The organism is Duganella sp. 3397 (assembly GCF_031456625.1).
Classification (GTDB): domain Bacteria; phylum Pseudomonadota; class Gammaproteobacteria; order Burkholderiales; family Burkholderiaceae_D; genus Rugamonas; species Rugamonas phyllosphaerae.
Genome location: NZ_JAVDVB010000006.1, coordinates 227,991 through 278,651, shown reverse-complemented (window position 1 = coordinate 278,651; position 50,661 = coordinate 227,991). Strand labels below are relative to the sequence as shown.

General features: G+C 62.3%; 40 protein-coding genes, 1 other RNA gene and 1 pseudogene (1 of these 42 cut by a window edge). 26 read left to right on the top strand and 16 right to left on the bottom strand.

The features are described 5' to 3' along the window. Positions 1-259: 259 nt before the first annotated feature. Positions 260-454 (top strand): annotated as a pseudogene (locus tag J2X54_RS21080) (transposase domain-containing protein); the annotation flags it as partial. A 371-nt stretch (positions 455-825) separates the two neighbouring features. Here J2X54_RS21080 and J2X54_RS21070 read toward each other — a convergent pair. Next, complete coding sequence (locus J2X54_RS21070) at positions 826-1,779, bottom strand: glycosyltransferase (RefSeq protein ID WP_310183328.1); 954 nt, start codon at positions 1,777-1,779, stop codon at positions 826-828. Next, positions 1,772-3,037 carry an O-antigen translocase gene (locus J2X54_RS21065; RefSeq protein WP_310183309.1) on the bottom strand — a complete coding sequence of 422 codons (1,266 nt, stop codon included), beginning with the start codon at positions 3,035-3,037 and terminating at the stop codon, positions 1,772-1,774. The genes J2X54_RS21070 and J2X54_RS21065 overlap by 8 nt, the downstream gene beginning before the upstream one ends. A gap of 994 nt (positions 3,038-4,031) precedes the next feature. On the opposite strand from J2X54_RS21065, the gene J2X54_RS21060 reads away from it, so the two are divergent. After that, complete coding sequence (locus tag J2X54_RS21060) at positions 4,032-5,450, top strand: mannose-1-phosphate guanylyltransferase/mannose-6-phosphate isomerase (RefSeq protein WP_310183306.1); 1,419 nt, start codon at positions 4,032-4,034, stop codon at positions 5,448-5,450. Positions 5,451-5,542: 92 nt separating this feature from the next. On the opposite strand, the gene J2X54_RS21055 is transcribed toward J2X54_RS21060, so the two are convergent. Further along, positions 5,543-7,999, bottom strand: a complete 2,457-nt coding sequence (locus J2X54_RS21055; RefSeq protein ID WP_310183303.1) for a TIM-barrel domain-containing protein — start codon at positions 7,997-7,999, stop codon at positions 5,543-5,545. A gap of 162 nt (positions 8,000-8,161) precedes the next feature. Here J2X54_RS21055 and J2X54_RS21050 point away from each other — a divergent pair, with 162 nt between their 5' ends. The 3 genes from J2X54_RS21050 (at position 8,162) to J2X54_RS21040 (ending at position 12,939) form a co-directional block, all read left to right on the top strand. After that, the gene (locus tag J2X54_RS21050) at positions 8,162-9,487 is read left to right on the top strand and encodes an MFS transporter (protein WP_310183301.1); all 1,326 of its coding nucleotides are present in this window, start codon (positions 8,162-8,164) and stop codon (positions 9,485-9,487) included. 78 nt (positions 9,488-9,565) lie between these two features. Beyond that, complete coding sequence (locus J2X54_RS21045) at positions 9,566-11,197, top strand: alpha-D-glucose phosphate-specific phosphoglucomutase (RefSeq protein ID WP_310183299.1); 1,632 nt, start codon at positions 9,566-9,568, stop codon at positions 11,195-11,197. A 17-nt stretch (positions 11,198-11,214) separates the two neighbouring features. After that, positions 11,215-12,939: an alpha-amylase family glycosyl hydrolase gene (locus J2X54_RS21040; protein ID WP_310183295.1), complete on the top strand. Its 1,725-nt coding sequence runs from the start codon at positions 11,215-11,217 to the stop codon at positions 12,937-12,939. 36 nt (positions 12,940-12,975) lie between these two features. Here J2X54_RS21040 and J2X54_RS21035 read toward each other — a convergent pair whose 3' ends face one another. The 3 genes from J2X54_RS21035 to J2X54_RS21025 all read right to left on the bottom strand — a co-directional run bounded on the left by J2X54_RS21035 (position 12,976) and on the right by J2X54_RS21025 (position 19,558). Continuing rightward, positions 12,976-14,883, bottom strand: coding sequence for a sensor domain-containing phosphodiesterase (locus J2X54_RS21035; protein ID WP_310183292.1), 1,908 nt, complete (start codon positions 14,881-14,883; stop codon positions 12,976-12,978). A 204-nt stretch (positions 14,884-15,087) separates the two neighbouring features. After that, a complete protein-coding gene (pulA, locus tag J2X54_RS21030; RefSeq protein WP_310183289.1) occupies positions 15,088-17,847 on the bottom strand; it encodes a pullulanase-type alpha-1,6-glucosidase in 2,760 nt (919 codons plus the stop codon). Positions 17,848-17,965: 118 nt separating this feature from the next. Next, a complete protein-coding gene (locus J2X54_RS21025; protein WP_310183286.1) occupies positions 17,966-19,558 on the bottom strand; it encodes an oligopeptide:H+ symporter in 1,593 nt (530 codons plus the stop codon). A 195-nt stretch (positions 19,559-19,753) separates the two neighbouring features. Here J2X54_RS21025 and J2X54_RS21020 point away from each other — a divergent pair, with 195 nt between their 5' ends. From J2X54_RS21020 to J2X54_RS21005, 4 genes are all read left to right on the top strand, one after another. Further along, positions 19,754-21,391: an alpha glucosidase gene (locus tag J2X54_RS21020; RefSeq protein ID WP_310183284.1), complete on the top strand. Its 1,638-nt coding sequence runs from the start codon at positions 19,754-19,756 to the stop codon at positions 21,389-21,391. Positions 21,392-21,497: 106 nt separating this feature from the next. Beyond that, entirely contained in the window at positions 21,498-23,369 is a 1,872-nt protein-coding gene (locus tag J2X54_RS21015; protein WP_070249540.1) for a glucokinase, read from the top strand. A 218-nt stretch (positions 23,370-23,587) separates the two neighbouring features. Next, the gene (locus J2X54_RS21010; RefSeq protein ID WP_070249539.1) at positions 23,588-24,112 is read left to right on the top strand and encodes a PadR family transcriptional regulator; all 525 of its coding nucleotides are present in this window, start codon (positions 23,588-23,590) and stop codon (positions 24,110-24,112) included. Beyond that, positions 24,109-25,365, top strand: coding sequence for an MFS transporter (locus J2X54_RS21005; protein WP_310183280.1), 1,257 nt, complete (start codon positions 24,109-24,111; stop codon positions 25,363-25,365). The genes J2X54_RS21010 and J2X54_RS21005 overlap by 4 nt, the downstream gene beginning before the upstream one ends. Before the next feature lie 80 nt (positions 25,366-25,445). On the opposite strand, the gene J2X54_RS21000 is transcribed toward J2X54_RS21005, so the two are convergent. Continuing rightward, complete coding sequence (locus J2X54_RS21000; protein WP_229255401.1) at positions 25,446-26,012, bottom strand: hypothetical protein; 567 nt, start codon at positions 26,010-26,012, stop codon at positions 25,446-25,448. A 194-nt stretch (positions 26,013-26,206) separates the two neighbouring features. Between J2X54_RS21000 and J2X54_RS20995 the strand changes: the two genes are divergently transcribed. The 5 genes from J2X54_RS20995 (at position 26,207) to J2X54_RS20975 (ending at position 30,202) form a co-directional block, all read left to right on the top strand. Next, positions 26,207-27,103 (top strand): 2-dehydro-3-deoxygalactonokinase, encoded by an 897-nt coding sequence (locus J2X54_RS20995; protein WP_310183276.1) that lies wholly within the window; start codon positions 26,207-26,209, stop codon positions 27,101-27,103. Positions 27,104-27,105: 2 nt separating this feature from the next. Further along, the gene (locus tag J2X54_RS20990; RefSeq protein ID WP_056141042.1) at positions 27,106-27,726 is read left to right on the top strand and encodes a 2-dehydro-3-deoxy-6-phosphogalactonate aldolase; all 621 of its coding nucleotides are present in this window, start codon (positions 27,106-27,108) and stop codon (positions 27,724-27,726) included. Between the two features lie 30 nt (positions 27,727-27,756). Then, positions 27,757-28,638: an SMP-30/gluconolactonase/LRE family protein gene (locus J2X54_RS20985; RefSeq protein ID WP_310183272.1), complete on the top strand. Its 882-nt coding sequence runs from the start codon at positions 27,757-27,759 to the stop codon at positions 28,636-28,638. 91 nt (positions 28,639-28,729) lie between these two features. Then, complete coding sequence (locus J2X54_RS20980; RefSeq protein WP_310183270.1) at positions 28,730-29,713, top strand: glycosyl hydrolase 53 family protein; 984 nt, start codon at positions 28,730-28,732, stop codon at positions 29,711-29,713. A gap of 63 nt (positions 29,714-29,776) precedes the next feature. Continuing rightward, positions 29,777-30,202, top strand: a complete 426-nt coding sequence (locus tag J2X54_RS20975; protein ID WP_310183268.1) for a hypothetical protein — start codon at positions 29,777-29,779, stop codon at positions 30,200-30,202. A 100-nt stretch (positions 30,203-30,302) separates the two neighbouring features. On the opposite strand, the gene groL is transcribed toward J2X54_RS20975, so the two are convergent. The 4 genes from groL to dgoD form a co-directional block, all read right to left on the bottom strand. Beyond that, complete coding sequence (gene groL, locus J2X54_RS20970; RefSeq protein ID WP_070249532.1) at positions 30,303-31,952, bottom strand: chaperonin GroEL; 1,650 nt, start codon at positions 31,950-31,952, stop codon at positions 30,303-30,305. A 62-nt stretch (positions 31,953-32,014) separates the two neighbouring features. Next, complete coding sequence (gene groES / locus J2X54_RS20965) at positions 32,015-32,305, bottom strand: co-chaperone GroES (protein ID WP_026637491.1); 291 nt, start codon at positions 32,303-32,305, stop codon at positions 32,015-32,017. A 219-nt stretch (positions 32,306-32,524) separates the two neighbouring features. Beyond that, a complete protein-coding gene (locus tag J2X54_RS20960; RefSeq protein WP_310183255.1) occupies positions 32,525-32,854 on the bottom strand; it encodes a YnfA family protein in 330 nt (109 codons plus the stop codon). 78 nt (positions 32,855-32,932) lie between these two features. Further along, a complete protein-coding gene (gene dgoD / locus J2X54_RS20955; RefSeq protein ID WP_070249530.1) occupies positions 32,933-34,081 on the bottom strand; it encodes a galactonate dehydratase in 1,149 nt (382 codons plus the stop codon). Between the two features lie 198 nt (positions 34,082-34,279). On the opposite strand from dgoD, the gene J2X54_RS20950 reads away from it, so the two are divergent. From J2X54_RS20950 to J2X54_RS20915, 8 genes are all read left to right on the top strand, one after another. Next, positions 34,280-35,194 carry an SMP-30/gluconolactonase/LRE family protein gene (locus J2X54_RS20950; protein ID WP_310183253.1) on the top strand — a complete coding sequence of 305 codons (915 nt, stop codon included), beginning with the start codon at positions 34,280-34,282 and terminating at the stop codon, positions 35,192-35,194. 106 nt (positions 35,195-35,300) lie between these two features. Beyond that, positions 35,301-36,260, top strand: coding sequence for a LysR substrate-binding domain-containing protein (locus J2X54_RS20945; RefSeq protein WP_310183252.1), 960 nt, complete (start codon positions 35,301-35,303; stop codon positions 36,258-36,260). 259 nt (positions 36,261-36,519) lie between these two features. After that, positions 36,520-39,162, top strand: a complete 2,643-nt coding sequence (locus J2X54_RS20940; protein WP_070249527.1) for a TonB-dependent receptor — start codon at positions 36,520-36,522, stop codon at positions 39,160-39,162. A 208-nt stretch (positions 39,163-39,370) separates the two neighbouring features. Continuing rightward, positions 39,371-42,268: a beta-galactosidase GalA gene (galA, locus tag J2X54_RS20935; RefSeq protein WP_310183326.1), complete on the top strand. Its 2,898-nt coding sequence runs from the start codon at positions 39,371-39,373 to the stop codon at positions 42,266-42,268. Positions 42,269-42,406: 138 nt separating this feature from the next. After that, complete coding sequence (locus J2X54_RS20930) at positions 42,407-42,697, top strand: hypothetical protein (RefSeq protein WP_070249525.1); 291 nt, start codon at positions 42,407-42,409, stop codon at positions 42,695-42,697. After that, a complete protein-coding gene (locus J2X54_RS20925) occupies positions 42,694-43,005 on the top strand; it encodes a cell division protein ZapA (RefSeq protein WP_070249524.1) in 312 nt (103 codons plus the stop codon). Before J2X54_RS20930 ends, J2X54_RS20925 begins: the two co-directional genes overlap by 4 nt. Before the next feature lie 55 nt (positions 43,006-43,060). Further along, positions 43,061-43,239, top strand: a non-coding RNA gene (ssrS, locus tag J2X54_RS20920) — 6S RNA. A 74-nt stretch (positions 43,240-43,313) separates the two neighbouring features. Then, entirely contained in the window at positions 43,314-43,772 is a 459-nt protein-coding gene (locus J2X54_RS20915) for an EVE domain-containing protein (protein WP_070249523.1), read from the top strand. A gap of 19 nt (positions 43,773-43,791) precedes the next feature. Here the strand turns inward: J2X54_RS20915 and lgt are convergent, their stop codons facing one another. Both lgt and J2X54_RS20905 read right to left on the bottom strand, forming a co-directional pair. After that, positions 43,792-44,688, bottom strand: coding sequence for a prolipoprotein diacylglyceryl transferase (gene lgt / locus J2X54_RS20910; protein WP_070249522.1), 897 nt, complete (start codon positions 44,686-44,688; stop codon positions 43,792-43,794). Beyond that, positions 44,682-45,596: a LysR family transcriptional regulator gene (locus J2X54_RS20905; RefSeq protein WP_310183247.1), complete on the bottom strand. Its 915-nt coding sequence runs from the start codon at positions 45,594-45,596 to the stop codon at positions 44,682-44,684. The genes lgt and J2X54_RS20905 overlap by 7 nt, the downstream gene beginning before the upstream one ends. A 133-nt stretch (positions 45,597-45,729) precedes the next feature. Here J2X54_RS20905 and ilvD point away from each other — a divergent pair, with 133 nt between their 5' ends. The 4 genes from ilvD to J2X54_RS20885 all read left to right on the top strand — a co-directional run bounded on the left by ilvD (position 45,730) and on the right by J2X54_RS20885 (position 48,836). Beyond that, positions 45,730-47,592 (top strand): dihydroxy-acid dehydratase, encoded by a 1,863-nt coding sequence (gene ilvD / locus J2X54_RS20900; RefSeq protein WP_310183245.1) that lies wholly within the window; start codon positions 45,730-45,732, stop codon positions 47,590-47,592. Between the two features lie 130 nt (positions 47,593-47,722). Then, positions 47,723-47,935: a FitA-like ribbon-helix-helix domain-containing protein gene (locus J2X54_RS20895; protein WP_310183244.1), complete on the top strand. Its 213-nt coding sequence runs from the start codon at positions 47,723-47,725 to the stop codon at positions 47,933-47,935. 8 nt (positions 47,936-47,943) lie between these two features. Further along, positions 47,944-48,354, top strand: a complete 411-nt coding sequence (locus J2X54_RS20890) for a type II toxin-antitoxin system VapC family toxin (RefSeq protein ID WP_310183243.1) — start codon at positions 47,944-47,946, stop codon at positions 48,352-48,354. A gap of 161 nt (positions 48,355-48,515) precedes the next feature. Continuing rightward, positions 48,516-48,836, top strand: a complete 321-nt coding sequence (locus tag J2X54_RS20885) for a c-type cytochrome (protein WP_070249517.1) — start codon at positions 48,516-48,518, stop codon at positions 48,834-48,836. Between the two features lie 63 nt (positions 48,837-48,899). On the opposite strand, the gene J2X54_RS20880 is transcribed toward J2X54_RS20885, so the two are convergent. The 3 genes in view from J2X54_RS20880 to J2X54_RS20870 are tightly spaced (at most 15 nt apart) and all read right to left on the bottom strand, a layout consistent with a single transcriptional unit that may run on beyond the window. Further along, positions 48,900-50,048: a branched-chain amino acid ABC transporter substrate-binding protein gene (locus J2X54_RS20880; protein ID WP_070249516.1), complete on the bottom strand. Its 1,149-nt coding sequence runs from the start codon at positions 50,046-50,048 to the stop codon at positions 48,900-48,902. Positions 50,049-50,063: 15 nt separating this feature from the next. Continuing rightward, on the bottom strand, positions 50,064-50,447 hold the full coding sequence (locus tag J2X54_RS20875; protein WP_310183242.1) for a hypothetical protein: 384 nt from the start codon (positions 50,445-50,447) through the stop codon (positions 50,064-50,066). Continuing rightward, a protein-coding gene (locus tag J2X54_RS20870; protein ID WP_310183240.1) for a DNA polymerase III subunit chi crosses the window boundary here: on the bottom strand, positions 50,444-50,661 show its 3' portion. It continues 208 nt past the right edge of the window; 218 of the gene's 426 nt are visible here — the last part of the coding sequence; its start codon lies off the right edge, out of view; it ends in the stop codon at positions 50,444-50,446. Before J2X54_RS20870 ends, J2X54_RS20875 begins: the two co-directional genes overlap by 4 nt.

The following is a 50,661-nucleotide window of genomic DNA, read 5'->3' as shown; positions in this document are numbered from 1 at the left end:
GGGAAAATGTACGTCTTTGCTTGCTCATCAAACACCTCTCCATGGCGAGCATTCTCGCCTAAATTGGTGTCCGGGTACATTAAACCACTACAATCCTCGGACATGGTGATCTCCTCAAGCGTGTTTGGCTCTATAGGAAACCACCGTTTATTATGTCGTGCTCATAAATCCAAAAGCGCCGCAACTACGGTCTGTTCGCGACAAGCCTTGCATAATCGCGAACCGAGCATAATTCTTGTTATGCGGAGCTCCGCATAACAAGAAAAACTGGCTCTTTACCGGCTCGGAGCGGGCCGGCCGTCGTGCCGCCGCTATCCAGAGCCTGTTCGCTACCGCCAAGCTCAACGGACTAGATCCGGCGCGCTGGCTCGCCGATATATTGGAACGTCTCCCGACGTGCCCCAACAGCCAGATCGACTCGCTGTTGCCATTCCCGGACTTTATCCAAACCTAAATACGCTGTACAGGTGGGGCGACTGGCCGCTTACGATTCTGGCCGCCAAGCTGTGTTTGAAAGGCTAAAACGCATTGCACTGCGCTATATCATTTTTTGGAACTTCCTATTCGATATACCACGGCAATCGTCGGAAGCGCCGCTTTTAAGCCTCGCAAATGGATAAAAGCCTCGATGGCCTTCATCATATCCGCAATACCTAGGATAGCGAGCAGTCGCTTGAGGTATAAGCGAGGACATGAAGGCTCATCTCGGTCCTCACGCGCTCCAAACCCTTGCTCAGGAATTGCGTTGCCTCCATCTAGGCTTTGATGGTGCCGTACTGATGATCAACCGTGCAACGTCGAATACGCATGGCACCCGGCGTTTGCTCAGATTTCGCGCGGCTGCCCCAGCATCTTGGTCCGATAAAAGTCGTAGGCAAATCGCGATGTCAGCAGGCCCGCATACGCGACTGCCACGACAGGCAACAGCAAGCGGGAGCGCAAGCTGGTATTCCAGCGGTGGTAAGTTATGGCTTGCATGCCTACGACGGCGCGTCGCCATATCGGCATAGCGGGCATGGCGTGTTTGCGGGAACAATATATATTGGTTCGCAATATTGCCAAGTTGCTAGGAGAGTGAGAAGCACTACCCGTGTGCACGCGGTATTTAGCCACTGGCTCGTTGATGTAGCGTAAGCCACCCTTTGAAGCAAAGAGGTAGTACAGTTGCATATCTTCGCTGTAGAGGTCCAGGTTTAGCACTGAGTTGCCATCGGGTTTGATCATGGCTTCGCGCCGGCAAAGCAGGACCGAACCATAAATGTTCCAGCGGTAGATGATTTCCCAAGGCAGTGTACGTGCATCCGCGAGCGCTGCACGTGAGCATGGTCTACCCAGCTCTGCTACGGCGCTGGTGCCAGTGACGTTGCCTTCCTCGTCAATTGGAATGGCGTCGCCAAATACAGCCAGCACCCCCGGTTGAAGCAGTAATTCCTTGCGCTTCGCGATTGATCCCGGCAACAACATGTCGTCACTGGCAACAATCATGAGGGCGCTTCCAGTGCTCTTTTTTAGCAGGCGATCGAAAGTTTTCGTAATGCCTGCATTGGTCTGACGCTGGAAATCAATGCGGGCAAAACGGCTGCCATGCTCTTCCTTCCAGCGCTGGGCTGCCAAGAAGCCGTCGTCGGAAGATCCATCGTCTATTAGGATCAGTTCGATGGTAGCTGGGTCTTGCGCCAATACGCTATTGAGGCATTCCACGACGTAGTGGGCATGGTTATATAGGGGTATCAAAACTGACGTCAGTTGACAGCTGCTGTTCGTCCTTAAGCTAGACATTTGTGGCATCCATTTTCTCCATTTCATTTTTAACCAGGACCGCCATGCTAATCCAGTACAGCAGATAGTTGCAGGCGTAAGCTATCGCGACGCCTTGCAAGCCGTAAATGGATACGAATACGACGGTAAGTGCATAGAATGACAAGGAAAAGATGATCTCGGTCACGATGAAGGTGCGGACCATGGCTCGTCCCTGCATGACATAGGCCAGGATCCAGGAGCCTATCTTCATTACGTCGCCTGTCAATTGCCACAGGAACAGATCACGCATCGGTTCGAAGTCTCGCGAAAACAGTTTTTCTGTAATAAAGTCGCGCAGTATGTACATGATGACGGCACCGATAATCACCATCGGCAGTATTACGCTATATACCTTGATCACCTCTTTGCGCAACTCGATCCGAGCCTTGATTTCCGCCAAACGTGGCAGGTAGTACATCGACAACGTCAAGGTCACCATCATCAGGTAAATCTCGCTGATCTTCCACGAAGCTTGCCAGTAGCCGGCAGCATTTAAGCCAAGCGTTTCGGACAAATAATTGCGAATGAACATGTAAGTCAGCGGCGCCATCAGTGCCGAGGTCAGTCCCATCAAGCCGAAACCCGACAACTCACGTGCCGCCGGACGGTCGACCTTACCGCGTAAAAATCTTACTTTGAACCAGTCCCGTCGCGATACAAGTGCGCAGGTTGCGAGAAGGGATGCCGCGGGACTAATCGCAATCGCCAGCAGCGCACCATACAAACCCCATGTGTAAGTGAGCGTTCCCACGACCACCAGACTGCAGATGCTTCCAATAACGTTCGCGCTGACGTAGGTGACTACATCCTTTTTACCGTTGATAATCGCCAAAATCAGGTTATTAATGGCGATTGCCGGCATCGCGAGACCGAGTCCGATGAACACTGTACCCATGTCGGCCCGCTCTAGCAATTTGCCGGAGAGCCATTGATGCGCGATGATGAACATGATGCTTGCCACCAATGTGGCAGACATGGTCAGTTTGAATGCAGTCCGCCAGATGGCGTGCTGTTGTGCCCGGTTATCAAAATGCTGAGCAGTTCCCCTGGTTATACCCGGGCCCATCACCCCGCCGCCCAGGCTGAGTGCCACCGCAAGCGCATTCTGGAATTGGCCGATCACTGCATAGCCGGACGGCCCCACGTAGACCGCCAGAACCTTATTGAGGATCATGGCAGCACCGACTTTTACTGCAACGGCAATACCGTTCAGCAGAGTTGACTTAATTAAGCTCATTGTTGCACCGCGCGCGATAGCGCGTGCGAAGTGCAAGAGACATTCGAACAGTCGAAGGAGTTAGTGATATTCATACAATTACTTGGCGATCCATGGGACGTATTCAGCAGGATAGGGGGCGAGAATCGGTGCGGCGAGATTTTACCATCGATTGATGTGTTTCCTCACTACCTTCCAAGCCATCTCATCGTCGTACTAAAGCTTAATGGGGCTAATTCGCCACGAATGTCGCGTTGACTGCTAAACAAGAGTTTCAGTGGCGCGAACTGCTGGATTAGTGCGACGACGCAAAATTCGGAAGTTTACAAAGCCTCGCCGCTTCTCGATGAACGTGTCTGATTCGCTGCGCTCGCTGCAGCAATCAATCATGCAGAAATCCAGCCAAGCTGGGATCGCGGTGGCCGCCCGCCGTCTCGTCGACGTAATGTTGCGCATGCTGTTAGCGCAGCCATGAAGTCAACTGTGGCATGTGCAGCCAGAGGAAGGGTAGCAAAACGGAAAACACTGTTGAGATGCGGGAACGACGGAAACGCCGCATCGCTTCCCTGTGAGCACGCGACGAACATGTCTTCTGGGACTGGGCGCAGTCAGGCGACAGGACCGTTCCGATTCCCATACGACGGTATGTCAGCCTTGGGAGGCGACGATGTACCATTTTGCTACTTCAGCCAAGAACATTGATGATCCAAGGTTTCGGAATGTATGCGCCGGAAGCATTATACTGTTGTTTGCCTCATTGTTTTCGCTGACAAGGAGGGGCAATTTCGTTGCTGCTGATGCCGCTGCGTTCGCATTCAACCGCAGTCAGCGGCTGCTGGTGGCTCATTGCAATGTATGCCACCAGCGCATTATAATTGCGCGCTCTTGCGGCCTCGGCGTCGTGTCATTGTTTGGTGTAGAGATCGTACGCTGTGCATTATTGAAGGCTTAATTTTCGGGCTCCGTTGCAACTTTTTGCCGGAGCTAATGCCGCAACAAAGAAAGAGAATCTCACTTGAAAATTTATCCAGTCATTTTGTCCGGCGGCGCCGGTACCCGTCTATGGCCGCTGTCGCGCGCGATGATGCCCAAGCAATTGCTGCCGCTGGTATCAGATCGTTCGATGTTGCAGGAGACAGTATTGCGCCTGCCCGAGGGCGCCACGGTGGCCGCGCCGCTGATCGTTTGCGGTAATGAACACCGCTTCATGGTCGCCGAGCAAATGCGCGAAATCGGTGTGACGCCGCTGGGCATCATGCTCGAGTGCGTCGGCCGCAACACAGCGCCGGCGGTGGCCGCCGCCGCCCATTTCCTGCTGAGCCAGGATCCCGACGCAGTCATGCTGGTCCTGCCGGCCGACCACGTCATCAATGACCGCGCCGGTTTCCATGCCGCCATCGCCCACGCGGCCGAACTGGTCAACGATGGTGCGCTGGCCACCTTCGGCATCGTGCCGACCGGCCCCGAGACCGGCTATGGCTATATCCGCCGCGGCGATGCTGTGGTGGCCGATTCTGGCAGCTATAAGGTCGAACGCTTCGTCGAAAAGCCGGACCTCGCCACCGCGCAGGGCTTCCTGGCCGATGGCGCGTATTACTGGAACAGCGGCATGTTCCTGTTCCAGGCCCAGACGTACCTGAACGAACTGCGTGCCTTGCAGCCGGCCATGGAAGCGTCGGCCGCAGAGGCGGTGCGCCTGGCCTACCGCGACCTCGACTTCTGCCGCCTGGACGAAGCGTCGTTTGCCGCCTCGCCGTCCGAATCGATCGACTACGCTGTGATGGAACACACCCGCCGCGCGGTGGTGGTGGCTGCCGACATCGGCTGGAACGATGTCGGCTCGTGGTCTGCGCTGTGGGACGTGGAAAAACACGACGCCGAGGGCAACGCCAGCCGTGGCGACGTGTACCTGGACGGCGTGAGCAACAGCCTGGTGCGTGCGGAAAGCCGCATCGTGGCCGTGATCGGCGTGCAGGACCTGGTGGTGGTGGAAACCGCCGACGCGGTACTGGTCACGCACCGCGATCACGTACAGCGCGTCAAGAAAGTGGTCGAACACCTCAACGCCGATGACCGCACCGAGCACCTGCACCACACCAAGGTGTACCGCCCGTGGGGCTCGTACGAAGGCATCGACATTGGTGAACGTTTCCAGGTCAAGCGCATCACGGTCAATCCAGGTGGCAAGCTGTCGTTGCAAATGCACCATCACCGCGCCGAGCACTGGATCGTGGTCAGCGGCACCGCGCGCGTGACGTGCGGCGAAAATGTCACGCTGTTGTCGGAAAACCAGTCGACCTATATTCCTATCGGCATGAATCACCGCCTGGAAAATCCAGGGAAATTGCCGCTGCACCTGATCGAAGTGCAGTCCGGCAGCTACCTCGGTGAAGACGACATCGTGCGTTTCGAAGACGTCTACCAGCGCGCCTGATCGCGGATTGCTGACAGTTGTAGAGCTGTAGTTCGGCAGCATCGAGCGCTTCACACTTCTTTGGGTGTGAAGCGCTCGATGCGTTTACAACGTCACAAGGTCACCACCACGCTGCGTGCCGCTGCCGCATTGGCGGGCAAGGTCACCGTCAGCAGCCTGGCCTGGGCATCCCAGCCAAAGGCGGCGGCCTTGCCGTCGACCTTCACGGCGGCAGGCCTGTTTGCCACGTTATGCACGCTGACGTCGAAGGCGCGCGGCTGGCGGGCCTGCTGCTTGCCCAGTTCCGACGCCACGCTCAAGCTCAAGGTGCGGCCTTTGAACACGCTGGCGAAACGCAGCAGCTCGTACTTGCCATGCTCGTAGGCCTGCGCGGTGGCGCCGTCGTCGTCGTACAGCTGGCCGCTGCCGGCGGTTACCGCCGCATCGTGATAGTAGTGGAGGGCGATACGGCGGGTGTTGTAGTCGCGCGTGGTCTGCACCACGGCCGTCATCGGGATGAAGGCGCCGGCACGCACGTACACCGGAATGTGGTCGGCCTTTAAGGCCACGGTTTTACTGGCGCCGCCGGCATGGCGTTCGCCGGTATAAAAATCGAACCAGGCGCTGGTGGCCGGGAAGTACACGTCGGCCGCCTGCGCCCCCTTGGTCATCACCGGCGTGACCAGGAAGTCCTTGCCCCACAGGTAAGTCGATGACATCGACTGCGCTTTCGGGTTGCCCGGTTCTTCGTACACCATCGGCCGCATCAGCGGCAGGCCGCGCTGGTTGTTTTCAAAACCGAGCGTGTAGTTATACGGCAGCAGCGCGTAGCGCAGGCGGATCGCCTGGCGCGCCAGCGCTTTCGTCGCCGCATTGCGGTACACCGGTTCCGATGGCACTTCCTCCTGCGCGTGCGGGCGGAACACCGGCTGGAATACGCCGTACTGCAGCCAGCGCGCATACAGTTCGTCGTCCTCGACCGGGTTGGCAAAGCCGCCCAGGTCCGAGTGCATATAGCCGGCGCCCTGCATGCCCATCTGCAGCGCGATCTCGGGCTGCGACTGCAAACCGCCCCAGCTGCGATCGACATCGCCCGACCACGGGATGATGCCGTAGCGCTGCGTGCCCGAGTAGCCGGCGCGCATCAGGATGAATGGCCGCTCCGTTGGGAAGTCCTTCTGATAGCCCTCGGCCACCAGGCGCGCCCACTGGTGGCCGTAGATGTTGTGGACTTCGTCGGCGCTGCCGGTGGCGTGGCGCATGGCGGTGGGGTGCAGTTCGGGCTCGCCCAGATCGCCCCATACGCCCTTGATGCCTTGCTGGCGCAGGCCCTTGTAGATATCCCACAGCCAGTCGCGCCCCGGGGCGCCGAAGATGTCGATCAGGCCGGTGTGGCCGAAGAAGAAATCGTACGACAGCGGCTTGCCGTCCGGCCCGGTACCGAGGATTTTTTTATCGACGGCCTCCTGCCAGCGGCTCGACGTATTGACGATGAACGGTTCCGAGATCACCACCGTCTGCACGCCTTGTTTTTGAAAATCGGCAATCATGCCGGTAGGGTTGGGGAAGTTGTCCTTGTCCCAGGCCAGGTTGCCCATGGTGCCTTTGACGTCCTTGCCGAACCAGTACAAGTCCATCACGATGGCGTCGAGCGGGATGTCGTCGAGCGCAAACTGGTGCACTGTTTTGCGCGCCTCCGCCTCGGTGTGATAACCGAAGCGCATGGCGAAGTTGCCGAAAGCCCAGCGCGGCGGCAACGGCTGCTTGCCGGTCAGGCTGGTGTAGTTGCCCACCACGTCCTGCCAGGTGTCGCCGGCGATCACCTGGTAGGTCTTGCGGCCGCCGATGGTTTCCCAGGTCAGGGTGTTGTCCTTCTTGCTGTCGAAATCGAGGTAGCCGGTTTGGGCGTTGTCGAAGTGGAGCGCGTACAGTTTCGACGACATGGCGATCGGCATGCCGTAGTTGAGCTGCTTCGACGTGGCGCCGTAGCCATAGTCGGCCTTGTTGTACAGGGTAAAGCGGTTGCCGCGCCGGTTCATGCCCACGGCGCGCGCACCGGCGCCATATAACGCCTCGTTGGCGTCGAGTGCGAATTCGATAGCGTCGAGCTCGCGCGCTTCGCCCTTGTTGATATCCTTGCTGCCGGTGGCGACGTCGTCGCGCACCTTCAGAAATCCGCGCTTTTCCGCCACCAGCGGCTTGCCCTTGTAGGTGTAGCTGATGCGGAACGGCGACTTGGTGATGGTGGCAGCGATGCCGGCCGTGGCGTACTCGATGCGATCCCCCTTGTCCTGTGCGGTGGCCATGACTGCCGCAGGTGCTAGCACCACCGCGTGCGAGGCGGGATCGTAGCCTTCGCCGGCAGGAATGAAGGTGGTTTCCAGGATGGCGGCGGAGTAGGGCTTGATCACGTAGCGGCCGTCGCTGGTGCGGATGTCGAGCTGGCCGCTGGCGGCGACCATCGACTCGAAGGTGCGCTCGGCAGTAGCAGCGGTCACGCTGGCCGGGGCCAGCGCCAGCACCATCAGGGGCAGGCCGGCGGAGAGTTGAACGAAGGAATTGCGTATCATGTCAGTGTGGAGTCTCGTCGTTGTGTTGTTTGGCTACATTTGGCGTCAAAAATAGGTGGTCAACCCGCTGTTTTTCGTTATTTTACTAGGGAAAAGTTCATTTGACACACCCGTGTCTGCATGTTATTTTGCTACAAATTCAAAATACTCGGGACGCGCAGCATGCACTCACACCTCAGGAAGCCCATACTGTCGTTCTGGCAGCTGTGGAATATGAGCTTCGGCTTCTTCGGCATTCAATTCGGCTTCGCGCTGCAAAACGCCAACACCAGCCGGATTTTCTCCACTCTGGGCGCCGATCCCGACAACCTGTCGCTGTACTGGCTCGCCGCCCCGGTCACGGGCCTGCTGGTGCAGCCCATCATCGGCTACCTGAGCGACAACACCTGGCACCCGACCTGGGGCCGCCGTCGGCCGTTCTTCTTCCTGGGCGCGCTGTTCGCCTCGATCGCGCTGTTCCTGATGCCGCACTCGTCGGCGCTGTGGATGGCCGTGGCGGTGCTGTGGATGCTCGATGGCGCCATCAACGTCTCGATGGAACCGTTCCGCGCCTTCGTCGGCGACAAGCTGGGACCATCGCAGCAGACCGCCGGCTTTGCCATGCAGACCTTCTTCATCGGCTGGGGCGCGGTGATCGCTTCGCTGCTGCCCACCATCTTTGCCGACTACATGGGCGTCTCCAACGAATCGGTGGCCGGCGCCATTCCCGACACCGTGCGCTACTCGTTCTACGCCGGCGGCGCCATCTACATGAGCGCCGTATTGTGGACCGTGCTGACCGCCCAGGAACTGCCGCCCGAGGACATGGAAGCGTTCCGTGCCGAGCAGCGCCGCAACCAGGGCCTGCTGCACGCAATCAAGGAAATCCTGGCCGGTTTTGCCGGCATGCCCAAGACCATGGTGCAGCTGGCAGCGGTGCAGTTCTTCACCTGGATCGGCCTTTTTGCGATGTGGATCTACACCAACGTCGCCATCGGCAAAAACGTGTTCGGCACCACCGACGCGCAGTCGGCCGCGTTCCAGGCCGCCGGCAGCCACGTGGGCGTGATGTTTGCGGTGTATAGCGGCGTGGCCGCGCTGGCGGCGTTCGTGCTGCCGGTGCTGGCGCGCCATACGAGCCGCAAGTTCACCCATACGCTGTGCCTGGCCATCGGCGGCGTCAGCCTGATCAGCCTGTTCGCCGTGCACGATGTGCGCATGTCGTACCTGCCGATGGTGGGTGTGGGCATTGCCTGGGCCAGCATTCTGACCATGCCGTACGCGATCCTGGCCGGCGCCCTGCCGCCCAAGCGCATGGGTTACTACATGGGCGTGTTCAATTTTTTCATCGTGATTCCGCAAATTATGAGCAGCCTGCTGCTCGGCTTCGTGACCAAGTACGTGTTCATGGGCGAGGCGGTCAAGACCTTGATGCTCGGCGGCGTGTGCATGCTGGTGGCGGCCATCCTCACGCTGGCCGTTCAAGATAACGCAGCCCCTGAACGTTAATAATGTAATATTGCCCGTGAGATAATGGCAATTACGGCGGCGCATCAGTGCGCTGCCTTTCATTCACGCGGAGCGACTATGAGCATTCAAACCATCACCACCCAACCGATTTCCGGCCAGCGTCCCGGCACGTCCGGCCTGCGCAAGAAGGTCACCGTCTTCCAGCAGGCGCACTACCTGGAAAATTTCGTGCAAAGCGTGTTCGACACGCTCGGCGACGTCGCCGGCAAAACCCTGGTGGTCGGCGGCGATGGCCGCTACCACAACCGCGAGGCGATCCAGGTCATCCTGCGCATGGCAGCAGCCCACGGCTACGCCAGAGTGCTGGTCGGCCAGGGTGGCGTGCTGTCCACGCCGGCGGTGAGCTGCGTGATCCGCAAGCATGGCGCGGCCGGCGGCATCGTGCTTTCGGCCAGCCACAATCCGGGCGGCCCGGACGGCGACTTCGGCATCAAGTACAACATCGCCAACGGCGGCCCGGCCCCGGAGTCGATCACCGAGGCGATCTACGCCCGCACCGAAGCGCTTACCGAATACCGCATCAGCGATGCCCCAGCCGTGGACCTGAACCTGCTCGGCACGTCGACCATCGAGCAGACCGAAATCGTCGTGATCGACTCGGTGGCCGACTACGCGGAACTGATGCAGAAACTGTTCGACTTCGACGCCATCCGCAAGCTGTTCGGCGGTGGCTTCCGCATGTGCTTTGACGGCATGTCCGCCGTCTCCGGCCCGTACGCTAAGGCCATCATCGAAGGCATGCTCGGCGCACCAAGCGGCACCGTCATCAACGGCGAACCACTGGAAGATTTTGGCGGCCTGCATCCCGATCCTAATCCCGTCAATGCCGCCCAGCTGATCGAGATCATGGCGGCCGACGATGCGCCCGACTTCGGCGCCGCCTCCGATGGTGACGGCGACCGAAACATGATCGTCGGCCGCAAGTTCGACGTCACCCCATCGGACAGCCTGGCCGTGCTGGCCGCCAACGCCACCGTGGCGCCAGGCTACCGCGCCGGCCTGAAAGGCATCGCCCGTTCCATGCCCACCTCGCAGGCGTCGGACCGCGTGGCAGCAGCGCTGGGCATCCCGAGCTTCGAGACGCCAACCGGCTGGAAATTCTTCGGCAACCTGCTCGACGCCGGCCAGGCCACCCTGTGCGGCGAAGAGAGCTACGGCACCGGCTCCGACCATATCCGCGAAAAGGACGGCCTGTGGGCCGTGCTGTTCTGGCTCAACCTGCTGGCCGCCACCGGCAAGTCGGTGCAGGAACTGGTGGGCGAACACTGGGCGCGCTTCGGCCGCAACTACTACTCGCGCCATGACTACGAGGCAGTGGAAACCAAGGGCGCCAACGAACTGATGGACTCTCTGCGCATCAAGCTGGCGACCCTGCAGGGCGCCGACCTGGGCGCGTACGTGGTCGATTTCGCCGACGACTTCGAATACACCGATCCGATCGACGGCTCGGTATCGAAAAAGCAGGGCATTCGCATTGTGATGACCAATGGCTCGCGCATCGTGTTCCGCCTGTCGGGCACCGGCACCGAAGGCGCCACCCTGCGCGTGTACCTGGAGCGCTACGAGGCCGATCCCGAGCTGCACCATTTACCAACCCAGCAGGCCCTCTCGGCCCTGATCCTGATCGCCGAACAGGTGGCCGGCATCGAGGGCTGGACCGGACGCGCGCGTCCGACCGTCACCACGTAAACTATAAGGAAAACAGCATGAGATTGACACGGTGGAGCACGATTTCCCTGGCAGTGATGACATTGGCTTTGGCCGCAACCGGCGGCAACGCCGCAGCCCAGGCCACTGGCGTCAAGAAGAAGGGCCCGCCGCCGATCGAGGCGCCCAGGGCGGCCCAGCCCTTCCTGTGGGAAAACGCCACCGTGTATTTCGTGCTGACCGATCGTTTCAATAACGCCTTTACCGGCAACGACCTGGCGTACGGCCGCCAGAAGGATGCGGCACCGCTGCGCGGCTACATGGGCGGCGACCTCGCTGGCCTGATCAACAAGATCAACGACGGCTACTTCGATGCGCTGGGCGTGAACGCCATCTGGCTCACGCCGCCGGTTGAACAGATCCACGCCGGCACCGACGAAGGCACCGGCAAGTCGTACGGCTTCCACGGCTACTGGGCCAAGGATTTTACGGCGGTGGACGCCAACCTGGGCACCGAGAACGATTTCCGTAATTTCGTCGACGCGGCGCACGCGCGCGGCATCCGCGTGATCCTCGACGTGGTGATGAACCACACCGGTCCGGTCACGCCGATCGATCCGGCATGGCCGCAGGACTGGGTGCGTACCGATCCTACCTGCACCTACAAGGACGCGAAAACCACCATCTCCTGCACCCTGGTCAACAACCTGCCGGACATCCGCACCGACAGCGACGCCGAGGTGGAGCTGCCGCCGCAACTGGTGGAAAAATGGCGCCGCGAAGGGCGCTACACCCAGCAGGTCAAAGAGCTCGACGAGTTTTTTGCCAGGACCGGTTATCCGCGCGCGCCGCGCTACTACCTGATGAAGTGGCACGCCGACTGGATCCGCAAATTTGGCGTCGACGGCTTCCGCGCCGACACCGTCAAGCACGTGGAACCGCAGGTGTGGAAAGAGCTGCGCACGGTGGCCGATGCGGCGTACGAAGACTGGAAAAAAGCCAACCCGGACAAGAAGCTCGGCGACAAGTTCTACATGACCGCCGAAGTCTATAACTACGATATCGCCCACGGCCAGACCCACGACCTGGGCGGCGGCACCGTTGCCAACTACTACCAGCAGGGCTTCGACAGCCTGATCAACTTCGGCCTGGTGCGCGACGCCAACAAGGATTACGAAGCGCTGTTTTCGAGCTACTCGAACATGCTGCACGGCGGCGCGCTGCAAGGCTACTCGGTCTTGAACTACATCGATTCGCACGACTACGAGCCGCCGTTCGACGCCGCGCGCAAGCGCCCGTTCGAGAGCGCGACCAAGCTGCTGCTGGCGCCCGGCGCCGCGCAGATCTACTACGGCGACGAAACCGCGCGCAAGCTCGATATTGCCGACGCCACCGGTGACGCCAAATTACGGTCCTTCATGAATTGGGATGAGCTGGCGCAAAATACGCAGCGCGACGGCTACAAGGTCGGCGACGTGTACGCGCACTGGAGCCGCCTGGGCCAGTTCCGCCGCGCCCACGTGGCGGTGGGGGCGGGCGTGCACCAGCAGCTGCAAGCGAAGCCGTATATCTTCAAGCGCACGTACGACCAGGGCGGCCTGCGCGACCGGGTGGTGGTGGCGCTCGACCTGCCGACCGACAAGGCCAGCACCATCAAGCTGCACGGCGTGTTTGCCAACGGCCAGAAGGTGCGCGACTACTACTCGGGCAAGACTGCCGTGGTGCGCGGCGGCAGTGTCAATTTCGGTACCCGCAATCCGATCGTGCTGATCGGCCAGGACTAGCCTTTAACCAGCCTTTAAGCAGCCTTTACCCAGCCTTTAGCGCACCAGTGGCCGGCGGCGCGTAGCGGCCAGCAGCGTGCGCGGGGAAGGTACCGTGCACGGTACGCGCGGCACGCGCATGGCAAATGCGCGTTCCACCGCTTCCAGTGCGGTGTCCACATCGAGCACCGGCGCCGCATCCTGCATGGCCTGGCGCTGGTGCCAGCGGCCGAAATCGGCCACTTCCAGCGGCCGCGCGAACAGGTAGCCTTGCGCCTCGTCGCAGCCGGCCGAGCGCAGGAAGGCCAGCGCCGCGCCGTTCTCCACGCCTTCGGCCACCACCCGGTGGCCCAGTTCCTGCGACAGCGAAATCATGGCGCGCACCAGCCCTTGCTGGCGCTGGTCGTGTTCGATGTCGCGCACGAACGACTGGTCGATCTTGACCACGTCGGCCGGCATCCGCTGCAGGTAGGCCAGGCTGCTGTAGCCGGTGCCGAAATCGTCGATTGCCAGGTGGATGCCGGCCTGCGCCAGCGCATCAAGCGTGGCGTGCGCCTTGGCCGGGTGCTCCATGATGGCGCTCTCGGTAATCTCCAGTTCCAGGCAGTGGTGCGGCAGGCCGCGCCGCATCAGGCCCGCCACCACGCGGTCGGCAAAGTCGGCTTCCAGCAGGTTGAGCGCCGAAACGTTGATCGACAGTTGCAGCACCAGGCCGGCATGGCGCCAGGCCAGTTGCTGATCGAGTGCGGTGTTCAGCACCCAGGCGGTGGCTGCCTGCGCCAGGCGCGAGCGCTCGACGATGGGCATGAACTCGCCGGGGCCAATGGCGCCGAGTGTCGGATGGTTCCAGCGCAGCAGCGCTTCCGCGCCCACGCAGTCGCCGCTGGCAATGTCGATCCGTGGCTGGAACACCAGGCGCAACTGGTTGCGGCTCTCGAGCGCCTCGCCGAAGTCGTTGAGCAGGCTGAAGCGGCGGCGATAGACCTGGTCTTCGCCGGCCGAGTACATGGCCACGCTGCGGCCCGATTCGATGGCGTCCTGCACCGCGCTCTGGCCGCGCCGCAGCACGCTCAGGGCGTCGGTATTGCTGATATCAAAAGGCACCACGCCAATGGTGGGCGTGGCGACAAAACGCGTCTTGACGGTGGCGATAGCGTGTTCGAGCTTGGCTTCGAGCAGCGGCGGATACCGATCGATGCTCATGCCGGGCGTGGTCAGGATCGCGAACTGGGTGGTGGCCACGTGGTACACCTTGCGGCCGGCGCCCAGTTCGGCGCGGATCCAGGCGGCGGCATCGGCCACCAGTTCGTCCAGGTAGCGCGGATTCATGGCGCGCACGGCGTGTGCCAGTTGCGCTGGCGTGGCCAGGTTGATCAGCACCGCCACGCGCTGGGCGCCCTCGGCACTGTCGCGCTGCAAGTCGTGGAAGTCTTCGATGAACTGGTTACGGTTGGGCAGGCCGCTGATCGCATCGACGCGCCCCAGCGCATGCATGATCTCGATCTGCGACATCACCATCGCGGCCAGGTCGCAAAGGATGGTCAGCTCTTCGGGCGTGGTATCACGCGGTTCGGTGCCCAGCACGCACATGGCGCCCAGGCAGTGACCGTCGGCAGTGACCAGCGGCGCGCCAGCGTAGTAGCGGATGCCGCCGGCGGCCAGCGGGCTGTCGCGGAAATACGCGTCGTCCTGCAGGTCGGGGATGATCAGCAGGTCGCTATTGTCGGCGACATTGCCGCACGGGGCCTTCACGCGCGGGATTGACCAGTGGTCGACACCCACGCGCGACTTGAACCACTGGCGGTCGGTGTCGGTCAGCGAGACGGCGGCAATCGGCAGGTTGAACAGCCGCGCGGCCATGCGCGTGATGCGGTCGAACGCTTCGCTCGGCGGCGTGTCGAGGATATTGAGCTTGTGGAGCGCGTCGAGGCGCTGTGCTTCCGTGGTGTTGCAAGAAATAGTCATGGTCGTTTTCGTTTGGTGGTGCCAGCGGGCGATGTCCTGCCCACTGTGGGACGTGCTTGACAACGAGCTACTCAATGCGGGACAGCGAAAATACAATCGATTGCATCAATAGAAATATTATTGCGCTCGTGAAATTAATAGTACCATGATTTAAGTTTCTGCCGTTGCGTACGTCTCCAATCGTGCGCAACGGCAACACCGATTTTACTCTTCCACGAACACCACGGCGCTACGTGCCGGCACCGAAAAAGCACCGGTGGTGGTGTCGTATTTTGCGCCGGCGGCAATGCGCCGGTCGGCGGCGCCAGCGCGCAGGTGTACCGGGTGCAGCCGGTAACGGCGCCCCTGTTCTTCCTTGATGGCCACTTGCTGCGCCACCTTGTCGGCATTGATCACGTAGGTGATGGCCTTGAAGCGCGCGCCCGCATAGCCGGCGCCGTCGAGGCGGCCCACGATCACGGTCGGTACCTGCTGCGCGCCGGTGTTGTAAAAGCGCAGGCGCTGTTCGACATCGTGCGCGGTGCGCAGGCGGAACAGGGTGCTGCTGGCGCGGATCGCCAGCAGGTCGCGGAAGGCGTCGCGCGACCAGGCGATATCCTGCGGCGTGGGCCTGATCTCGGCCGCGCGCGCCAGCAGGGGACGCATCAGCGCGTGGTCCTTGCCGTTGTCTTCTTCACGCGGCAGGCCGGTGCCGAAGTAATTGTCGCGGTAGGTCCAGTCGAGGCGGTTGAACCAGTCGCCGGACTCGAAGCTGTTGCGGTCGAGCGACTTGGAGCGCAGGATGTCGAAGCCGGCGTGGAAGTAGGGCACACCCTGGCTGAACGCGTTGATGGCCGCACCCAGTATCTGCACCTGCGCCCGTTCGGCGGTGGTGGTACCGATCGGCAGCTTGAACACGTTGATGTCGAACAGGGTCTGGTTGTCGTGGTTTTCCACGTAGTTGACGGTCTCGCCCGGTGCGCTGGCGTAGCCGGCCGGCTGGTTGCCGCCGTAGACGATATTTTCGAGCCGTTTGCTGTCGCCGTGGCGGGTTTGCATGGTAAAGCCACGCAGCGAGCCGGCCAGGCCCACCTTGACCATGTCGGCCGCGTCCATCAAGTCCTGTTTGGTGCGCGGGGCAGCGGCGGCATTGGCGTCGTAGAGCAAACCGTTGATCCAGCCCTGCTGGCTGGCGATCTGCGCGCTGCCGTCGGCCGCGCCGCCGCCGCGCATGGCGTCGCGCGCGCGGTCGCTGAAGGTGCCGATGCCGCTGCCATTCAATGACAGCTGCGAGGCCTGCACGAAGCGCGCGCCGTCGGCCACTTCACCGAAGTTCCAGCCTTCGCCGATCAGGTTGATGTGGCGGCCGGTGGCCCGGTTCACGCGCGCCTGCAGTGCTTCCATCGCCGCGCGCGGCTGGTGGCCCATCAGGTCGAAGCGGAACGAGTCGATCTTGTACTGCACCGCCCACAGCTCGGCCGAATCGATCATCAGCTTGGCCATCATCAGGTTTTCGGTGGCGGTGTTGTCGCAGCAGGTGGAGCGTTCGATCGCGCCCTTCGCATCGAGCCGGTGGTAGTAGCCGGGCACCACGCGGTCGAGCACCGATCGCTGATCCTGCCCGGCGCTGAAGGTGTGGTTGTACACCACGTCCATGCCCACGCGCAGGCCGATCTGGTGCAGAGATTGCACCATGCGGCGGAACTCGACGATGCGCTTTGCGCCGTCGGCGGCGTCGGTGGCATAACTGCCTTCCGGTGCGCTGTAGTGGTAAGGGTCGTAGCCCCAGTTGTAGCAGTCGGTGAACTTGACGGCGGTAACTGCAGCCTGCTGCTCGAGCCCGTCGGGTTTCAGGCCGGGCAGGGAAGCTATATCTGGAGACACGCAGCCCTTCTCCGGCACGGTGGTGATGTCGTACACGGGCAGCAGGTGGATGTCGGTCATGCCGGCTTTGCTGAGCGCAGCCAGGTGGCGCATGCCGTTCGAGCCGGTCTCGGTAAAGGCCGTGTACTTGCCGCGGTTGGCGGCGCTCACCGTGGCGTCGTTGATTGAAAAGTCGCGCACGTGCAGCTCGTAGATCGCCATGTCCGGCTGGGCGCTCACGCGCTTCGGTATCGGCGTGCGGTCCCACCCTGCCGGTTTGAGGCTGGCGGCACCGAGGTCGGCGATATAGCTGCGCTTCGAATCGGTGGTGAGGCTGACGGAATAGGGATCGGTGACCAGGTTGCGCACCAGTCCGGCGTTTGGCGCCACCACGTCCACCAGGTACTGGTAGTACTGGCCAGAGTGCTTGCCGGCCAGTTGCGCGGACCATGTGCCGGTGGCGTCGTCGCGGCGCATGGCGGTCAGCGCGCTGGCCTTCGACGACCCGCTGGCGTAGGTGCACACGGCGACGTTTTGCGCGGTGGGCGCCCACAGCCTGAAGCCGGTGTTGTTCGCTCCCACCGTCACGCCCAGGTCGGGCGTATTGACGGCGCTGGCGTACAGGTCGTCCAGGGCGCCCGGCAGTTGGGCGGTGGTGGCGTCGAGCACCGTGCCGTCTGGCGCTTCGCGCACCAGCAGCAGTTGACCGGTGAGCAGCGCCGGCATGCGGGCCACGTCCTCTGGCGCCACGGCCAGCAGCGGTCCCTTGCCGATGAATTTGAAGCGCTGCGCCAATGCCGCCGGGGCGGGCGCGTTAGAAGGCGACAGCAGCAGGGCGCCGTCCGCGCCTTGCACGCGCTGGCCGGGCGTTGCGCGCAGCTGCGCGGTGGCCGAGTAATACAGTTTGACGTTGCCGGTGCTGTTAGCGCCCGGCCACTGGATCAGCTGGCGGTCGAGCCAGTAGGCGCGCGCATCCATGGCTGTAGCTGCAGCCGGCACGGCGCCAGCCTGCACGGTGGCGAAGGCGCCGTCGCAGTCGGCGATGGTTGGGGCGGCGGTTGCTGACGCGCACGTAAGCGCCACGAGGGCGCCGCTCAGTACGCCGGTAAGAATCTTGGCCAATCTCGTCTCCAAACTATAGATTTAGTAGTGCTGTTACAAAAAAGCCGGCAATTCTCCAGGAATTGCCGGCTTATGGTAATCGAAAACCTGTAGTTTTGGTACGCGTCCGGTAATCGTTCTACGCTTTCCGGTAGTTGTCGACCATCTTGTACCGCGTGGCGTACAGCGCAAACAAGCCCGCGCACACCAGCGCAAAGCCGGCAAAGAAGAACATCTGGAATGCGCTCTCGCTCAAGCCCGTGCTGGCGATATGGCCGCTGACGGTATCGTTTTTCACCCCGGCATTGACGATCAGCACCCACAGGTTGCCGATGGTGGTGCCCAGGTACCAGAAACTGAGGATGATGCCCTTCATTGGCTTGGGCGCCTGGCTGTAGGCGAACTCCAGGCCGGTGGCCGAGACCAGCACCTCGCCCAGCGTGAGCAGCGCGTACGGCAGCAGTTGCCAGAAGATCGAGACCTGGTCGCCGGCGTCCATATTCAGCTGGATGGCGCCCACGGCGATCCACGACAGGCCCGAGAGGGCGATGCCGGCGCCCATGCGGCGCAGCGGCGTGGGGTTGATGCCGATCGCGCGCATGAGCGGGTACAGCACCACGTTATTCAAGGGAATCAGCAGCATCACCAGGATCGGATTGATCGCCTGCATTTGCGCTGGCAGCAAGGTGAAGTCCCAGCCGAACAGCGACAGCTGCGGGCTGTTCATGGCGTTGGCCTGGACGATCCAGGTGGAAGCCTTCTGGTCGAACAGCGACCAGAACGGCGTGATCAGCGCGAACACGATCAGGATGCGCAGCACTGCGCGCACGCCTTCCACCGCTTCGGCCGTGTGCATCCCGCGCGCGCGGTCCAGTTGCATCGATACGCCAAAGCAGCCGAACGCCAGCAGCAGCACCAGCGCGGTACAGAAGGCAATCACGAAGCCCCACTGCGGCGCCATGCACAGCGAGATCAGTGCCGCCAGCGCGCCGACGCCAGCGACCATCAGGCCAGGGCGCGACTGGCCAGCCTTGTGCGCCAGCAGCGCGGTGCGCGCCACGCTGCTGAACGAATCGGGGTTCGGTGCGGCCGGCGGCACGTGCACGTACTTGCGGCGGCCCATCCAGAACACCAGCGTGGCAATCGCCATCAGGATGCCGGGCACGCCGAAGGCCACCGACGGACCGTAGTCGCGCAGCAGTACCGGCATCAACAGCGACGCGAAGAACGAGCCGAAATTGATAATCCAGTAAAACGCGTCGAACACCAGGCGCGCGCGGTTCTTGTTGGTCTGGTCGAACTGGTCGCCCACGAACGCCACCACCAGCGGCTTGATGCCGCCCGAGCCGAATGCGATCAGCCCCAGCCCGAAGTAAAAGCCGTTGATGTTGTGCTCGAAAATCGCCAGGCACGCGTGGCCGGCCACGTAGATCAGCGAGAACCAGAACACCGTGTTGTACTTGCCGAAGTAGCGGTCGGCCAGCCAGCCGCCCAGGAGCGGGAAGAAATACACGCCGATGACGAAGGTGTGGAACACGTGCTTGGCTTCGCTGGTGCGGTGCTCGGCCGGAATGAACAGCAGCAGGGTGCTGAGCAGGAACGGCGTGAGGATGTTGCGCATGCCGTAAAAACTGAAGCGCTCGCACCCTTCGTTGGCAATGATGTAGGGAATTTGCCGGGGCAAAGGACCGTTGCCGTCCTTGATATCGACGCTGCTGGCGTTGCTGCTCACTGTACTTTCTCCTGATTTTCTGTAGTTTGACTACTGTTTTATACCTTTAGAATTCCTGTTGAAATCCATAAGTATTTGATTTTGAAGAATTAAATGTGATAATTCCCCACTGGCAAGCGCATTGAAAAAAATAGGTTGGTCATGTATATTCTGTACAAATTATTTTTCTTTGCCCAGCCAACCCCGGATTTTCTTATGACTCAACAACTAACTCAAGTGTCGCCGCATTCCCAGGACTGGTATCGCGAGTCCATCATTTACCAGGTGTATCCACGCAGCTACTACGACACCAATGGCGACGGCATCGGCGACCTGCCGGGGATTACGGCAAAGTTGGACTATATCGCATCGCTGGGCGTGGACATCGTGTGGATTTCACCTTTCTTCACCTCGCCGATGAAGGATTTCGGTTACGACATCGCCGACTACTGCGATGTCGATCCAATGTTCGGCACGCTGGCCGATTTCGACGCGCTGGTCGCCAAGGCCCACAGCCTGGGCCTGAAAATCATGATCGACCAGGTGATGGCGCACACCGCCGAAGACCACGCGTGGTTCAAGGAAAGCCGCGCCAGCCGCGACAATCCCAAGGCCGACTGGTACGTGTGGAGCAATCCCAAGGACGACGGCAATCCGCCCAACAACTGGCTGTCGGTGTTTGGCGGCTCGTCGTGGCAATGGGATACGCGCCGGCGCCAGTACTATATGCATAATTTCCTGGCCAGCCAGCCGCAGCTCAACTTCCACAACCCGGACGTGCAGCAGGCGCACCTGGACGCGCTGCGCTTCTGGCTCGAGCGCGGCGTCGATGGCATCCGTCTCGACGCGTGCAACTACCACTTCCACGACCAGCAACTGCGCAGCAATCCGCCGGCCACCAACCGCGACTCGATCACGGTCACCGACGTCAACCCGTACGGCATGCAGGCGCACGACTACGACAAGACCCGCCCGGAAAATCTGCCATTCCTGCAAAAGCTGCGCGCGCTGCTCGACGAATACAAGGCCATCTCGATCGGCGAAGTGGGCTCCGACGATTCGCTCGCCACCATGGCCGAGTACACGGCCGGCGGCGACAAGCTGCACATGGCCTACAGCTTCAATTTGCTGGTCAACCACCTGTCGTCGCACTACATCCGCCAGCAGGTCGAGCAGTTCGAGGAACGGGTGAAGGGCGGCTGGGCCTCGTGGTCGGTCGGTAACCACGACGTGCCGCGCGTGGCTTCGCGCTGGGGCGGGCCTGACGCGCCACCGGCGTTTGCCAAGCTGGCGCTGGCGATGCAACTGTCGCTCAAGGGCACGCCGTGCCTGTACCAGGGCGACGAACTGGCGTTTGCCGAAGCGGACGTGCCGTTCGAGCTGCTGCAAGACCCGTACGGCATCACGTTCTGGCCCGAGTTCAAGGGGCGCGACGGCTGCCGCACGCCGATGGCGTGGACTGGCGACGACCACGGCGGCTTCACCACCGGCCAGCCGTGGCTGCCGGTCTCGCCGCAGCACCGCGACCGCGCGGCGGCAGTGCAGGAGAATGATCCCGCGTCCACGCTCGCCTTTACCCGCGCCTTCATCGCCTGGCGCCGCACGCTGCCGCAGCTCACACGCGGCGCGATCAGCTTCTACGATGCGCCCGAGCCAGTGCTGGCGCTGCGCCGCGATCTCGAAGGCGAGCGCGGTGTGATTGCGGTGTTTAACCTCGGTGCGGAGGCGGTCAGTTTCGACCTGCCGCAGGTCAGCGGCGCGCAGCAGCTCGACGGGTATGGTTTGCCGGGGACGGTGGCGGACGGCCAGGTGTCATTGCCGGCCTACGGCGCGTGGTTCGGCTACGCAGCTTGAATATGACGCTAGCTTGAGAGCCGGGCGCTCACTGTAACGCCACAGGTTGACTTCTTGATACACACTATTTCGGGTATGCTTCCGCAACTGCTTTGACTGAACCAACATGAAACATTCCGAAGTGGATCAAAAACTCAACCGCAGCGCCTTTGCCGACGGTCCGCGCCTGCTGGCCGACATCGGCGCCACGCATGCGCGTTTCGCCTTGCAGACGGCGCCGGGCGAGTTCCGCGCCGTGCGCGTGCTCAAGTGCGATGACTATGCCGACATCGTCGCCATGCTGCGCTCGTACCTGGCCGACCACGCCGACATCACGCTCAACCACGCGGCGCTGGCCGTGGCCAACCCGGTCAGCGGCGACTACATCCGCATGACCAACCGCGACTGGGAATTCTCCACCGACGAAGTGCGCCGCGCCCTGGGCCTGCACACGTTATTGGTGGTGAACGACTTCACCGCGCTGGCCATGTCGCTGCCGGGCCTCAAACCTGCCGATTTGATGCAGGTAGGCGGCGGCAAGCCGGCCTCGAACTCCGTGATCGGCGTGCTGGGACCGGGCACCGGCCTGGGCGTATCGGGCGTGATTCCGACCGTGGACGGTTTTGTCACGCTGGGCTCCGAGGGCGGCCACACCAACTTCGCGCCGGCCGACGAGCGCGAATATTCGATCCTGCAGTACGCGTGGCAGACCTGGTCGCACGTCTCGACCGAGCGGTTGATTTCCGGCCCCGGCATGGAGATCATTTACCGGGCGATTGCCAAGCGCAACGGCCGCCAGGTGCGCGACCTGAGCTCGCAGGAGATCATGGCCGGCGCGCTGACCGATAAAGATCCGCTGTGCCTGGAAGTGCTCGAATGCTTCTGCGCCATGCTGGGCGGCGCCACCGCCAACCTGGCGGTTACGCTGGGCGCGTTCGGCGGCATGTTCATCGGCGGCGGCATCGTGCCGCGCATGGGCGAGTGGTTTGCCCAGTCGCCGTTCCGGTCGCGCTTTGAAGCCAAGGGCCGTTTCACCAGTTACCTGTCCGAGATCCCGACCTACGTGATCACCACGCCCAACCCGGCGTTCTACGGCGTGGCCACCATCTTGTCCGAACACCTGCGCGGGCGCAGCGGCGCCAACACCTTGATGGAGCGCGTGCGCCACTTGCAGCACGAATTGACGCCAGCCGAGCAGCGCGTGGCGCAGCTGGTGCTCGAGCAACCGCGCCTGGTGCTCAACGAGCCGATCGCCGATATCGCACGGCTGGCCGAAGTGAGCCAGCCGACCGTGATCCGCTTCTGCCGCTCGCTCGGCTTCCTGGGCCTGGCCGACTTCAAACTGAAATTTGCCAGCAGCCTGACGGGCGCGATTCCCGTGCGTCACAGCCAGGTGCGGGTGAGCGACAGCACCCATGACCTCAGCGCCAAGGTGATCGATAATACGGTTTCCGCGATTTTGAAATTTCGCGACCAGCTCGACGTGCGCTCGATCGACAAGGCCATTGCGCTGGTGGCCAAGGCCAGGCGCGTGGAGTTTTACGCGATGGGCAACTCGCGCGTGGTGGCGCTCGACGGCCAGCACAAGTTCTTCCGCTTCCGCATCCCGACGTCGGCCTACGGCGACTCGCACTTGCTCAACCTGGCCGCCGAGCTGCTCAAGCCGGGCGACGTGGTGATCGCCATTTCCAACTCGGGCAAGCTGCCCGATCTGCTCGAGGCGGTGGACGTGGCGCGCGCAGCCGGCGCCGATGTCATCGCCATCACATCGAGCAATTCGCCGCTGGCGAAAAAAGCCAGCGTGTGCCTGGCCGTGGATCACTCCGAGGACAGCACGACGTTCCTGTCGATGATCTCGCGCATCTTGCAGCTGCTGCTGATCGACATCCTGTCGGTGGGTATTTCGCTCGATGCGCAGCATGGGCAGCTGGTGGTGGAGCACAAGGCCAAGGGCGAAACAGATGGCCGCAGATTGCTGATCTCGCACCTGGACGGCTGAGTCCTTTCAGTCCCGGAACAAGGCAGACCCACGTGGTCTGCCTTTTTTTTACCCCGCAAACCCAACCGGGGTCGGACCCCGGACGGGGTCCGACCCCAAGGTACTATGGGGTAAAGAGCGCCTGTTACAAATTGCTGCTTGAATTCTTACGACAACAGGATAAGATATGTCTTACTAAGTTATATCTTAAACCGTTATATCGTAAAGAAAGAGCTGCCATGTTTAAATTTCATCATCCTCATCGCCACCACGCCGCCCACGGTCATCCCGGTCACGGTGGCGGCGGCCGCGCCCGTGGTCCCAAGATGTTCGACGCCGGTGCCATGCGCTACATCGTGCTGCAACTGATCGCCGAAAAGCCGCGCCACGGCTACGAGATCATCAAGGAACTCGAACAGCGTTCCGGCGGCGGCTACACGCCGAGCCCGGGCGCCATCTATCCGCTGCTGTCGATGCTGCTCGACATGGGCCACGTTTCGGCTTCGCCCGACGGCAACAAGAAGCTGCACACCATCACGCCGGAAGGCGAGGCCTTCCTGGCCGAAAACCGCCAGTTCGTCGACGCCATCGTGGCGCGCATGAGCGACCCGGCCGAAGCGCGCGACGACCTGCGCACCATCATGCATGAGCTCAAGCACGCGGTGATCGCCCAGGGCCAGGAAAATCATCCAGCGCCTGAAAAGCTCGAGCAGATCCGCGCCATCCTGCGCCAGGCCACGGCCGACATCACGGCGCTGGCATGACCGGGCCTGGCTTATCGATGCCGGTCCCCGCGCCTGCACTGACCCCGGCGCGCGAGCGCCTGGTGCTGTGGCTGCTGGCGCTCACGCAGTTCACCGTGATCATGGATTTCATGGTCATGATGCCGCTCGCGCCGCAGCTGATGTCGGCGTTTTCCATCACCCCGGCCGCAGTCTCGGGGGCGGTGTCCGCATACGCCTGGTGCGCTGGCCTGTCCGGCCTGCTGGCGGTGATGTATATCGACCGCTTCGATCGCAAGCAGCTGCTGCTGTGGATGTTTGCGCTGTTTACCCTGTCCAACCTGGCGTGCGCGCTGGCGCCCACCTTCGAGGTGCTGATCGCCTCGCGCGCGTTCGCGGGTGTGACCGGCGGCGTATTGGGCGCCATCATCATGGCCATCATCGGCGACCTGATCCCGGCCGAGCGGCGCGGCGCCGCCACCGGCGTGGTGATGACGTCGTTCAGCATGGCGGCCGTCGCTGGCGTGCCTACCGGCGTGATGCTGGCCGCGCACTTCGGCTGGGCGTCGCCGTTCTACCTGCTGGTGGTGTTGTCGGTGCTGGTCTGGGTGCTGGCGGCGCGGGCGTTGCCGGCCATTGATGGTCATTTGGGACACCCGGTGCCGCTCAAGGCGGTGCTGCCCAATTTGCTGGCGCTGTACAAGGTACCGAATCACCTGGCGGCGTTCGTGCTCTCGTTCATGAACATGGCCACTGGCATGCTGGTGATTCCGTTCATCTCGCCAGTCATGGTGAGCAATCTCGGCATCGCGCCGGCGGAGGTGACCTATGTGTACCTGGCCGGCGGCGTGGCCACGCTGTTTACCGCGCGCCGCATCGGCCGCTGGTCGGACCGGGTAGGCGCGCACAAGGTGTACCGCTACATGGCGCTGGCCTCGGCGGTGCCGATGCTGTTCGTCACCCACATGCCGGCCATGCCGCTCGTGGCCGTGATCCTGTTCTTCCCGTTCTTCATGACGGCGGTGTCGGGGCGGACGATTCCGTTGCAGGCCTTGATGACCACGGTGCCGGAGCCGTCGCGGCGTGGCGGATTCTTAAGCGCGAACTCGGCGATCCAGTCGATCGGCAGCGGCACCGGCGCACTGCTCGGTGGCATGACCTTGCACACTGACGCGGCCGGGCACATTATCGGCTACGGCCTCAATGGCTGGCTGGCGGCGGGATTGACCGTGCTGTCGGTGCTGTGGGTGGGGAAGGTAAGGCGTGCGGCAGACCTGAAACCCGCAGTCGCGTAAAGATAACGCAGCCGTCTACGTTTGGGGTCGGACCCCCTGCGGGGTCCGACCCCGGCCTGTCCGTGCGGGTTTAACGCAGCTTAACCGTCAACGCTGGTGCGCTTCTCCGGGTGCTTTTCACGGCGCCAGCGCGCCAAACTGATTATTTCATCGTTGGTGGCGTCTTCCACCAGGATTTCGTCGTCATTGGCCGAGACCAGGAAACTTTCCCACCGCAGCGCCGCGTCGGCGCTGTTTTCCACAAAGCTGAACTGGTAATAGGTTTTGCCCCGGTACTTGCGCGGCGCCGGATCGTATTCGATCAGCGCGCCTTTGACTTTGCCGTTCGAGGTTTTTTCCAGCATGGTGGACCAGGCGCGCAGTTCCGGCAATGCCAGCAAGGCGGCCGAGGCCTGGTCCTTGGTGCGCGTGACTTTCGGTTCGGCCGGCGCGGCCGGTTCGACCGCGACCGGTGGGCGTGGCGCCGGCTTGGCGGCGGGCGGCGCTACTGGTGGCGTGGGAGCGGGCTTGACGGGCGCAGGTTGCACAGGGACGGCAGGAGCGGGCTCAGGTGTCGAATTGCTAACGTACACGCCGACGCCGACCAGCACTGCGATGACAGCACCGGCAGCGAGCAACAGGCGGGGCGGGAAAGACGGAGAAGCCATATGGAATCGACAAAACTATTTTATAGATGGACATACTAAACCAAAGGCAACCATCGGGCAACGTTTGCGACTGGACAAGGCTACAGAGTACCGCATAAGCCTATACAATTTTGGTATTACTCCTATCTGATATTTCATTGGCGGCATCCCTGTCGATTCCGTAACATCTTGGCAGCATAGAAAAGGATTTCATCGTGGACAAGACCATACTCGGCGTTGACTGGGGTACCAGCAACCGGCGCGCCTACCTGATCGATCAACAAGCCAACTGCCTGGCCGAGTACGAGGATGACCAGGGCATGCTGGCCGTGGGCGGGCGCGAGCGCTTCGGCGCCTCGCTCGACGGCCTGCGCACCGCCATGGGCATCGACGCCACCGTCCCGGTGATCATGTCCGGCATGGTCGGCAGCGCCTCGGGCTGGCAGGAAGTGAACTACCTCGACGCCGCAGTACCACTGACCGAACTGCCGGCGCACCTGGCGCCGGTGGCGGAAGCGCCGTGGTCGGCCAACTGCCACATCGTGCCCGGCTACGCGTACCGGCGCGGCCCGTCGGCCGACGTCATGCGCGGCGAAGAAACCCAGTTGCTGGGCGCCGTGGTGCTGGGCCAGCGCGATGGCTGGCTGGTACTGCCCGGCACCCACAGCAAGTGGGTGCTGCTGCAGGACGGCGTGATCCAGTCGCTGTCCACGTACATGACCGGCGAATTGTTCGCCATGCTGTCCAAGGGCGGCACCTTGTCGTCGATGATGGGCGGCGACACCAGCGACGCTGCCGGTTTCGCGGCCGGCCTCGACCAGGCTGGCGTGGGCGAGCCGTTGTCCAACACCCTGTTCCGCGTACGGGCCTGCGTGGTCTCGCGCAGCGCCCCGGCCGAGCAGGCCGCCGCGTTTGTCAGCGGCTTGCTGATCGGCGCCGAATTTGCCGCCGCCGCCCGCAGCCTGCCTGCCGGCGGCACCATTACCGTGATCGGCTCACCGGCGCTGGCCAGGCGCTACGCCGTCGCCGCCCAGCACTTTGGCTTGCAATGCCAGGTGCTCGATCCCCACCGCGTGTATTGCACCGCGATTTCCCAATTCATCAAGGGCTGAACATGACTATTTCTCATCCAACCACGCCACTGGTCGCCATCCTGCGCGGCCTGCAACCTGCCGAGGCGGTCGATGTCGCCAAGGTGCTGTACAACGCCGGTTTCCGCGCGCTGGAAGTGCCGCTGAACCGTCCGGGCGCGCTCGAATGCATCGCTGCCATCGTCAAGCTCAACCTGCCGGATACCCTGGTCGGCGGCGGCACCATGCTCAGCGTGGCGCACGTGGAAGCCGTGTACGAAGCGGGCGGTCGCCTGCTGGTTTCCCCGAACTGCAACCCGGCCGCGATCCGTCGCGCTGCCGAACTGGGCATGTACTGCGCGCCCGGCGTGGCCACCCCGACCGAAGCGTTCGCCGCGCTCGACGCCGGCGCCCATGCGCTGAAACTGTTCCCGGCCGAGATGGTCGGCCACGGCGGCCTGAAGGCCATGCTCAGCGTGGTGCCGGCCGGCACCCCGATGTGGCCGGTGGGCGGCGTGACGCCCGAGACCATGGCCGGCTGGAAAAAAGCCGGCGCCACCGGTTTCGGTATCGGCGGCGCGTTGTTTACGCCGGGCGTATCGCTGGAAGAACTGGGCGAGCGCGCAGCAGCGTTCGTCAATGCCTGGCGCGCACTGGCGGCCTGATCTACTAAAAATACAACGGAGACAAAAACGATGAGCAAGCACGACGTGCAATGCCTGTGGGACCTGGGTGCGCAACTGGGCGAAGGCCCGCTGTGGGTGGCCGAGCAACAACGCCTGTATTTCGTCGACCTGAAAAGCAAGACCTTGCACGCGTTCGACACCGAGACCGGCCAGCGCCACGCCTGGGAAATGCCGGACTACGTCTGCTGGCTCATCGCGCGCGCCGACGGCGACGGCTTCATGGCCGGCCTGCGCCATGGCATCGCCCGCGTGTGGCTCGAGCCTGAATTGCGCATCGACTACATCGCCCATCCGTTCGCCCCCGGCAGCGACCTGCGCCTGAACGACGCCAAGGTCGACAGCGCCGGCCGCATCTGGGCCGGCTCCATGCACAACACCGACTACGCGCAAGCGGTCGGCGCGCTGTTCCTGCTCGACAAGGACCTGTCGCTGACGGTGGCCGATGCCGGCTACCACATCTGCAACGGCCCGACCTTCAGCCTCGACGGCGCTACCATGTTCCACACCGACAGTTTCGAAGGCCGGATTTACGCCTACCCGCTGGCGGCCGACGCCACCTTGGGCGAGCCGCGCGTGTGGCGCCAGTTTGCCGAAGGCGAAGGTTCGCCCGACGGCATGACGGTCGATAGCGAAGGCTGCGTGTGGGTGGCGCAGTGGGGCGGCGGCCGCGTATGCCGCTACTCGCCCGATGGCGACCTGCTCGACACCATCCGCGTGCCGGTGCGCAACCCGGCGTCGTGCACGTTTGGCGGCCCGGACTTCAAGACCCTGTTCATCACCACCGCCAGCGAAGACAACACGCCCGAGCAGCTGAAGGAATTCCCGCTGACCGGTGGTTTGTTCGCGGTGCGCGTGGACGTGGCCGGCATTCCGGCGGCACGCTTCGGCTAGCCGCAGACCAACCCGCACAGCTGTACCCCACACAAACCGTCGACGAGCGGTTGGGGGCAGGGCGTAACCTAAAAAAGACACTGGAGACAACATGACATTCAAGAAAATGCTTGCCGCATTCTGCGGCATGGCGCTGACCTTTGCCGCCTCGACCAGCGTGGCACAAAGCTTCGCCAACGGCGCCGACGTGGGCTGGGTCAGCCAGCAGGAATCGGCCGGCTACTCGTTCTACAACAGCAGCGGCGTCAAGACCGATCCGTTCGTGCTGCTGAAAAACCTCAATATCAACGCGATTCGCCTGCGCGTGTGGGCCAAGCCGGGCTGGAACGACGGCGCCGACGTGCTGTACAAGGCCAAGCGCACTGCCGCCCAGGGCCAGCGCATCATGATCGACTTCCACTACAGCGACAGCTGGGCCGATCCGGGCCAGCAAACCAAGCCGGCCGCCTGGGCCAACCATTCGCTGGCGCAACTCAATACCGACGTCTACTCCCATACCCGCGATACCCTCAACTACCTCAAGTCGAACGGCATCAACGTCGAGTGGGTACAGGTCGGTAACGAGATCAACAGCGGCATGTTGTGGCCGGAAGGGAAGACCACCAGTTTCGCCAACCTGGCAGGCCTGATCAACAGCGGCTACAACGCCTCCAAGTCCGTGTACCCGAACGCCAAGGTGATCCTGCACCTGGCCAACGGCTACGACAACGCGGTATTCCGCTGGTTCTTCGATGGCGTGAAAGGTGCGGGCGCCAAGTGGGACGTGATCGGCATGTCGCACTACCCGCCACCAGCGGACTGGACCAACTACAACAATAAAATCTCGATCAACATGAAGGACATGGTCGCGCGTTACGCCAAGCCGGTGATGGTGACCGAGGTGGGCATGGACTGGACGCAAGCGGCCACGTCCAAGGCCATGGTGGCCGACCTGCTGACCAAGACCAAGGCGCTCGGTTCGAACGGCCTGGGCGTGTTCTATTGGGAGCCGCAGGCGTATCCGGGCTGGCAAAACTACACGTTTGGCGCCCTGGACGGCAGCGGCAAATTCACGATCGCGCTCGATCCGTTTTAAGGCTGGATTGCGGGGCGGTGAAAATCAGCGGACAATGCGTCGTTTGAATCTCCTGGACGCAGCATGAAAAAAAATCCTCCCCGCTACCTGCACCTGGCGCCCGAAGCCGAACTGCCGGTGCTCGACGCGCTGGAAAACTTCAAGGCCGTGCTGGTGGTCGATGTCGATGTGCTGGAAACGGTGCGCTGGGACATCAGCCGCTGGCTGGTCGAGTCGGGCAGCAAGTACGTGATGGTGTGGGGCAAAGACGCCGAACAATGGCGCGAGTCGATCGACGACGCCCACCTGGAGGCGACCAACTACGAAGACCTGGACGACGCCGACGTGCTGATCACCACCTCGCACGAAGACGACGACCTGTCCGAAGCCTTCTGGTTCGCCCAGCACCGCGCCAGCCACCCCGCCCACGAACTGCACGACACCCTGATCGTCCATATCGCCGAGGCCCCGCGCCGCGAGGAAATCGAGGACGAGTTCCACGACGCATAAACTTTTGCGGCAGACGCGAAAAAGCCCGCGCAAGCTCGATGCTTGCGCGGGCTTTTTTTATTGGCGAGTCAGGCTCCACAGAGCCTGACCGGCCGGCACATTACATCATGCCGTCCATACCACCCATACCGCCCATGCCACCCATACCGCCCATGCCGGCAGCCGATTTGTCGTCAGCCGATTCAGCGATCATGCAGTCGGTGGTCAGCATCAGGCCGGCGATCGAGGCTGCATTTTGCAGTGCCGAACGGGTTACTTTTGCTGGATCCAGAACACCCATTTCGACCATGTCGCCGTAGGTGCCGTTGGCGGCGTTGTAGCCGTAGTTGCCGGTGCCGGCCAGAACTGCTGCAACAACGACCGAAGCTTCTTCGCCGGCGTTTTGCACGATCATGCGCAGTGGCTCTTCCATCGCGCGCAGCACGATCTTGATACCTGCGTCCTGGTCAGGGTTGTCGCCTTTCAGGCCGGCAACCATGGCGCGGGCGCGCAGCAGGGCCACGCCACCGCCGGCAACGATGCCTTCTTCCACGGCAGCGCGGGTAGCGTGCAGTGCATCTTCAACGCGGGCTTTTTTCTCTTTCATTTCGACTTCGGTGGCAGCGCCAACCTTGATCACGGCAACACCGCCAGCCAGCTTGGCCACGCGCTCTTGCAGTTTTTCACGGTCGTAGTCCGAGGTCGCTTCTTCGATCTGCACGCGGATTTGCTTGACGCGGCCTTCGATCGCAGCGGCTTGACCAGCACCGTCGATGACGATGGTGTTTTCTTTGCCCACTTCGATGCGCTTGGCTTGGCCCAGCTCTTCCAGGGTGATCTTTTCCAGGGTCAGGCCGACTTCTTCAGCTACAACCTGGCCGCCGGTCAGGATGGCGATGTCTTCCAGCATGGCTTTACGACGGTCGCCGAAGCCTGGAGCTTTCACAGCAACGGTTTTCAGGATGCCGCGGATGTTGTTGACCACCAGGGTCGCCAGTGCTTCGCCTTCGATGTCTTCTGCGATGATCAGCAGTGGACGGCCGGCTTTTGCAACTTGTTCCAGTACGGGCAGCAGGTCACGGATGTTCGAGATTTTTTTGTCGCACAGCAGCACGAACGGGCTTTCCAGGGCAGCGACTTGCTTTTCCTGGTTGTTGATGAAGTATGGCGACAGGTAGCCGCGGTCGAATTGCATACCTTCAACGATGTCGAGCTCGTCGTTCAGCGACTTGCCGTCTTCCACGGTGATCACGCCTTCTTTGCCGACTTTTTCCATCGCTTCAGCGATGCGCTCGCCGATCGACGAATCCGAGTTGGCCGAGATCGCGCCAACCTGGGCGATTTCTTTGGTGGTGGTGGTTGGCTTGGCGATTTTTTTCAGTTCTTCGACGGTGGCAGCGACTGCTTTGTCGATGCCGCGCTTGAGGTCCATCGGGTTCATGCCGGCGGCAACGAACTTCATGCCTTCGCGCACGATAGCCTGGGCCAGAACGGTCGCGGTGGTGGTACCGTCGCCGGCGTTGTCGCTGGTGCGGGAAGCAACTTCCTTGACCATTTGCGCGCCCATGTTTTGCAGCTTGTCTTTCAGTTCAACTTCTTTTGCTACCGATACGCCGTCCTTGGTGACGGTTGGCGCGCCGAACGAGCGCTCCAGTACCACGTTGCGGCCTTTAGGGCCCAGGGTGACTTTAACGGCGTTGGCCAGAATGTTGACGCCTTCTACCATTTTGGCGCGCGCTGCGTCGCCGAAGATAACTTCTTTAGCTGCCATGTTTATTACTCCTGTGAGGTGTTAAGTTGCGAGTCGTGGACCAGTGATTGCAAAAGCGCAAATTACTTGGTGACGATCGCCATGATGTCTTCTTCGCGCATGACCATCAGTTCCTGGCCGTCGATCTTGACGGTCTGGCCGGCGTATTTGCCGAACAGGACGCGGTCGCCTACTTTGACATCCAGAGGACGGACTTTGCCGTCTTCCAGGATCTTGCCATTGCCAACGGCGAGGACTTCGCCTTGATCCGGTTTTTCAGCAGCCGCATCAGGGATGATCAGGCCGGATGCAGTCTTGGTTTCCTGGTCGAGACGTTTGACGATAACGCGATCGTTCAAAGGGCGAAGGTTCATACAAAACTCCTTAATTAACAATGGTACAGTTGGTTGCCGTTTCAACCACGTAAGGTGATTGCCGCAGCGGAAAGTTGGATGAGAGCGCTTGTTAGCACTCTCTCATAACGAGTGCCAATTATAGGGACGACATCCCTGTATTTCAAGGCACAAGGTTTGTGAAAACGCAAAAAAGCAGTGTTCTGATGGGAAAGAGGCAACAGAATCCGGCGATATCGGCTAAGTCGGCGGCTGTAAGGCGATCACGGCCATGCCGGCTAGGGCCAGGCCGGCGCCTGCCATGTCGTAGCGGGTGAGCGCCACGCCGTCCACCAATCTGAGCCACAGCAGCGCGACGGCAATGTAGGCGCCGCCATAGGCCGCGTAGGTGCGGGCGGCGCCGGTGGGATGCAGGGTCAGCAGCCAGGCGAACAGGGCCAGCGACAGGGCTGCAGGTAACAGCAGCCACGGCGACTTGTCCTGGCGCAGGACCAGCCAAGGCAGGTAGCAGCCGACGATTTCGGCGATGGCGGTGACGAAGAAGAGGGCGGTGAGCTTGATGAAATCCATGCGGCCATGATACCGGGCCGTCGGCGCGGTCCGGTATAAAAAAAGCCGGCGATCACGCCGGCTTTCATTGTTACCGCATCACCATTCGGCGACGCTGCCATCCTTGTGGCGCCAGACCGGGTTGCGCCAGTCGCCGGCGTTCTTGCTGGCGGCGATCACGCGTTCTTCGTCCACTTCCACGCCCAGGCCAGGTTTGCGCAGCGGGGCGCAGTAGCCGTCGACGATCTTGAAGTCGTCCTTGTTGATCACGTAGTCGAGCAGCTCGCCACCCTTGTTGTAGTGGATGCCCATGCTTTGCTCTTGCAGCACGGCGTTGTACGACACGAAGTCCACCGCCAGGCACGAGGCCAGGGCGACCGGACCAAGCGGGCAGTGCGGCGCCAGCGTGATGTCGTAGGCTTCGGCCATCGAGGCGATCTTCAGGCACTCGGTAATACCGCCGGCATGCGACAGGTCTGGCTGCACGATGGACAGGCCACCGGCCGCGAACACGTTCTTGAACTCGAAGCGCGAGTACATGCGCTCGCCGGCTGCCAGCGGGATCGAGGTCATCTCGGCCAGGCGCGGGTAGTACTCGGCTTGCTCGGCCAGGACCGGCTCTTCCACGAACAGCGGACGGAACTGTTCCAGTTCGCGCAGCAGGGTCTTGGCCATTGGCGCGGCCACGCGGCCGTGGAAGTCCAGGCCGAATTCGATGGTATTGCCGAACGCTTCGCGGATTTCCGCCACGCGGCGCACCGCTTCATCGACCGCAGCCGAGGTGTCTAGCAGGCCCAGCTCTTCGGTGCCGTTCATCTTGAAGGTGTCGAAGCCGCCTTCTTTCAGTTTGCTGATCTGTTCGATGATGTCGGCAGGACGGTCGCCGCCTACCCAGCTGTACATTTTCATGCGGTCGCGCACCAGGCCGCCCAGCAGTTCGTACACGGGCTGGCCCAGGACCTTGCCCTTGATGTCCCACAGCGCCTGGTCGATACCGGCGATCGCGCTCATCAGGATGGCGCCGCCACGGTAGAAGCCGGCGCGGTACATGGTTTGCCACAGGTCGTTGATGCGCGACGGATCCTGGCCGATCAAGTACGGCTCCATTTCCTGGACGGCCGTTTCCACGGTGCGGGCGCGGCCTTCGATGACCGGTTCGCCCCAGCCGACGACACCTTCATCGGTTTCGATTTTCAGCAGCATCCAGCGCGGTGGAACACGGTAGGTCGTCAGTTTGGTGATTTTCATAGGGGTGAGGAATGAGAGTAAGTTCAATGAACAGCACACAGTCTAAAACGACGCCCCGCTACACAAATATGATTAATTCGCCACAAACCATATCATTATCGAATACCAGAAATAAACCAGCCTGCTATCTGATATCAAGATAGCTGATAGTTATTTTTTTATATCTATTGCGCGTCGGCCGCGCTTACACTCGGCGTCATGCTAGACATCTCCACGCCTTCCAACGCCACGACCGCTGCCATCCTGTTGCAGCGCGGTGGCCGCGCCGGCCGTGCGCTGTGCTGGGACGCCGCCGGCCAGTGCTGGCGCTGGTCCGATCCGCTGGCCGGCCAGCTGTACGCGTGGCCGGCCGCTGCTGCTGCATCCATCACCGCCGCCACAGCCTGCACCGTGCGCGTGTCCGAAGGCGCGTGCACGCTGGAAGCCTGCAGGTCCGGGCGCTGGCTGCTGGGTCAGGGCAAGCGGCTGGGGCTGATCGAGTTGCCGCCGGCCGGCAGCGTGACCCGGCCGCTGCAGGCGCAAGTGCTGTTGACGGTGGACGCGGCCGAGCCGCGCACGGCAATCAGCGACGGCTGCACCGACCGTGCCGGCAATTTTGTCTTCGGCACCGCCAACACCGCCAGCGACCAGCGCCCGATCGGCAGCTTTTACCAGTATTCGCAGCGCCACGGCCTGCGCCGGCTGGCGCTGCCGGCGGTGGTGCGCGCGGCCGGCATCGCTTTCAGTGCCGACGGCGCCCGCATGGTGTTTGCCGATGGTCGCCGCATCCTGCACTGTACCTATGATGCCGGTCGCGCCAGGGTGGGCAAGGTCGCCACGCTGGCCGAGGCTGACCTCGACGTGGGGGCGATCGTGATCGACAGCGCCAACTGCCTGTGGAGCCTCCAGGGCAGCGAGCTGGTGCATTACGATGCTGGCGGCGCCGTGCTGCGCCGGATCGTGCTCGCGGGTGACGCGCCAGCGTCGCTGGCGTTCGGCGGTGACAGCCTCGACCGCTTGCTGTTGCTGGGCCGGGGCGGCGGCTTGTACGGCTTGCCTGACGGCTCGCTCGGTGCGGCCACCGCTGGTGTCGCCGAGACGCTGTTCGACGACACTGCGCCAGTGGCCGGGTAGGGCATGAGGCCGGCCTGCGCCAGCGTCGGCAACAGGCTGGCCACTATGATGCAAAGAATGCAAGCCGCGCGTGCTCTACCTTTCGGGCAGTATAATAATCGCCAATATGACTGATTCCCGCTCCGATCGCTTTGTCCGCTCCCACCTGAAGACCCGCCACCTGGTATTGCTGGTGGAGCTCGGCCGTCACGGTTCCATCGCGCACGCGGCGCAAGCCGCCAACCTGACCCAGCCCGGCGCCTCCAAGTTGCTGGGCGAGCTAGAGCACGCGCTCGGGGTACAGCTGTTCGAGCGCCTGTCGCGCGGCGTGGCGCCTACCTGGTATGGCAAGGTGCTGATCCGCCGCGCCGGCGCTGCGCTGGCCGAGATGGACGCGGCGCACCAGGAAGTGATGGAGCTGCTGTCGGGCCTGCGCGGACGGGTCGGCATCGGCTCGGTGCTGGCGCCGGCCACCTCGCTGGTGCCCAAGGCCATCAACCTGCTCAAGTCGCGCCATGCGCGCGTGCACGTGTCGGTCAAGATGTCCACCAGCAAAGTGCTGGTGGAGCGCCTGCGCAGTGGCGAGCTCGACCTTGTCGTCGGCCGCATCCTCGACACCGCCGCCGCCGACGAACTGCATTTCGAACCACTCACCGACGAGCCGCACCTCCTGATCGCGCGCAGCGACCATCCGCTGGCGGGCCGCAACGACTTGCAGCTGGAAGAACTGGTGCGCCAATGCTGGGTACTGCCGCCAGCCGGCAGCATCCTGCGCGATCGCCTGACCGCCTTGTTCCTGTCGCACGGCCTCGAGCAGCCGGCCGAAACCGTCGAGACGCAAGACTTGCCGGTAGTGGCTAGCCTGTTGATGAACAGCGACATGATCGTTGCGCTGCCGGCCGAAGCGGTGCAGGCCTACCTGCAAACCGGGCTGATGGCAATCCTGCCGTTCGACCTCGGTGTGAGCATGGATTCGTTCGGCATCATCACGCGCAAGCGCCATCAACTCTCTCCGGGCGCCGACGCCATGCTGCTGGCGCTGCGCGACACCGCCACCACCATGTATCCCCACTACAGCAAGCCCTGAAGTCAGCGGCGTTTGACGACGACTCACCGGTGGGCGCGAGCAGAGCCTAGGAGCAGTTGTCGTACTTGCACGCTGTGGTTTTTACACACAATAGACATACTGTTTACGCTTCTTGTATGTCTGATATACGAACTTGATATGGGCCAACGTCAATAAGCTATTGGCCTGCCAACTTCGGTTTCGATAGCATCCCGTCTTACCCGTCCGATGTGGTTCAAAGATCAGAGACGGAGCTACACAGACACTGGAGATGCACATAATGAAACACAAGAAAATGAGCCTGCTGATCGCAACCTTGTTCAGCACCCCGTTGATGGCGCAACAGGCGTTCGCGCAAGAAGCACAGGCAGCACAAGCAGCGGCACCGGCGGCGCAGGCAGCAACCCCGGCAGCGCCGGTCGCCGGCGAAATCCAGCAAGTCAACGTGACCGGCATCCGTGCTTCGGTACGCAATGCGCTGGCCGTCAAGGAGGCTTCCAACAGCATGGTGGAAGTGATCGCGTCGGAAGACATCGGCAAACTGCCGGATACCACTATCGCCGAGTCGCTGGCACGCCTGCCAGGTCTGTCGTCGGGTCTTGATCGCGGTAATGCTTCGCAGATCGTTGCGCGTGGCATGGGCCCGCGCTTTATCGGCGCCACCCTGAATGGCCGCGAACTGGCCTCGTCGGAGCCGGATCGTGCCGTGCGCTTCGAGCAGTTCCCGTCGGAGTCGATCAGCGGCGCCACCGTCTACAAGACCCAGAACGCTGACCTGGTCGAAGGCGGCATCGCCACCTCGATCGATCTGCAAACCGTCTCGCCGTTGAAGTACAACGGTCGCCAGCTGAACTTCAAGGCCGATGTCCTGCACTACAACATCGCCAAGGACATCGCTGGCGCGGACAAGAACAAGCCACGCGTGGGCGGGATCTGGATTGACCAGTTCCTCGACAAGACCCTGGGCGCCGCCATCGCTTTCAGCTACCAGGACCAGCCCTCGGTGCAGAAGAACGTGCGCCACTGGGGCTTCAACGAAAACAATTCTGTCGACATGAACGGCGACGGCAACGTCGACAAGACCCCGTGGGGCTTCCAGGACGACGTGCGCCGCGGCAGCAACAAGCGCAGCAGCGTGTTGGGCAAGGTAGAGTACAAGCCAAACAGCGACGTCCTGATCACCGCCGATACCTACTATGCGCGTACCAAGATCGACGAAGCGCAGATGCAGCACTGGACCGGCGACCTCGGTAACTGGGATGGCGGCAACTCCAACAACTTCAGCAACCTCGATATCCGTAACGGCTACGTGGCCGGCGGCACCGTCAACTGGAACCGCGTCATCAACAACGACGCACACTGGATCCAGGACGCCAGCGTGTCCGCCAGCGGCCTGAACGCCAAGGTCAACGTCGGCGAGTGGAAAGTCGAAACCGACCTGTCGACCTCGCACGCGCTGCGCAGCAGCCAGTGGCGCGACCTGCGTCAGAATTCGCTGAGCTCGATTCCAGTGTCGGTCAACTGGTCGTTCACCGGCAATGAGCGTCAGCAGTACAGCTTTGGCGGCATTGACACCGGCAACCCGGCCAACTTCGAAGCGCCGACCCTGTACGTCGATACCGACGGCCACGTGAAGGATCTGCTGAACGCCGCGTCGGTCACCGCTGCGCGTCCGATCGAAAACAGCATCGTCAGCCGCATCAAGGTTGGCGTGCGCGCTACCGACCGCGAGAAGAGCTACCGCCAGACCACCTGGCAGTTGGCCCAGCAGAACGCGATTCCTGCTTCGGCCTACGAGACCGTCAACGTCGCCGGCTTCCCGTCGTACTTCGTGCTCAAGGATTTCTACGGCACCATCGGCAACGCCTTCGGTCCGGATGCGTTCAATCCGAACGGCAAAGTCGGTACTGCCGACCAGGTACGCAACGACCAGCTTGCTGGATGGCGCGTCAAGGAACGCAGCACCTCGGCCTTCGTCCAGGGTGATCTCGACGGCGAAGCATTTGGCAAAACCTACCGCGGCAACGTGGGCGTGCGCCTGGTGCACACCAAGACCGACAGCTACGGCATGGGTTCGATCAACGGTTCCACCCCTTCAGCGGTCGAGCAGGGCACGTCGTACACCGAGATCCTGCCTAGCCTGAACCTGATCTTCAACCTCGACGAAGCCCAGGAACATCAAGTGCGCTTTGGCCTGGCCCGTGCCATGTCGCGTCCGCCACTCGATGAACTGCGCGCCTCGCGCAACCTGAGCCAGGCAGGCACCAGCCAGCCGCAAACCGGTTCGGCCGGCAACCCGGACCTGAAACCGATGATGGCCAACCAGGTCGACCTGGCATACCAGTGGTACTTCCAGAAGGGTTCGCTCGTTTCCGTCGGTGGCTTCTACAAGCAACTGCAGCGCTACATCGCCATCACCCAGAGCGACAACATCACCCGTTCGGTCAACGGCGAAGGCGGCAACATTCGTGGCGTGGAACTGGTCTACCAGCAAGCGTTCACCGGCCTGCCAGCACCGTTCGACGGGCTCGGTATCGCCAGCAACTACGCTTACACCGCCAGCACCGTGCGTGAACAGGTACCAGTTGGCAATCCGTTCCCGATCGAAGGCCTGATGCGTAACAACGGCGGCGTGACCCTGTGGTACGAAAAAGCCGGCTACGAAGCGCGCATCTCGGCCAACCATCACAGCTCGTTCGTGCGTAATCCGAGCTGGAGCGCTGGCCAGTTGCTGGTCAACGAAGCGGAAACCTTCGTCACCCTGAACCTGGCCAAGCAGATCACGCCCAACGTGCAGGTGCGCTTCGGCATCGACAACCTGACCAACCAGAAGGCGGTCTACACCAGCGCCAACAACCCGCTGCAACAGGAAGTGACCGAGTTTGGCCGCCGCTTCAACCTGGGCCTGTCCTTCAAGCTGTAAATTTTCCGTTGTACCTTTGTTTTATCGTGGTTTGCGGAGCAGTGCTTAACGGTGCTGCTCCGTTTTTTTTAGCCCAATTCGGGGTCAGTGCCGACATTCGGACATTTTTGAACTTATTCTTTGAAGTACGCTTCAACGAAAAAGTTCCGTGATGTCCGAATGTCGGCACTGACCCCAAAGTTTTCTCAGGGAGTCTGACTTGAACACGATGCCTTGCTGGCGGCGCTTGTGCGCTGCCGTCCTGCTGCTGGCCGCCACTGCTGTCGCACACACTGCCGCGCATGCTGCCGCACCGATCAAACCCCATATTGCCGACGCCACCGTCAAGGCCGGGCGCGAGCGCCTGTCGCTCGATCGCGGCTGGCTGTTCCACCTCGGCGACGTGCGCCAGGCGCCGATTGTCGGCCACGAGGAATCGTATAGCAACGCCAAGGCCGGCAATGCGCCTGGCGCGGCCGGCGCCGAATTCGACGACTCCGACTGGCGCCGCCTCGATCTGCCGCACGACTGGGCCGTCGAAGGCCCGTTCGACCCGAAAGCCAATATCTCGCAGGGCTACCGGCCGCGCGGCATCGGCTGGTATCGGCGCTATTTGCAGGTCGATCCGGCCGACCGTGGCCGCCACTTCGAGCTGCAGTTCGATGCGATCGCCACCCACGCCACCGTGTACGTCAACGGCAACGTGGTCAACCGCAACTGGTCCGGCTACAACGCCAGCAATATCGACATCACGCCTTACCTGACCTACGGTGACGCGCTCAACACCATCTCGATCCGCGTCGATGCGGAAGCGATGGAGGGCTGGTGGTACGAGGGCGCCGGCATGTACCGCCACGCGTGGCTGGTCAAGCGCGCGCCGGTGCACGTGGCTACCGATGGCGTGTATGCCGTGCCCCGACCTGACAAATCCGGCAAGGGCAAGGAATGGAGCCTGCCGGTGGAAGTGACGCTCAATAACAGCGGCAAGAAGGCGTCCGACGTGACGGTGGAAGTGACCGTGTTCGACCCGGCCGGCAAGCAGGTGGGCCGCCAGGTGGCCAAGGCCAGCGTGGGCGTGCTGAAAGACGCCACCGTCAAGCTGCCGTTCAGGATCAGCGATCCGGCGCTGTGGTCGATCGCCAGGACCAACTTGTACAAGGTGGTGACGCGCGTGCTGGAAAACGGCAAGGCGCAGGATGAAGTGGCGCTGCACACGGGCTTTCGCACCATCCGCTTCGATGCGCAGCAGGGCTTCTTCCTCAACGGCGAACATTTGAAACTGCAAGGCGTGTGCATCCACCAGGATCACGCCGGCGTTGGCGTTGCGATTCCCGACTCGGTATGGGAGTATCGCCTGCGCCGCCTGAAGGAACTGGGCGTGAACGCGATCCGCTTCTCGCACAATGCACCGGCGGCCGAAGTGCTCGACATGGTCGATCGCATGGGCTTCGTGGTGATGGACGAGAACCGCAATTTCAATCCGTCGCCCGACTACATGAAGCAGCTCGAGTGGATGGTGCGGCGCGACCGCCACCACCCCGGCATCATCCTGTGGTCGGTGTTCAATGAAGAGCCGGTGCAGGGCTCGGAAGTCGGTTACGAAATGGTGCGCCGCATGGCTGCCGCCGTCAAATCGCTCGACGATACGCGTCCGGTCACCGCTGCCATGAACGGCGGCTTCTTCAGCGACCTCAACGTGGCGCACGCGGTGGACGTGGTGGGCGCCAACTACCAGGTGCCCGACTACGACCGCTTCCATAAGGCGTATCCGACGGTGCCGTTCACCAGCTCGGAAGACACGTCCGCGTTCATGACGCGCGGCGTGTTCAAGACCGACAAGGACAAGAACCAGATCGCCAGCTACGACGACCTGGCCGACGCCGCGCAGTGGGGCAATACCCACCGCGACGCGTGGGAGGCGATCGCCAAGCGGCCGTTCGTGGCCGGCGGCTTTGTCTGGACCGGCTTCGATTATCGCGGTGAGCCAACCCCCAACGAGTGGCCATCGGTCAGCTCGGTGTTCGGCATCATGGACCTGAACGGCTTCCCGAAAAACGCCTACTACATCCACCAGGCGCAATGGATCAAGGACCGCCCGCTGATCCACATCGCGCCGCACTGGAACTGGGCCGGCAGCGAAGGCAAGAACATCCGCGTGATGGTGATGGCCAATGTCGAACGCATCGAACTGCGGTTGAACGGCAAACAGCTGGGCGAGCAAAAGGCCGATCCGTTCCGCATGAACTATTTCAATGTCGCCTACGCGCCGGGCAAGCTCGAAGCCATCGGCTACAACGGCGGCAAGGAAGTGGTGCGCACGGCGGTGGAAACTACGGGTGAGCCGGTGGCGCTGGAACTGGTCCCGGACCGCCAGGACCTGGCCGGCGATGGCCGCGACGCGATGCCCATCACGGTGCGCGCGCTCGATGCCCAAGGCCGCGCGGTGCCGCTGGCCGATCCGGTGGTCACCTTCAAGGTAACCGGAGGCGGGCGCTCGATCGGCCATGGCAATGGCGACCCGACCTCGCACGAGGACGAGAAGGGCGCCACCCGGCGCCTGTTCAACGGCCTGGCGCAGCTGATCGTGCAGACCAGCTACGACGCCACGCAGCCCGTCACGGTGGAAGCGAGCGCACCGGGCCTGAAGGTGGCCACGGTGACGATTCCCGTCAAGGCCGTGGCGGCGGTGCCGTTCGTGGCCAGCGCCGACGCGCCGCTGACGTTCGTGCGCACCTGGCGCGTGGCGCCGCCGGGCGACACGCGGCCGAACCCGAACCAGAAGATCGACAGCTTCGACATGAACACCTGGGGCTGGGGCCAGCCGCCGATGTGGGGCGCGGCAGGCAGCAAGTTCAACCTGTACCGGTCGAGCTTCACGCCGCGCAAGAACCTCGCCGACGGCAATGGCCTGATCCGATTCGCCGGCATCAAGGGCCGCGCGGAGGTCTGGATCAACGGCAAGCTGGTGGGCAAGAAGGACAGCTTTGCCGCCGCACCGCTCGACCTGGAACTGCCAGCCGGGACCGGCAAGCGCGAGATCAGCGTGATCGTCGAAGCCGAGCCGGGGCAGGGCGGCGCCCAGGGCAGTGGCATCACGGGCAACGTCACCATCGAGCCGAAGAAATAAGCTCAAAAAGTAACAAAAGTCACAGATTTGCGCGCCGAATGTCTGGCGCGCAAATAGTTAACTTGCGTTTTACTTAAAATTCGGGGCCGGACACGTGATTCGGTTGACGGCACCCCGCGCCCTGCCTATAGTGGCGGGATGATTTCAGACTTCCAAGAACTATCCGACAAGATCGACCAGCTGGCCGAGATGACCAATGCTTTGCGCCGCGAAAACGCCCAGTTGCGTCAGGCCAATGCCGCCCTCGTGGTGGAAAACATGGGATATCAACGCCGCCTGAGCGAGGCCGCCGACCGCGTGCAGGCGCTGCTGGTGCACGTGCCATCGCTGGTGCCCGAGCCGGTGCCGGAGGACGAGGAAGCCGAAGCAACCGAACTGGCAGCTGGCGACGCCATTGCACCTGCCGCACAACATGAGGAAGTACGATGATCGAGCTCGACGTCACCATCATGGGCCAATCGTACCGCCTGATGTGCAAGGCCGACGAAGAGCGCGCCTTGCGCGAAGCGTCCGTCATGCTCGACAAAAAAATGACCGGCATCCGCGCGTCGGGCCGGGTCAAGGGCAACGACCGTATCGCGGTCATGGCAGCGCTGAGCGTGGCGGCGGAATTCCTGTCGATCAAGGCGCCGCAAGGCCCGTTGTCCGACATGTCCATCCTCGAAGTGCAGACCAAGATCGCCGCCATGCACAAGGTGTTGGATACCGCACTCACGCCGCAAGAAGCACTGTTTTAACCGCTTTTTAAGCATCAAACTCCTTCCTTTGCGGCGGACAAAAGAGTAAACTGGCGTCACCCTGCAGTGTTCGTGAATGTCATATATTCCTTGAACCATTTGTTTGCACCGGTCGTGGGATTTTGTTTGGTGGGCGTGAGCATCGCTTGTTCGATGAACCCGAAATTGAACTAACCGTGACCACCTGAGCCATTAGGTTCGGGATGCCGGCATAACGGCACAAGCGGGGTACTCATTCAGGATTTAATTCCTTAAAAAGCGGTTGGCATGAAAATGTCCAGCCGCTTTTTTTCGTCCGGAGACGATGTATGCAATATTGGCTGATGAAGTCCGAACCCGACGACGTGAGCATCGACGATCTCATGGCGTCACCGAACCACACCACCGCCTGGTATGGGGTGCGCAACTACCAGGCGCGCAACTTCATGCGCGACCAGATGCAGCCAGGGGATGGGGTGCTGTTCTATCACTCGAGCTGCCCGCAGCCCGGCATTGCCGGCCTGGCGGTAATCGCCAGCGGCCCGTACCCGGACGCCTCGCAGTTCGATCCCAACAGCCATTATCACGATCCCAAGGCCACGCAGGAGCAGCCGCGCTGGATTTCGATCGATGTGCAGGGCACGCAGAAGACGCGGCTACTGCCATTGGCCGAGATGCGGAGCATCGCGGCGCTGGAAGACATGCTGGTGCTGCAAAAGGGCAGCCGCCTGTCCATCACGCCGGTCACGCCGGCGCAATGGAAGGCGATTGTGACATTGTTGGCTTGATCCCTGCCACCCCTACAACCTATGGGGTCGGACCCCGTACGGGGTCCGACCCCGGTTTGCTTTGCGGGTTGATCGTCGGTGCCGTACCACGCTGGCGTACCTTGTAGGCCCACACCAGCATGGCAATCGCCGCCACCACCATCGGCAGCGACAGCACCTGGCCCGACGTGATCGGCATGCCCAGGAACGTGGTTTCCCAGTCCGGCGTGCGGAAGTACTCGGTAAAGAACCGCGCGCAGCCATACAGCAGCGTGTAGAACGCGCCGACCGCCAGGCGTGGCCGCTCCTTGCGCGCATACAGCCACAGGATGATGAACACCAGCAGGCCGTCGATCAGCATCTGGTAGATTGGCGACGGATGGCGCAGGCCTTGCAGGAACACCGGGTTCGGATGCAGCGGGAACGAATTATCCGGCCAGAGCATGGCCCATGGCAGCGACTGGTCGGCCACGACGCGGCCCGGCAGTTCGGCGTTGATGAAGTTGCCCATGCGGCCGGCGGCGTAGCCGAGCGGCACCAGCGGCGCGATGAAGTCGTACACGTCGAGGATGTTGCGCCCCGACTTGCGCGCCCACAGCGACATGGCGATCAGCACGCCGATAAAGCCGCCGTGGAACGACATGCCGCCGTGCCACACCTTGAAGATCTCGATCGGGTTGGAAAAATACTTGACCGGCTCGTAGAACAGCACTTCGCCCAGGCGCCCGCCGATGACCACGCCCAGCATGCCGTAGAACAGCATGTCGTCGAGGTCTTCCTTGCGCCACAGCTGGGCGGCAATGTGCGGCTGCCTGATGCGCACGCGGCCGAGCGCAATGAACAGCGCAAACGCCAGGACGTACATCAGGCCATACCAGTGGATCGCGACCGGCCCCAGTTGGAGGGCGACCGGATCGGGCATCGGGTGGATCAGCATAGGGCGGTTTTCCTTACTTCTTTTCTTAATAATTCCAAAAAGCCGCGCAGCACGGGCGAGGCATTGTCGCGTCGCCAGGCCAGTCCGGTTTCGACCAGCGGCGTGGTGTGGGCCAGCGCACGGTATTCTACTCCGGGACGCATCAGGTTGGAGACCGACTGCGGCACCAGCGCCATGCCCATGCCGGCCGACACCAGGCCGACGATGGTCTGCATCTGGATCGCCTGCTGGCCGATTTCGGGCGTGACGCCGGCGTCGCGAAACACCGACAGGATGGCGTCGTACAGGCCCGGCGAGATGGCGCGCGGGAAGATGATCAGCGGCAGTGCCGGCAACGCGTTCAAGGCCGCCTTGCCGCGCTTCTTCAGTGCCGGCAGGCCGGTGGGCACGGCCAGCACCAGCGGCTCGCGCAGCACCGGCAGATAATCGAGCTCGGTGCGGGCCTTGTCGGGCAGCGGCGGGATCAACAGGCCCGCGTCGATGCGGTTGTGCAGCAGGTCGTCGAGCTGCAGGTCCGACGTGGCTTCCTGCAAGGTGATCTGCACCTGCGGGTAGGCGGCGCGGTAGGCGCGCAGAAAGGGCGGCAGCACGCTGTAGTCGGCCGAGGAGACAAAGGCCAGGGTCAGGCGCCCGACTTCGCCGGCGGCCGCGCGCTGCACCAGTTGCGGCAGCTCCTGGGCTTGCGCCAGCATCCGGCGCGCCTCGGGCAGCAGCGCACTGCCGGCTGGCGTGAGCGTAACGCCGCGGCGGTTACGCTCGAATACCGGGGCACCCAGCAGCTCTTCCAGCGCCTGGATCGTCTGCGACAGCGGCGGCTGCGTCATGTGCAGGCGCAGCGCGGCGCGGCCGAAGTGCAGCTCCTCGGCTACGGTGACGAAATAGCGTAACTGACGCAGTTCCACATTCATATGTATTTCTATTCAAATTATGGTCTGTGATAGTTTATACGACTCACAGCCGCGACAATCTTATATTTGACAGGTCAGCAGGGCCAAGGCACTCTGTCGTGCTACGTTGCCGCCTTATCTTTGGAGATCCATCATGCCAGTCTATCGTTCCCGCACCACCACCCACGGCCGCAACATGGCCGGCGCGCGCGCCCTGTGGCGCGCCACCGGCATGAAGGACGGCGACTTCGACAAGCCGATCATCGCGGTCGTCAACTCCTTCACCCAGTTCGTGCCCGGCCATGTGCACCTGAAGGACCTGGGCCAGCTGGTGGCGCGCGAGATCGAAAAAGCCGGTGGCGTTGCGAAAGAATTCAACACCATCGCGGTCGATGACGGCATCGCCATGGGCCACGGCGGCATGTTGTACTCGCTGCCGTCGCGCGACCTGATCGCCGACTCGGTCGAGTACATGGTCAACGCCCACTGCGCCGATGCGATGGTGTGCATCTCCAACTGCGACAAGATCACCCCGGGCATGCTGATGGCTGCCATGCGCATCAACATTCCCGTGGTGTTCGTCTCCGGCGGCCCGATGGAAGCCGGCAAGGTGGTCAAGGTGGTCAATGGCGGCCAGAAGATCATCAAGCTCGACCTGGTGGACGCCATGATCAAGGCCGGCGACGACACCGTCTCCGACGCCGATGTCGCCGAAATCGAACGCTCGGCCTGTCCGACCTGCGGTTCGTGCTCGGGGATGTTTACCGCCAACTCGATGAACTGCCTGACCGAGGCGCTGGGCCTGTCCCTGCCCGGTAACGGCACGGTGCTGGCCACGCACTCGGACCGCGAGCAGCTGTTCCTGCGCGCCGGCCGCCTGATCGTGGACCTGGCGCGCCGCCACTACGAGCAGGACGATTACTCGATCCTGCCGCGTACCATCGCCAACAAGGCCACGTTCGAAAACGCCATGGCGCTCGACGTCTCGATGGGCGGCTCCACCAACACCGTGCTGCACCTGCTGGCAGCTGCGCACGAAGCGGGCGTGGACTTCACCATGGCCGACATCGACCGCATCTCGCGCAAGGTGCCCTGCCTGTGCAAGGTCGCGCCGATGACCGACAAGTACCACATCGAAGACGTGCACCGCGCCGGCGGCATCATCTCGATTTTAGGCGAACTGGCGCGCGGCGGCCTGCTCGACACCACCCGTCCGACCATCCACGCGCCCACCATGGCCGACGCCATCGAACGCAACGACATCAAGCGCAGCGACGACCCGGCCGTGCACCAGCTGTTCCGCGCAGCGCCCGGCGGCGTGCCCACGCAGACGGCGTTCTCGCAGTCCGAGCGCTTCGCCTCGCTGGACCTGGATCGCAGCACCGGCTGCATCCGCGACAAGGAACACGCGTACTCGCAGGACGGCGGCCTGGCCGTGTTGTACGGTAACCTGGCACTGAACGGCTGCATCGTCAAAACCGCCGGCGTCGATGAGAGCATCCTCAAGTTCAGCGGCAAGGCGCGCGTGTTCGAGAGCCAGGACGACGCAGTGGCCGCCATCCTCGGCGACACCGTGCACGCCGGCGACGTGGTCATCATCCGCTACGAAGGCCCGAAAGGCGGCCCCGGCATGCAGGAGATGTTGTACCCGACCTCGTACATCAAGTCGAAAGGCCTGGGCAAGTCGTGCGCGCTGCTGACCGACGGTCGCTTCTCCGGTGGTTCATCGGGCCTGGTGATCGGCCACGCGTCGCCGGAAGCGGCCGAAGGCGGCGCCATCGGCCTGGTGGAAGAGGGCGACATGATCGACATCGACATCCCCAACCGCACCATCAACCTGCGCATCACCGACGCCGAACTGGCCGCGCGCCGCGCCACTATGGAAGCGAAAGGCGACGCCGCCTGGCAACCGGTCGACCGCGAGCGCTACGTCTCGCAGGCGCTGCAAGCCTACGCCGCACTGACCACCTCGGCCGACCGCGGCGCGGTGCGCGATTTATCGCAACTGAAGCGCTAAGTTCGCTCTGGCTCACTTCCGTAGCGATACCGCCGCAGCGCCTTGCTGCGGCGGTTTCTCGATTGGCCGCGCTTGCATCGTCCGCGTGACAGGCCTAAGATGGCTTATCACTCGCAACGAGGGAGGCACCATGACAACCAAACTGATCATCCACGATGTGGATGAAAACCTCGCACTGGGATTGAAACGCCGGGCCGCTGCCAACGGCCGCAGCACCGAAGCCGAACACCGCGAAATCCTGAAGTCCGCATTGCAAAGGCCACGACGCCGGCCATTTCTTGAAGTACTGGCCAGCATGCCTGATGTGGGTCGCGATGATGATTTCGAGGTGCGCGGCGCGTAGGCCTGGCGATGTATCTCGTCGACACCAACGTCATCAGTGAAGCACGTAAGGGCGCCAGAGCCAATCCAGGCGTTCTGAGCTTTTTCGCCGGCGACCAGTCTATCGATTGCTATCTCAGCGTGCAGACGATGGGAGAACTGAGGCGTGGTATCGAAAATATCCGCAAGCGCGGCGATCACCCGCAAGCAAGACGACTTGACGCGTGGCTGGCGCTTGTCTCGCACGACTACGCCGACCGAGTACTGGGTTTTGATGACGAGTGCGCGCAGATCTGGGGTTATTTGATGTCGCCCGACCCCAGTCATCCGATCGACAAGCAAATCGCTGCTATCGCACTGAGCTACGACCTGGAGGTCGTCACACGCAATGTCCGCGACTTCTCGGCAACCGGTGTCAAATTGTTCAATCCGTTTTATTGAAGCCAGTGCCAAAACTCGAATGTTATTGCTCTGATCATTGATTGGTTAGAAGATCCTCTCGTTAGTCTCGGTCAACCATGGCGCCAACTTGCGCGTTAAATTCTGAAGAGAAAAAACACTGTAAAATGTCACGGGAATTCGCAGCTTAACTGGAGAGATTTATGAAACGCAATTTGATGATGGTGGGTGTACTGGTCGCTTCGGCGTTCGCATCGCAAGTAGCGATGGCCGATGCCGGTTCGGATCTGGCCAAGGCGAAAAACTGCATGGCTTGCCACGCGGTCGCCACCAAGCTGGTCGGTCCTGCCTACAAGGATGTGGCCGCCAAATACGCGGGCCAGAAAGATGCCGAATCCAAGCTCGTCACCAAGGTGATGAAGGGTGGTTCGGGTACCTGGGGCGCGATCCCGATGCCAGCCAATCCACAGGTGAACGAGGCGGAAGCCCGCACCCTGGTGAAATGGGTGCTGGCGCAAAAGTAAGCGCTTTTGCGTCGCCCGCTTCTGCTCTACAAATAACAAACGCGCCCGAGGGCGCGTTTTGTTTTACTTGACCACTTCCACCTTGGTCTTCTTGCCATCCTTGTAGGTGAACAAGGTCAGCGCGCCGTCCTTGATGTCGCCGAACTGGTCGAACGCAATCAGGCCCGTCACGCCCTGGTAGTTGATCTTCTGCAGCAATGGCAGGTACTTGGCCGGCTGCGATGATTTGGCTTCCTGCATGGCCGCTGCCATGGTCATCACGGCGTCGTACACGTACGGCGCGTACAGCTGGACGTCGCTGTTGTATTTTTTCTTGTAGCGGGCCACGAAGTCGTCGAGATTCTTTTGCTCGGCTGGCGTGACGCCGCCCGCTTCGGCGCAGTACACCACGCCGTTGACGGCAGCCGCACCGGCCAGCTTGGGCAGCGCCTCGGTACACACGCCGTCGCCGCCCATGTACTTGGCGGTAATGCCCAGCGCCTTCATCTGGCGCAGCAGCGGGCCGCCCACCGAGTCCATGCCGCCGAAGAAGACCAGGTCTGGGCCCTTGCCACGGATCGAGGTGAGGATGGCGTTGAAGTCGGTGGCCTTGTCGGTGGTGAATTCCTTGGCGACGATCTGCACGCCCGGCAAGGCCTTCTTGGCGCCCTTGATGAACTCGTTGGCCACGCCCTGGCCGTAGGCCGTGCGGTCGTCGATCACGGCGATTTTTTTTGCGCCCAGCTTGCCTACCGCGTATGCGCCCAGGGTGCCGCCGAGCTTGGCGTCGTTGGCGACCACGCGGAACGCCGATTTGAAGCCTTGCTGGGTGTACTTGGTCTGGGTGGTGGCAGGCGAGATTTGCGGGATGCCGGCGTCGTAATAAATCTTGGACGCGGGGATCGAGGTGCCGGAATTGAGGTGGCCGATCACGCCGTTCACCTTGGCATCGACCAGCTTTTGCGCCACCGCCGTGCCCTGCTTGGGATCGGCGCCGTCGTCCTCCAGCATCAGCACGAACTTGACCGGCTTGCCGTCGATCTTGATGCCCTTGGCGTTCAAATCCTCGATCGCCATGTTGGCGCCGTTTTCATTGTCCTTGCCGAGGTGGGCCGAAGGACCCGAGACCGGGCCGACGTGGCCGATCTTGATGATTTCCTGGGCGCTGGCGCTGCCCGCGCTGGCAAACGCCAGGGCGATGGCAAGGGGAATGCATTGAGCCTTGAACTGCATTGTCATTCTCCACGGTTATTTTTTCTGCGCCTGCAGATGCACCAGTTCTTGCGAGACGGCGCGGGCGACGATTTTTTCGATGGTGTCGTGCAGGCCGATGCGGATCTCGTTGGTGAGGCCGTGCAGCGCGTGCGTGAGCACTTCGGCCATGCTGTCCTTGATGCGCTGCTCTAGCACGAAATCAACGCGCGATTGCAGCTTATGCATGATGCGCTCGGACAGGCGGTGCTCCATCATCGCCCATTCGGCATCGGTCCAGCCGTCGATGGCTTCCACTTCGAGCGCGGTGGCCAGCTCGGCCCTGGTGGGGGCTGCTGCTGCGGGGAGAGGGTCTTCGCTAGCTGCTTCCGTCTTCAGAACCTCGGTCAAGACCGGGATGTTATCAAAGGTTGAGCTCATGATTTTCCTGCGACAAAGTGAGTGAGTGGATACTCCTGCTGCTTGTAGGCGACATAGCGCTTGCGGCCGGCAGCCGCATCATCCTCGTCCGAGGAAATCACTTCTATCATGCGCTCGAATCGGTCCACGCGGGAGGGTGCGCGGCGCGACAGATTCACTAATAATTCAGTATGTGGTAATTCCGCCTCATCGTTGTCGGTGAGTATGATGGGCG

Excerpts from the sequence above, each read along its gene's own strand:
- galA (WP_310183326.1), top strand. The coding sequence starts at position 39,371 with ATGCCTTGCTGGCGGCGCTTGTGCGCTGCCGTCCTGCTGCTGGCCGCC.
- J2X54_RS21015 (WP_070249540.1), top strand. The coding sequence starts at position 21,498 with ATGAAACATTCCGAAGTGGATCAAAAACTCAACCGCAGCGCCTTTGCC.
- dgoD (WP_070249530.1), bottom strand. The coding sequence starts at position 34,081 with ATGAAAATCACCAAACTGACGACCTACCGTGTTCCACCGCGCTGGATG.
- J2X54_RS21050 (WP_310183301.1), top strand. The coding sequence starts at position 8,162 with ATGCACTCACACCTCAGGAAGCCCATACTGTCGTTCTGGCAGCTGTGG.
- J2X54_RS21035 (WP_310183292.1), bottom strand. The coding sequence starts at position 14,883 with ATGACTATTTCTTGCAACACCACGGAAGCACAGCGCCTCGACGCGCTC.
- J2X54_RS20925 (WP_070249524.1), top strand. The coding sequence starts at position 42,694 with ATGATCGAGCTCGACGTCACCATCATGGGCCAATCGTACCGCCTGATG.
- J2X54_RS21010 (WP_070249539.1), top strand. The coding sequence starts at position 23,588 with ATGTTTAAATTTCATCATCCTCATCGCCACCACGCCGCCCACGGTCAT.
- J2X54_RS20990 (WP_056141042.1), top strand. The coding sequence starts at position 27,106 with ATGACTATTTCTCATCCAACCACGCCACTGGTCGCCATCCTGCGCGGC.
- lgt (WP_070249522.1), bottom strand. The coding sequence starts at position 44,688 with ATGCTGATCCACCCGATGCCCGATCCGGTCGCCCTCCAACTGGGGCCG.
- J2X54_RS21005 (WP_310183280.1), top strand. The coding sequence starts at position 24,109 with ATGACCGGGCCTGGCTTATCGATGCCGGTCCCCGCGCCTGCACTGACC.
- J2X54_RS21020 (WP_310183284.1), top strand. The coding sequence starts at position 19,754 with ATGACTCAACAACTAACTCAAGTGTCGCCGCATTCCCAGGACTGGTAT.
- J2X54_RS21045 (WP_310183299.1), top strand. The coding sequence starts at position 9,566 with ATGAGCATTCAAACCATCACCACCCAACCGATTTCCGGCCAGCGTCCC.
- J2X54_RS20880 (WP_070249516.1), bottom strand. The coding sequence starts at position 50,048 with ATGCAGTTCAAGGCTCAATGCATTCCCCTTGCCATCGCCCTGGCGTTT.
- J2X54_RS20930 (WP_070249525.1), top strand. The coding sequence starts at position 42,407 with ATGATTTCAGACTTCCAAGAACTATCCGACAAGATCGACCAGCTGGCC.
- groES (WP_026637491.1), bottom strand. The coding sequence starts at position 32,305 with ATGAACCTTCGCCCTTTGAACGATCGCGTTATCGTCAAACGTCTCGAC.
- J2X54_RS21070 (WP_310183328.1), bottom strand. The coding sequence starts at position 1,779 with ATGTCTAGCTTAAGGACGAACAGCAGCTGTCAACTGACGTCAGTTTTG.
- J2X54_RS21055 (WP_310183303.1), bottom strand. The coding sequence starts at position 7,999 with ATGATACGCAATTCCTTCGTTCAACTCTCCGCCGGCCTGCCCCTGATG.
- J2X54_RS20885 (WP_070249517.1), top strand. The coding sequence starts at position 48,516 with ATGAAACGCAATTTGATGATGGTGGGTGTACTGGTCGCTTCGGCGTTC.
- J2X54_RS20915 (WP_070249523.1), top strand. The coding sequence starts at position 43,314 with ATGCAATATTGGCTGATGAAGTCCGAACCCGACGACGTGAGCATCGAC.
- J2X54_RS20945 (WP_310183252.1), top strand. The coding sequence starts at position 35,301 with ATGACTGATTCCCGCTCCGATCGCTTTGTCCGCTCCCACCTGAAGACC.
- J2X54_RS20950 (WP_310183253.1), top strand. The coding sequence starts at position 34,280 with ATGCTAGACATCTCCACGCCTTCCAACGCCACGACCGCTGCCATCCTG.
- J2X54_RS20905 (WP_310183247.1), bottom strand. The coding sequence starts at position 45,596 with ATGAATGTGGAACTGCGTCAGTTACGCTATTTCGTCACCGTAGCCGAG.
- groL (WP_070249532.1), bottom strand. The coding sequence starts at position 31,952 with ATGGCAGCTAAAGAAGTTATCTTCGGCGACGCAGCGCGCGCCAAAATG.
- J2X54_RS20940 (WP_070249527.1), top strand. The coding sequence starts at position 36,520 with ATGAAACACAAGAAAATGAGCCTGCTGATCGCAACCTTGTTCAGCACC.
- J2X54_RS20975 (WP_310183268.1), top strand. The coding sequence starts at position 29,777 with ATGAAAAAAAATCCTCCCCGCTACCTGCACCTGGCGCCCGAAGCCGAA.
- J2X54_RS20895 (WP_310183244.1), top strand. The coding sequence starts at position 47,723 with ATGACAACCAAACTGATCATCCACGATGTGGATGAAAACCTCGCACTG.
- J2X54_RS21065 (WP_310183309.1), bottom strand. The coding sequence starts at position 3,037 with ATGAGCTTAATTAAGTCAACTCTGCTGAACGGTATTGCCGTTGCAGTA.
- J2X54_RS20980 (WP_310183270.1), top strand. The coding sequence starts at position 28,730 with ATGACATTCAAGAAAATGCTTGCCGCATTCTGCGGCATGGCGCTGACC.
- J2X54_RS20960 (WP_310183255.1), bottom strand. The coding sequence starts at position 32,854 with ATGGATTTCATCAAGCTCACCGCCCTCTTCTTCGTCACCGCCATCGCC.
- ilvD (WP_310183245.1), top strand. The coding sequence starts at position 45,730 with ATGCCAGTCTATCGTTCCCGCACCACCACCCACGGCCGCAACATGGCC.
- J2X54_RS21040 (WP_310183295.1), top strand. The coding sequence starts at position 11,215 with ATGAGATTGACACGGTGGAGCACGATTTCCCTGGCAGTGATGACATTG.
- J2X54_RS20875 (WP_310183242.1), bottom strand. The coding sequence starts at position 50,447 with ATGAGCTCAACCTTTGATAACATCCCGGTCTTGACCGAGGTTCTGAAG.
- J2X54_RS20890 (WP_310183243.1), top strand. The coding sequence starts at position 47,944 with ATGTATCTCGTCGACACCAACGTCATCAGTGAAGCACGTAAGGGCGCC.
- J2X54_RS21000 (WP_229255401.1), bottom strand. The coding sequence starts at position 26,012 with ATGGCTTCTCCGTCTTTCCCGCCCCGCCTGTTGCTCGCTGCCGGTGCT.
- J2X54_RS20985 (WP_310183272.1), top strand. The coding sequence starts at position 27,757 with ATGAGCAAGCACGACGTGCAATGCCTGTGGGACCTGGGTGCGCAACTG.